Source organism: Pseudomonas sp. TE6288, from assembly GCF_054062095.1.
Genome location: NZ_JBSSEW010000017.1, coordinates 55,684 through 110,845, shown reverse-complemented (window position 1 = coordinate 110,845; position 55,162 = coordinate 55,684). Strand labels below are relative to the sequence as shown.

At 64.4% G+C, this 55,162-nt stretch carries 52 protein-coding genes, 4 pseudogenes and 2 riboswitches (1 of these 58 cut by a window edge); of the genes and pseudogenes, 20 read left to right on the top strand and 36 right to left on the bottom strand.

Translation table 11 applies throughout. The features are described 5' to 3' along the window. The first annotated feature begins 323 nt into the window (after positions 1-323). Positions 324-590: a hypothetical protein gene (locus ACVWY1_RS19115; protein WP_028690802.1), complete on the top strand. Its 267-nt coding sequence runs from the start codon at positions 324-326 to the stop codon at positions 588-590. 104 nt (positions 591-694) lie between these two features. Here the strand turns inward: ACVWY1_RS19115 and ACVWY1_RS19110 are convergent, their stop codons facing one another. From ACVWY1_RS19110 to cobW, 4 genes are read right to left on the bottom strand one after another with little or no spacing between them, the layout of a single operon-like run. Next, positions 695-1,309, bottom strand: a complete 615-nt coding sequence (locus ACVWY1_RS19110) for a vWA domain-containing protein (protein WP_277504516.1) — start codon at positions 1,307-1,309, stop codon at positions 695-697. A gap of 53 nt (positions 1,310-1,362) precedes the next feature. Beyond that, the gene (locus ACVWY1_RS19105) at positions 1,363-2,361 is read right to left on the bottom strand and encodes an ATP-binding protein (RefSeq protein ID WP_277504517.1); all 999 of its coding nucleotides are present in this window, start codon (positions 2,359-2,361) and stop codon (positions 1,363-1,365) included. 2 nt (positions 2,362-2,363) lie between these two features. After that, entirely contained in the window at positions 2,364-6,125 is a 3,762-nt protein-coding gene (cobN, locus tag ACVWY1_RS19100) for a cobaltochelatase subunit CobN (RefSeq protein WP_457378633.1), read from the bottom strand. Between the two features lie 3 nt (positions 6,126-6,128). Further along, positions 6,129-7,196 (bottom strand): cobalamin biosynthesis protein CobW, encoded by a 1,068-nt coding sequence (gene cobW / locus ACVWY1_RS19095; protein WP_046855331.1) that lies wholly within the window; start codon positions 7,194-7,196, stop codon positions 6,129-6,131. 101 nt (positions 7,197-7,297) lie between these two features. Beyond that, a riboswitch (cobalamin riboswitch) is annotated at positions 7,298-7,494 on the bottom strand. Positions 7,495-7,555: 61 nt separating this feature from the next. Continuing rightward, positions 7,556-7,778: riboswitch (cobalamin riboswitch) on the top strand. A gap of 100 nt (positions 7,779-7,878) precedes the next feature. Between cobW and ACVWY1_RS19090 the strand changes: the two genes are divergently transcribed. The 7 genes from ACVWY1_RS19090 to ACVWY1_RS19060 all read left to right on the top strand — a co-directional run bounded on the left by ACVWY1_RS19090 (position 7,879) and on the right by ACVWY1_RS19060 (position 14,324). Beyond that, complete coding sequence (locus tag ACVWY1_RS19090) at positions 7,879-8,064, top strand: CbtB domain-containing protein (protein WP_046855330.1); 186 nt, start codon at positions 7,879-7,881, stop codon at positions 8,062-8,064. A gap of 10 nt (positions 8,065-8,074) precedes the next feature. Next, complete coding sequence (locus tag ACVWY1_RS19085; protein WP_367858659.1) at positions 8,075-8,764, top strand: CbtA family protein; 690 nt, start codon at positions 8,075-8,077, stop codon at positions 8,762-8,764. Next, complete coding sequence (locus ACVWY1_RS19080) at positions 8,764-9,174, top strand: cobalamin biosynthesis protein (RefSeq protein ID WP_457378632.1); 411 nt, start codon at positions 8,764-8,766, stop codon at positions 9,172-9,174. Before ACVWY1_RS19085 ends, ACVWY1_RS19080 begins: the two co-directional genes overlap by 1 nt. Positions 9,175-9,202: 28 nt before the next feature. Next, positions 9,203-9,955 (top strand): precorrin-4 C(11)-methyltransferase, encoded by a 753-nt coding sequence (gene cobM, locus ACVWY1_RS19075; protein ID WP_110702179.1) that lies wholly within the window; start codon positions 9,203-9,205, stop codon positions 9,953-9,955. 64 nt (positions 9,956-10,019) lie between these two features. Next, positions 10,020-10,262 carry a DUF1272 domain-containing protein gene (locus ACVWY1_RS19070; protein ID WP_102682448.1) on the top strand — a complete coding sequence of 81 codons (243 nt, stop codon included), beginning with the start codon at positions 10,020-10,022 and terminating at the stop codon, positions 10,260-10,262. 186 nt (positions 10,263-10,448) lie between these two features. Further along, positions 10,449-11,063: a response regulator transcription factor gene (locus tag ACVWY1_RS19065; RefSeq protein WP_102682447.1), complete on the top strand. Its 615-nt coding sequence runs from the start codon at positions 10,449-10,451 to the stop codon at positions 11,061-11,063. 3 nt (positions 11,064-11,066) lie between these two features. Continuing rightward, entirely contained in the window at positions 11,067-14,324 is a 3,258-nt protein-coding gene (locus tag ACVWY1_RS19060; protein ID WP_457378631.1) for a transporter substrate-binding domain-containing protein, read from the top strand. On the opposite strand, the pseudogene ACVWY1_RS19055 reads toward ACVWY1_RS19060, so the two are convergent. Further along, positions 14,299-14,718 (bottom strand): annotated as a pseudogene (locus ACVWY1_RS19055) (methyl-accepting chemotaxis protein); the annotation flags it as partial. The gene ACVWY1_RS19060 and the pseudogene ACVWY1_RS19055 sit on opposite strands and share 26 nt — an antisense overlap. Before the next feature lie 117 nt (positions 14,719-14,835). After that, a pseudogene (locus tag ACVWY1_RS19050) lies at positions 14,836-15,552 on the bottom strand (PAS domain-containing protein); the annotation flags it as partial. A 357-nt stretch (positions 15,553-15,909) separates the two neighbouring features. Here ACVWY1_RS19050 and ACVWY1_RS19045 point away from each other — a divergent pair. After that, a complete protein-coding gene (locus ACVWY1_RS19045) occupies positions 15,910-16,296 on the top strand; it encodes a VOC family protein (protein WP_110702188.1) in 387 nt (128 codons plus the stop codon). On the opposite strand, the gene ACVWY1_RS19040 is transcribed toward ACVWY1_RS19045, so the two are convergent. From ACVWY1_RS19040 to ACVWY1_RS19010, 7 genes are read right to left on the bottom strand one after another with little or no spacing between them, the layout of a single operon-like run. After that, positions 16,297-17,670 carry a sensor histidine kinase gene (locus tag ACVWY1_RS19040; RefSeq protein ID WP_457378630.1) on the bottom strand — a complete coding sequence of 458 codons (1,374 nt, stop codon included), beginning with the start codon at positions 17,668-17,670 and terminating at the stop codon, positions 16,297-16,299. Continuing rightward, complete coding sequence (locus ACVWY1_RS19035; RefSeq protein ID WP_110702192.1) at positions 17,667-18,329, bottom strand: response regulator; 663 nt, start codon at positions 18,327-18,329, stop codon at positions 17,667-17,669. The genes ACVWY1_RS19040 and ACVWY1_RS19035 overlap by 4 nt, the downstream gene beginning before the upstream one ends. Before the next feature lie 2 nt (positions 18,330-18,331). Continuing rightward, positions 18,332-18,973 (bottom strand): tetratricopeptide repeat protein, encoded by a 642-nt coding sequence (locus ACVWY1_RS19030; protein ID WP_457378629.1) that lies wholly within the window; start codon positions 18,971-18,973, stop codon positions 18,332-18,334. Then, positions 18,970-19,776, bottom strand: coding sequence for an SDR family oxidoreductase (locus tag ACVWY1_RS19025; RefSeq protein ID WP_110702196.1), 807 nt, complete (start codon positions 19,774-19,776; stop codon positions 18,970-18,972). Before ACVWY1_RS19025 ends, ACVWY1_RS19030 begins: the two co-directional genes overlap by 4 nt. Continuing rightward, positions 19,763-20,443: a TenA family transcriptional regulator gene (locus tag ACVWY1_RS19020; protein WP_457378628.1), complete on the bottom strand. Its 681-nt coding sequence runs from the start codon at positions 20,441-20,443 to the stop codon at positions 19,763-19,765. Before ACVWY1_RS19020 ends, ACVWY1_RS19025 begins: the two co-directional genes overlap by 14 nt. A gap of 8 nt (positions 20,444-20,451) precedes the next feature. Next, entirely contained in the window at positions 20,452-21,918 is a 1,467-nt protein-coding gene (locus ACVWY1_RS19015; protein ID WP_457378627.1) for an AMP-binding protein, read from the bottom strand. After that, complete coding sequence (locus ACVWY1_RS19010) at positions 21,908-22,585, bottom strand: thermostable hemolysin (RefSeq protein WP_457378626.1); 678 nt, start codon at positions 22,583-22,585, stop codon at positions 21,908-21,910. The genes ACVWY1_RS19015 and ACVWY1_RS19010 overlap by 11 nt, the downstream gene beginning before the upstream one ends. A gap of 147 nt (positions 22,586-22,732) precedes the next feature. On the opposite strand from ACVWY1_RS19010, the gene ACVWY1_RS19005 reads away from it, so the two are divergent. Next, positions 22,733-23,302 carry a hypothetical protein gene (locus ACVWY1_RS19005; protein ID WP_277504543.1) on the top strand — a complete coding sequence of 190 codons (570 nt, stop codon included), beginning with the start codon at positions 22,733-22,735 and terminating at the stop codon, positions 23,300-23,302. A 64-nt stretch (positions 23,303-23,366) separates the two neighbouring features. On the opposite strand, the gene ACVWY1_RS19000 is transcribed toward ACVWY1_RS19005, so the two are convergent. Next, the gene (locus tag ACVWY1_RS19000; protein WP_102682442.1) at positions 23,367-25,046 is read right to left on the bottom strand and encodes an MFS transporter; all 1,680 of its coding nucleotides are present in this window, start codon (positions 25,044-25,046) and stop codon (positions 23,367-23,369) included. A gap of 206 nt (positions 25,047-25,252) precedes the next feature. Between ACVWY1_RS19000 and ACVWY1_RS18995 the strand changes: the two genes are divergently transcribed. Further along, complete coding sequence (locus tag ACVWY1_RS18995; RefSeq protein WP_457378625.1) at positions 25,253-25,939, top strand: helix-turn-helix domain-containing protein; 687 nt, start codon at positions 25,253-25,255, stop codon at positions 25,937-25,939. Here ACVWY1_RS18995 and ACVWY1_RS18990 read toward each other — a convergent pair. The 3 genes from ACVWY1_RS18990 to ACVWY1_RS18980 all read right to left on the bottom strand — a co-directional run bounded on the left by ACVWY1_RS18990 (position 25,922) and on the right by ACVWY1_RS18980 (position 28,761). Further along, positions 25,922-26,815 carry a sterol desaturase family protein gene (locus tag ACVWY1_RS18990; protein WP_277504547.1) on the bottom strand — a complete coding sequence of 298 codons (894 nt, stop codon included), beginning with the start codon at positions 26,813-26,815 and terminating at the stop codon, positions 25,922-25,924. The two genes, ACVWY1_RS18995 and ACVWY1_RS18990, sit on opposite strands and share 18 nt — an antisense overlap. A gap of 90 nt (positions 26,816-26,905) precedes the next feature. Beyond that, a complete protein-coding gene (locus tag ACVWY1_RS18985) occupies positions 26,906-27,727 on the bottom strand; it encodes a DNA-binding protein (RefSeq protein WP_457378624.1) in 822 nt (273 codons plus the stop codon). Between the two features lie 95 nt (positions 27,728-27,822). Next, entirely contained in the window at positions 27,823-28,761 is a 939-nt protein-coding gene (locus tag ACVWY1_RS18980) for a Dyp-type peroxidase (protein WP_457378623.1), read from the bottom strand. A gap of 254 nt (positions 28,762-29,015) precedes the next feature. Here ACVWY1_RS18980 and ACVWY1_RS18975 point away from each other — a divergent pair, with 254 nt between their 5' ends. Beyond that, on the top strand, positions 29,016-29,804 hold the full coding sequence (locus tag ACVWY1_RS18975) for a formate/nitrite transporter family protein (RefSeq protein WP_111532299.1): 789 nt from the start codon (positions 29,016-29,018) through the stop codon (positions 29,802-29,804). Positions 29,805-29,861: 57 nt separating this feature from the next. Here ACVWY1_RS18975 and ACVWY1_RS18970 read toward each other — a convergent pair whose 3' ends face one another. The 5 genes from ACVWY1_RS18970 to ACVWY1_RS18950 form a co-directional block, all read right to left on the bottom strand. After that, positions 29,862-30,158: a DUF3144 domain-containing protein gene (locus tag ACVWY1_RS18970; RefSeq protein WP_102682437.1), complete on the bottom strand. Its 297-nt coding sequence runs from the start codon at positions 30,156-30,158 to the stop codon at positions 29,862-29,864. A 29-nt stretch (positions 30,159-30,187) separates the two neighbouring features. After that, positions 30,188-30,823, bottom strand: a complete 636-nt coding sequence (locus tag ACVWY1_RS18965; RefSeq protein ID WP_139670502.1) for a LysE family translocator — start codon at positions 30,821-30,823, stop codon at positions 30,188-30,190. 97 nt (positions 30,824-30,920) lie between these two features. Continuing rightward, a complete protein-coding gene (locus ACVWY1_RS18960) occupies positions 30,921-32,258 on the bottom strand; it encodes an MFS transporter (protein ID WP_102682435.1) in 1,338 nt (445 codons plus the stop codon). A gap of 43 nt (positions 32,259-32,301) precedes the next feature. Then, complete coding sequence (locus tag ACVWY1_RS18955) at positions 32,302-33,843, bottom strand: class I adenylate-forming enzyme family protein (RefSeq protein WP_457378622.1); 1,542 nt, start codon at positions 33,841-33,843, stop codon at positions 32,302-32,304. Between the two features lie 3 nt (positions 33,844-33,846). Beyond that, positions 33,847-35,025 (bottom strand): acetyl-CoA acetyltransferase, encoded by a 1,179-nt coding sequence (locus ACVWY1_RS18950; protein ID WP_139670498.1) that lies wholly within the window; start codon positions 35,023-35,025, stop codon positions 33,847-33,849. Between the two features lie 140 nt (positions 35,026-35,165). Between ACVWY1_RS18950 and ACVWY1_RS18945 the strand changes: the two genes are divergently transcribed. From ACVWY1_RS18945 to ACVWY1_RS18930, 4 genes are all read left to right on the top strand, one after another. Continuing rightward, entirely contained in the window at positions 35,166-35,738 is a 573-nt protein-coding gene (locus ACVWY1_RS18945; RefSeq protein WP_046855313.1) for a LuxR C-terminal-related transcriptional regulator, read from the top strand. Between the two features lie 91 nt (positions 35,739-35,829). Then, a complete protein-coding gene (locus ACVWY1_RS18940; protein WP_139670496.1) occupies positions 35,830-36,330 on the top strand; it encodes a sigma-70 family RNA polymerase sigma factor in 501 nt (166 codons plus the stop codon). Positions 36,331-36,340: 10 nt separating this feature from the next. Continuing rightward, the gene (locus ACVWY1_RS18935; RefSeq protein WP_139670494.1) at positions 36,341-37,276 is read left to right on the top strand and encodes a FecR domain-containing protein; all 936 of its coding nucleotides are present in this window, start codon (positions 36,341-36,343) and stop codon (positions 37,274-37,276) included. 110 nt (positions 37,277-37,386) lie between these two features. Next, positions 37,387-39,870, top strand: coding sequence for a TonB-dependent siderophore receptor (locus ACVWY1_RS18930; RefSeq protein ID WP_457378621.1), 2,484 nt, complete (start codon positions 37,387-37,389; stop codon positions 39,868-39,870). Between the two features lie 402 nt (positions 39,871-40,272). Here the strand turns inward: ACVWY1_RS18930 and ACVWY1_RS18925 are convergent, their stop codons facing one another. From ACVWY1_RS18925 to ACVWY1_RS18910, 4 genes are all read right to left on the bottom strand, one after another. Beyond that, the gene (locus tag ACVWY1_RS18925; protein WP_110702236.1) at positions 40,273-41,202 is read right to left on the bottom strand and encodes an alpha/beta fold hydrolase; all 930 of its coding nucleotides are present in this window, start codon (positions 41,200-41,202) and stop codon (positions 40,273-40,275) included. A 233-nt stretch (positions 41,203-41,435) separates the two neighbouring features. Next, a complete protein-coding gene (locus tag ACVWY1_RS18920) occupies positions 41,436-41,723 on the bottom strand; it encodes a DUF3077 domain-containing protein (RefSeq protein ID WP_198754240.1) in 288 nt (95 codons plus the stop codon). A gap of 215 nt (positions 41,724-41,938) precedes the next feature. After that, positions 41,939-42,196 (bottom strand): hypothetical protein, encoded by a 258-nt coding sequence (locus tag ACVWY1_RS18915; RefSeq protein ID WP_110702331.1) that lies wholly within the window; start codon positions 42,194-42,196, stop codon positions 41,939-41,941. A gap of 367 nt (positions 42,197-42,563) precedes the next feature. Further along, the gene (locus ACVWY1_RS18910; protein ID WP_104445248.1) at positions 42,564-42,959 is read right to left on the bottom strand and encodes a RidA family protein; all 396 of its coding nucleotides are present in this window, start codon (positions 42,957-42,959) and stop codon (positions 42,564-42,566) included. A gap of 141 nt (positions 42,960-43,100) precedes the next feature. On the opposite strand from ACVWY1_RS18910, the gene ACVWY1_RS18905 reads away from it, so the two are divergent. Then, positions 43,101-44,015: a LysR substrate-binding domain-containing protein gene (locus ACVWY1_RS18905; RefSeq protein ID WP_457378620.1), complete on the top strand. Its 915-nt coding sequence runs from the start codon at positions 43,101-43,103 to the stop codon at positions 44,013-44,015. A 463-nt stretch (positions 44,016-44,478) separates the two neighbouring features. On the opposite strand, the gene ACVWY1_RS18900 is transcribed toward ACVWY1_RS18905, so the two are convergent. Further along, the gene (locus ACVWY1_RS18900; protein ID WP_277504564.1) at positions 44,479-45,435 is read right to left on the bottom strand and encodes a LysR family transcriptional regulator; all 957 of its coding nucleotides are present in this window, start codon (positions 45,433-45,435) and stop codon (positions 44,479-44,481) included. A 41-nt stretch (positions 45,436-45,476) separates the two neighbouring features. Here ACVWY1_RS18900 and ACVWY1_RS18895 point away from each other — a divergent pair, with 41 nt between their 5' ends. Next, on the top strand, positions 45,477-45,908 hold the full coding sequence (locus ACVWY1_RS18895; RefSeq protein WP_012051932.1) for a GFA family protein: 432 nt from the start codon (positions 45,477-45,479) through the stop codon (positions 45,906-45,908). Positions 45,909-46,100: 192 nt separating this feature from the next. Then, on the top strand, positions 46,101-46,658 hold the full coding sequence (locus ACVWY1_RS18890) for a GNAT family N-acetyltransferase (protein WP_457378619.1): 558 nt from the start codon (positions 46,101-46,103) through the stop codon (positions 46,656-46,658). A 98-nt stretch (positions 46,659-46,756) separates the two neighbouring features. On the opposite strand, the gene ACVWY1_RS18885 is transcribed toward ACVWY1_RS18890, so the two are convergent. The 5 genes from ACVWY1_RS18885 to ACVWY1_RS18865 form a co-directional block, all read right to left on the bottom strand. Further along, positions 46,757-47,731 carry a 5-oxoprolinase/urea amidolyase family protein gene (locus tag ACVWY1_RS18885; RefSeq protein WP_434729349.1) on the bottom strand — a complete coding sequence of 325 codons (975 nt, stop codon included), beginning with the start codon at positions 47,729-47,731 and terminating at the stop codon, positions 46,757-46,759. Then, positions 47,728-48,600 (bottom strand): 5-oxoprolinase subunit B family protein, encoded by an 873-nt coding sequence (locus tag ACVWY1_RS18880; protein ID WP_277504577.1) that lies wholly within the window; start codon positions 48,598-48,600, stop codon positions 47,728-47,730. The genes ACVWY1_RS18885 and ACVWY1_RS18880 overlap by 4 nt, the downstream gene beginning before the upstream one ends. Continuing rightward, positions 48,597-49,970 (bottom strand): acetyl-CoA carboxylase biotin carboxylase subunit, encoded by a 1,374-nt coding sequence (locus tag ACVWY1_RS18875; protein ID WP_457378618.1) that lies wholly within the window; start codon positions 49,968-49,970, stop codon positions 48,597-48,599. The genes ACVWY1_RS18880 and ACVWY1_RS18875 overlap by 4 nt, the downstream gene beginning before the upstream one ends. Before the next feature lie 10 nt (positions 49,971-49,980). Continuing rightward, complete coding sequence (locus tag ACVWY1_RS18870) at positions 49,981-50,226, bottom strand: acetyl-CoA carboxylase (RefSeq protein WP_046855294.1); 246 nt, start codon at positions 50,224-50,226, stop codon at positions 49,981-49,983. A gap of 95 nt (positions 50,227-50,321) precedes the next feature. Beyond that, the gene (locus ACVWY1_RS18865) at positions 50,322-51,080 is read right to left on the bottom strand and encodes a 5-oxoprolinase subunit PxpA (protein ID WP_277504586.1); all 759 of its coding nucleotides are present in this window, start codon (positions 51,078-51,080) and stop codon (positions 50,322-50,324) included. A gap of 125 nt (positions 51,081-51,205) precedes the next feature. Between ACVWY1_RS18865 and ACVWY1_RS18860 the strand changes: the two genes are divergently transcribed. Then, the gene (locus ACVWY1_RS18860; RefSeq protein WP_102682418.1) at positions 51,206-52,123 is read left to right on the top strand and encodes a LysR family transcriptional regulator; all 918 of its coding nucleotides are present in this window, start codon (positions 51,206-51,208) and stop codon (positions 52,121-52,123) included. A 189-nt stretch (positions 52,124-52,312) separates the two neighbouring features. On the opposite strand, the pseudogene ACVWY1_RS18855 reads toward ACVWY1_RS18860, so the two are convergent. From ACVWY1_RS18855 to ACVWY1_RS18840, 4 genes and pseudogenes are all read right to left on the bottom strand, one after another. Continuing rightward, a pseudogene (locus ACVWY1_RS18855) lies at positions 52,313-52,762 on the bottom strand (AAA family ATPase); the annotation flags it as partial. A 58-nt stretch (positions 52,763-52,820) separates the two neighbouring features. Continuing rightward, positions 52,821-54,017: an IS256 family transposase gene (locus ACVWY1_RS18850; protein ID WP_457378617.1), complete on the bottom strand. Its 1,197-nt coding sequence runs from the start codon at positions 54,015-54,017 to the stop codon at positions 52,821-52,823. A gap of 121 nt (positions 54,018-54,138) precedes the next feature. After that, a pseudogene (locus ACVWY1_RS18845) lies at positions 54,139-54,243 on the bottom strand (zeta toxin family protein); the annotation flags it as partial. A 424-nt stretch (positions 54,244-54,667) separates the two neighbouring features. Further along, positions 54,668-55,162, bottom strand: partial view of a class II histone deacetylase gene (locus tag ACVWY1_RS18840; protein ID WP_102682416.1) — the final stretch only. Its footprint extends 624 nt past the window's final position; 495 of the gene's 1,119 nt are visible here — the last part of the coding sequence; its start codon lies beyond the right edge, outside the window; the stop codon is at positions 54,668-54,670.

Genomic DNA, 55,162 nt, shown 5'->3' with positions numbered 1-55,162 from the left:
TGGCGCCAGTTATTGGTTTTTTACCTATAAACAGACAGTTGCGACGCCCGAATTAACAGTAGCAATGAACTTGACGCTCCCCACTACCGTTGGTCAGCCCGCCAGCCGTGTGCTCGGCACACTCGGGAATTATCTCAACCCTTGCGCGTCTGAGGCGGGAGCGACACGCACGGGCGAATGAATCGTCAATAAAAAATTTCAAAACCTTGTGACTTGAACCCTGACCTGGAGCATCAGTACAAATAACCCCGCGCTGTAGAGTGTTCAGGAATAACGCCGCGGAACAATATTTCGCTGTTTGGGACCATGAGAGAGACCGAACCATGAATGCCCCGCTCCGTGTCAACGAAGCACTGCTGATCGCCGACCACGCCTTCGAACCCTTCCAGTGCGTAGCCTGGGATGCACCCAACGGTACTGGTGAGCTGAGCCTGGCAGTGATCGACCGGACCAGCACCCGTATCGGCAGCAAACAAGTGTCCTCGCGCGTCTATTCCGACCCTGCGCAATGGGCCAGTCTGATCGAGGAAGTGCGCGCCGAACTTTCCGGCAAAGGTTACGACCTGCAACCCTGGTCGATGCCAAAGTAACAAGGCTGCCTGTTACAAAGTGCGTGGCTGCCACGCACTTTGGCAACTTTCCCCAAATACGGGGATAACTTTTTCAATTGCGACATCCTGTCGCAGCTGCCTGCTTAATTGATCACGCTGAACTGCTCGATATGCCGATATTCGGCATGCAGTTGTTCGGCCAGTTGTCGTGCGCGGCCCACACGCACCGCCGCCATTTCCATATCCACCAGCAACGTGCCGCACGGTAACGGCTGCAACTGCGCCGCCGATTGCAGGCGACCATCGGTCAGCACCAGGCAACGCTGGGTCTCCAGGGGCAGGCGCTTGCCCCGCGCCAACAACCAACGACGCGCCTCTTCCAGCGCCGCCGGCAACGGCGTGCCACCGCCCGCCCCCAGCGCCTGCAGCCAGGGCTGCAACGCCGCCGAGGCTTTCAGGCCATGCCGTTGCCATTGCGGCTTGTCGCCACTGGCCGTGAGCAGGGCCAGGCGTGCCCGCTGCCGATAGGCCTCATCGAACAGTCCGGCCAGCAGGCCCTTGGCCTGGGTCAGCGCCTGGTTGCGGCGGGTGGAAGCCGAGGCATCGACGATCACCAGCCAGAGTTCCGGCGCCTGTGCCTGGCGTTTTTGCCAGCACAGTTCGCGGCGCAGGCGCGGCCGCCCCTTGAGCAAGGTCGGCAGCCAGGCGATGCGGCCTGCCTCGGCCGCACGCGGGCGGCCCCGGGCGCTACCTGTCAAATTGCCGGCACGGGGTCTGGCATCCGCCGCCTGGGCGTGGCGCGAGCGGATGCTCAGGGCTTTTTTGCCCAGTTCGGCACCTCGCGGCGTGCGCCCGTCGCCACCGGCTGGGGCGGCAACGCGCCCCAGTCGCCCTGCCCGCCTTGCGCTTGCTGCGGCCGAGGTGGCTCGCCCGCCGTGGCGGCCTGCGCTTGCGGTGCGTGGGCGCGACGGCGATGGCGCAAGGCAAACTCGGCCACCGCCTCCACATCCGCTTCCTCGATCACTGTATTGCCACGCCAGGCGGCGTGGGCCCGTGCCGCGCGCAGCCAGACCAGGTCGGCGCGCATGCCGTCCACCCCGGCGGCAAAGCAGCGCTCGGTGATCCAGGCCAGGGCCTGGTCGTCCAGGGCGATCGACGCCAATTGCTCGCGCGCGGCCTGGCAACGCTGGCGCAGCTCGGCCTGCTGGGGTGCCCACTGGGCACAGAACGCCTGTGGGTCGCTGTCGAAGGCCAGCCGACGGCGAATGATCTGCTGCCGTGCTTCGGGCGCGGGCAGGCCCTCCAAGGCCACGTTCAGGCCAAACCGGTCGAGCAGTTGTGGCCGCAGCTCGCCCTCCTCCGGGTTCATGGTACCGATCAGCACGAACCGGGCGGCGTGCCGATGGGAGATGCCATCGCGCTCGATGCGATTGGTCCCGCTGGCAGCTACATCCAGCAGCAGGTCCACCAAGGGATCGGGCAGCAGATTCACTTCATCGACGTACAGTACGCCACCGTCGGCATGGGCCAGCACACCCGGCGAGAACCGCGCCTGGCCCTGGCTCAAAGCGGCATCGAGGTCGAGGGTGCCGACCAGACGCTCTTCGGTCGCCCCCAGTGGCAGGGTCACGAACGGCCCGCCGCCCAGCAGGTCGGCCAGGCCCCGTGCCAGGGTGCTCTTGGCCATGCCCCGAGGGCCTTCGATCAGTACGCCACCGATTTTCGGGTCGATCGCGGTCAGGCACAGGGCCAGCTTGAGGTCGTCGGCGCCGACCACGGCGGCCAGGGGAAATTGTACGGGTTCGCTCATGTTCAGCTGTCTTCCTCGCCGGCGAGCAACTGCTGCTCGAGGCTCTCGCGATAGTCGCCCGGCTCCTGCCACAACCCGCGCTGCTGGGCTTCCAGCAAGCGCTCGGTAAGGTCGCGCAGGGCTTCGGGGTTGTGCTCGCGCATGAAATCACGGGTGGCCGGGTCGAGCACATAGGCGTCGGCCAGGCCCTGGTAATGATGGTCGTCGATCAGGTGGGTGGTGGCGTCGAAGGCAAACAGGTTGTCGACCGTCGCCGCCAGCTCGAATGCACCTTTATAGCCATGACGCTTGGCGCCGTCGATCCATTTCGGATTGAGCGCGCGGGCACGGATCACTCGGTTGAGTTCTTCCTTCAGGGTCCGCACCCGCGGCCGGTCGGCCTGGCTGTGATCGCCGTGGTAACTGGCCCGCGAGGTGCCGGCCAGGGTTTCGGCGGCCGCCAGCATGCCGCCCTGGAACTGGTAGTAGTCGTTGGAGTCGAGCAGGTCATGCTCGTGGTTGTCCTGGTTCTGCAGCACCGCCTGTACCTGCGCCAGGCGCTGGGCGAATGCGGCGCGGGCCGGCGTGCCCTCGTCGCTGGCGCCGTAGGCGTAGCCACCATGGTTGAGGTAGACCTCGGCCAGGTCGTCGCGGCTGTGCCACAGGCGCCCGTCGATGGCGTTCTGCACGCCCGCTCCGTATGCCCCCGGCTTGGCTCCGAACACCCGCCAGCCGGCCTGCCGCGCCGCCTGCTCCAGCGCCATGCCGGCGCCGAGCAACGCTTCACGCTCGGCGCGCACCCGGGCGGCCAGGGGGTTCAGCTCGTCCGGCTCGTCCAGCGCGGCCACTGCCTGCACCGCGGCGTCGAACAGGCGGATCAGGTTGCCGAAGGCGTCACGGAAGAAACCCGACACCCGCAGCGTCACATCCACCCGCGGCCGGTCTAGCAGGCTCAATGGCAGGATCTCGAAGTCGTCAACCCGCTGGCTGCCGGTGGCCCACACCGGACGCACGCCCATCAGCGCCAAGGCCTGGGCGATGTCGTCGCCACCGGTGCGCATGGTCGCCGTGCCCCACACCGACAGCCCCAGCTGACGCAAGTGGTCGCCGTGGTCCTGCAGGTGGCGCTCGAGGATCAGGTTGGCCGAGGCGAACCCCAGGCGCCAGGCCGTGGTGGTCGGCAGGTTGCGCACATCGACGGTGTAGAAGTTGCGCCCGGTGGGCAACACGTCCAGGCGGCCACGGCTGGGCGCGCCACTGGGCCCGGCCGGGACGAAACGCCCGGCCAGCGCGGCCAGCAGGCCGTCGATCTCGGCGGCGCCACAGGCGTCCAGGTCCGGCGCGATCTGTTCGACCAGCGCCTGCAACACCTCGCGTACCGGTGCCCAGCCGTCTTCATCCGGCAACGCCGCAGCCCCTTGCAATGCCTGCTCGATCAATGTCAGCGCGAGGCACTCCAGACGCTCACGGGTATCACCACAGGTGCGCCATGCGCTGTTGTCGAGTTGCAGCAGCAGGCCCGGGCGCGGCCCGTCCCAGGCCTGCCCCAGGTCGCAGTCCAACGGATCGAAGCCCAACGCCAAGGCCTTGGCCAGCACGCGAATCAGGCTGGCATTGCCGCCCTTGCCATCCCCCCGCGCCACCCGCACCAGGGCCAGCAGCGTGTCGCTGCGCAGGCGCCCCTGGGGCGACTGGCCGAACACATGCAGGCCATCGCGGATCTGCGACTCCTTGAGGTCGCACAGGTAGGTATCCAGGCGCGGCAACCACACCGCAGCATCCTCCAACTGCCCTTCAAGCTGCAGTTCGCGGTCGATGTGGTTGGCCTTGACCAGTGCGAGGATGTCGCGCTGCAACTCGTTGGCGCGACGTGGATCGAGCAACTGCGCTTCGTAGTACTCGTCGGCCAGCTGTTCCAGGTGGCGCAGCGGGCCGTAGGTCTCGGCGCGGGTCAATGGCGGCATCAGGTGGTCGATGATCACCGCCTGGGTGCGTCGCTTGGCCTGGGCGCCCTCGCCCGGATCGTTGACGATAAATGGATAGATGTTGGGCAGCGGCCCGAGCAACGCGTCCGGCCAGCATTCGGCGGACAGCCCCACGCCCTTGCCTGGCAGCCATTCCAGATTGCCGTGCTTGCCGACATGGATCAGCGCATCGGCGGCGTAGCCGTTGCGCAACCAGAAGTGGAACGCCAGGTAGCCGTGCGGCGGCACCAGGTCCGGGTCGTGGTACACGGCGCTGTGGTCCACCTGGTAGCCCCGCGCCGGCTGGATGCCGACGAAGGTCAGGCCGTAGCGCAAGCCGGCGACCATCATGCGCCCGCTGCGGAACATCGGGTCCTGCTCGGGCGGCCCCCAGCGCTCCAGCACGGCGCGCTGGTTGGCCTCGGGCAACGCGGCGAAGGCGCTGTGGTAGTCGGCCAGGGCCAGGCTCTGGGCGCAAGGGCGCTGGTCAAGGTGATCGAGGTCGTTGGTGACACCGCCAAGCAACTGATGGATCAACTCGGTGCCGCTGTCGGGCAGGCCGGCTACCGGGTAACCCTGCGCCTGCAGGGCCTTGAGGATATTCAACGCCGCGCCTGGGGTGTCGAGGCCGACACCATTGCCGATGCGCCCGTCGCGAGTCGGGTAGTTGGCCAGCACCAGGGCCACGCGCTTCTCCTGGTTGTCCAGGCGCGCCAGTGTCACCCAGCGCCGCGCCAGTTCAGCGACGAAATCCATGCGTTCGGGGTGGGCGCGGTAGCAGACCACGTCGGACTGGCTGCGCTCACTGCGCCAGGCCAGGTCCTTGAAGCTCACCGGCCGGGTGATGATGCGCCCGTCCAGCTCGGGCAAGGCGATGTGCATCGCCAGGTCGCGGGCGCCGAGGCCCTGCTCGCTTTGCTCCCAGCCGGGCTGGTTGTCCTGGGCGCAGATCGCCTGCAACACCGGCACGTCGCGACGCAGCGGGCGCAGATTGGGCTGTTCGGGGCTGGACAGGGCAAAACCTGTGGTGTTGATCACCACCTCGGCCTGCACTTCGTCGAGCCAGGCCTCGACCTGGTCCAGGCACGCGCGTTCCTTGAGGCTGGCCACGGCGATCGGTAAGGGATTCAAGCCGCAAGCCTGCAGGCGCTGGCAGAACACATCGATGAAGGCGGTGTTGGCTGCCTGCAGGTGGGAGCGATAAAACAGCAGCGGCGCCACTGGATACTCCGGATGCCATTCGGCGTACCAGTCCTCGAGCCGTGCGCTGGCCTTGGCCGGGTGGTAGACCACCGTGCGCGGCAAAGGCTGCGGCTCGTCCCAGGGGTAGGCGCGCCCCAGCCACTGGCTGGCCAGGCAGTTGAACAGGTTCAGTGCATTGGCCTTGCCACCCTGGCGCAGGAAATGCCAGAGGCGCTCGGCCTGTTCACCGCCCACCGTGCCCAGTCCGGTCAGCTCCGGGTCGGGACGGTCGTCGCCGGGTACCAGGATCAGCTGTACGCCACGGGCCGCCAACTCGACCAGTTGTTCGACACCATAGCGCCAGTAACCGACACCGCCATGCAGCGACACCAGGATCACCTTGGCATGGCGCAGCACCTGGTCGACATACAGGTCGACCGAGGCATGGTTCTGCACCTGCATCGGGTTGGCCAGGCGCACGCTGGGGAAATCCGCCGGCAACTGCTCGGCGGTTTCGGCAAGCAGCGCCAGGTGTGAATCACCGCTGCAGAGGATCACCAGTTCGGCGGGGGTCTGGCCGAGGTCGGCGATGCTGTCGTCCGGCACAAAGCCGCCGGGCTGGGTCCGCAGCAGGTGCATGGGTCAGGCGCCCAGGGCCTGGCGCAGGCGCGCTTCCAGCTGGGTCGCGTCCAGGTCCTGGCCGATCAGCACCAGGCGGGTGATCCGTGGCTCCTCGCTGCGCCATGCACGGTCGAAATGCTTGTCGAAGCGGGTGCCCACGCCCTGGATCAGCAGGCGCATCGGCTTGCCGGGAATGGCGGCGAAGCCCTTGGCGCGCAGGATGCCGAACTCGGTAACCAGTTGCGTCAAGGCATCGAGCAGCAGGCTTTCGTCAGCCTCGGGCAGGTCGATGGAGATCGAGTCGAAGGCGTCGTGGTCATGGTCGTCATGGTCATCGCCGTCGTGATGGCTGTCGTGGTGGGTGCGGCGGCCGTCGATATGCGCCTCGGACTCGGCGCCCACGCCCAGCAGCACCTCCAGTGGCAGGCGGCCGCTGCTGGCCTCGATCACCTTGACCGCCGGCGGCAGTTCCTCGGCCACTTCGGCACGGACCTTGGCCAGGCCCTCGGCATCGATCAGGTCGGCCTTGTTCAGTACCACCAGGTCGGCGCTGGCCAGTTGGTCGGCGAACAGTTCGTGCAGCGGCGACTCATGGTCGAGATTAGGGTCGAGCTTGCGCTGGGCATCGACCTGGTCCGGGTAGGCGGCAAAGGTACCGGCGGCCACGGCCGGGCTGTCGACCACGGTGATCACCGCGTCGACCGTGCAGGCGTTGCGGATTTCCGGCCACTGGAAGGCCTGTACCAGCGGCTTGGGCAAGGCCAGGCCGCTGGTTTCGATAAGGATATGGTCGAGGTCGCCGCGGCGCGCCACCAGCTCGCGCATCACCGGGAAGAACTCCTCCTGCACGGTGCAGCACAGGCAGCCATTGGCCAACTCGTAGACGCGGCCATTGGCCTCTTCCTCGGAGCAGCCGATGCTGCATTGCTTGAGGATCTCGCCATCGATGCCCAGCTCGCCGAACTCGTTGACGATCACCGCGATGCGGCGGCCCTGGGCGTTGTCGAGCATATGGCGCAGCAAGGTGGTCTTGCCCGAGCCGAGGAAGCCGGTAACGATGGTGACGGGGAGCTTGGCCAGTGTTTTCATGTCGCGATGCCCTTGGCAGCAATGGCGCGGGCATGCAGGACGACAGCCACGGCCCGTGTCGGCCTGGCTGTTTCGCCACCGGATCACCCCGCCCGGTTGAAAGTCGAAAACGTTGCGAGGCAGGTCTCCTGGCTTGCACCGCCGGCCATCAAAGCCGGTGGGATGGCGCCTTCCCGCGCGTGCGCAGTGGCTGTGCCGAACCCTTCAGTGCCTACAGTTGCGGGGGCAGCCGCGGCTTGTACCGCGTTCCCGTCTTAGCCCGGGCCAGCGCCCGGGAACCTCGAACCGGCAAGGCTACGCAGTGCCTGCCTGGCGGTCAACCGCCGCGGCGATTGACGCAGGCCCGGCCCCGTGATTTGCTAGCGCATTGCGTTCAGGTGCCCCCAACGGGGGTGAAACGGGAAACCGGTGCGTCGCGCCTCCTTGAAGAGGGCGACAAGGCCGGTGCTGCCCCCGCAACGGTAAGCGAGAGAAGCGTCCAGACCACTGTGCCCATCGTGCGGCATGGGAAGGTGGCGCTTGATCGATGGAGCCCCGCTCCACCTCGCCAGCCCGGAGACCGGCCTGACATGCTTGCAGAACACCCCGCGGTGGGCGGGCGCTGTCGTATCACCTGGGCCAGCCGTGCCCGGGGGCGTCGCGCCTGCCCGTTGCCACAACAAAAGCAGCAGAGGAACGCGTCATGCCCATCACCCACGCCAAACCCAGTATCGCCACCCCCGTCAGTCTCAGCCAGCGCCTGATCGTCGCGGTCGGCGCCAGCCTGCTGGGCCTGTGCCTGGTGTACTTCGCCGGTTTCTCGCACATCGAGGCGGTGCACAACGCCGCCCACGACACCCGCCACAGCGCCGCCTTCCCTTGCCACTGAGTACACCCGCATGATCACGCGCATCGCCCGTACCGCGGGTTTCAGCGGCCTGCTCGCCGCCCTGCTGCTGACCCTCCTGCAAAGCTTCTGGGTCGCCCCGTTGATTCTCCAGGCGGAAACCTATGAAACCGCCGCCCCCGCCGCTGAACATCATGAACATGGCGAGGCCGCCGCGCCTCATGAGCACAGCGCCGAGGCCTGGGCACCCGAAGATGGCTGGCAGCGTATCCTGTCCACCACCGGCGGCAACCTGGTGGTCGCCGTCGGCTTCGCCCTGATCCTCGCCGCCCTGTACAGCCTGCGCGCCCCAGGCCGGGTGGCCACTGGTGCGCTTTGGGGCCTGGCGGGCTTCGCCGTGTTCTGCCTGGCGCCGACCCTGGGCCTGCCACCGGAACTGCCTGGCACCGCCGCCGCCGACCTTGGCCAGCGCCAGACCTGGTGGATCGGCACCGCCGCCGCCACCGCCGCCGGCCTCGCGCTACTGGTGTTCGCCCAGCACTGGCTGTTCAAGGTGCTCGGCGTCGCCCTGCTGGTGATCCCGCACCTGATCGGCGCGCCACAGCCAGCGGTTCATGAAAGCCTGGCCCCCGAGGCGCTGGAGACCCAGTTCAAGATCGCTTCGTGGCTGACCAACGCCGCGTTCTGGGTGGCCCTGGGCCTGCTCAGCGCCTGGTTGTTCCGCCGCTCCAGCCAGCACTGATGGGCGACCTTGCTCCCCAGCCGGCGTTGTATGCCGGCTTTGGTTGCCGCCGTGGCTGCCCGGTCGAAACGCTCGCGGTGCTGCTGCGCCAGACCCTGACCAACCACGCCCTGCCCCTGTCGGCGCTGAAGGCAATCGCCAGCATCGAACCCAAGGCGCGCGAGCCCGGCCTGCTGGCACTGGCCGAGCGGCTCGGGTTGCCGTTCATCTGCTTCGACAGCAGCCACTTGTCGACCTACGAAGCGCTGCTCAGTCAGCGCTCGACAACGGTGTACGCCCAGACCGGCTGCTGGGGCGTCGCCGAAAGCGCAGCCCTGGCCCTGGCCGGCCGTACCGGCGTTGCGCCGCGCCTGCATGTGCCAAGGCAAAGGCTCGGCGGCGCTACCCTGGCCCTGGCCATCGGCGGATAATCCGCCTCTTTACCTGCAAGGAACCTCCATGACGGTCTATTTCATCGGTGCCGGCCCCGGCGATCCCGAGCTGATCACGGTCAAGGGCCAGCGCCTTGTCCGACAGTGCCCGGTAATCATCTACGCAGGCTCGCTGGTACCTGCTGCAGTGCTCGAGGGGCATCAGGCGCACACCGTCATCAACAGCGCCGAGCTGCACCTGGAGCAGATCATCGAGGCCATGCGCCAGGCCCATGCCAACGGCCAGGACGTGGCCCGCGTGCACAGCGGCGACCCTAGCCTGTACGGCGCCATCGGCGAACAGATCCGCCACCTGCGTGAGTCGGGCATCGATTACCAGATCATCCCCGGAGTCACCGCCACTGCCGCCAGCGCCGCGCTGCTGGGTTGCGAGCTGACACTGCCGGACGTGGCGCAGACGGTGATCCTCACCCGCTACGGCGACAACTCGCCGATGCCCGCCGGTGAACAGCTGGCCGATCTGGCCCGCCATGGCAGCACCCTGGCCATCCACCTGGGTGTACGCCACCTGCCGCGTATCGTCGAGCAACTGCTGCCCCACTATGGCGCCGACTGCCCCATTGCCGTGGTCCATCGTGCCACCTGGCCAGACCAGGATTGGGTCAAGGGCACCCTGGCGGACATCGTCGAGCGCCTGGCAGCCAAGGGCTTCCGGCGTACCGCGCTGATCCTCGTCGGTCATGTCCTGGGCGATGCCCCGTTCGCCGACTCGGCCCTGTACCGCGCCGGTCACGCCCATCTCTACCGCCCCGGCCCGTGAAGCGATTGCCGAGTGAGCGTGGGCGGCGCACACTGGGCCTTCCAACTGGATGGAAACCCTGCCCATGCTCGACCTGCGCCCCAACTGCGAATGCTGTGACACCGACCTCCCTCCCGAAAGTCCGGATGCGCTGATCTGTTCGTTCGAGTGCACCTTCTGTCGTGCCTGTAACGAGCGGCATTTCCATGACCGCTGCCCGAACTGCGGCGGCCAACTGGTGATGCGCCCCACTCGTGTGGGCAAGGTACTGGGCAACAACCCCGCCTCCACCCAGCGAGTGCTCAAGCCGCACGCCCCCTGCGGCTGAGCGCTTGGACCCAAACCTTGTTTGTAGGAATTTTCTACAGCTTGTTGCGGGATTTTCAACACACCTATACTCGCCTATTACCAAGGGTCCTGAATGTCCGTAAGGTGCGCGCTGCCCAGCAAGTCCGCGGCCCGCGCCTGAAATGCAACGCAGGAAGCGGGCTGCACTTTGACAGGAGTGACCTGAATGACATCCGTGCTGTTGGTCGATGACCACCACATTGTGCGACTCGCCGTACGCATGCTGCTTGAACGCGAACGCTTCACCGTCGTGGGTGAAACCGGCAAAGGCAAAGAGGCCGCCCGCCTGGCCGAGCAGACCAGGGCCGATGTGGTTATCCTCGACATCGGCCTGCCCGACCTCGACGGCATGGAAGTGATCAAGCGCCTCAAGCTGATCGACCCGCCCCCACGGATCATGGCCCTGACCGGCCAGCCCGCCGACCTCTACGTGCGCCGCTGCATGGACGCCGGCATCTCGGCCTTCGTCAACAAGGACGAGGACCTCGATGCCCTGGTCTTCGCCCTCAAAGCCCTGGTCAAGGGTTACTCGACCTTTCCGCAGATGGCGGTCAACAGCAATACCCTGGAAAGCGAGACCGAGCGCCTGGCACTGCTTTCCAACCGTGAAATGGAAGTACTGCGCCGGCTCAGCGCCGGCCAGAGCAACAAACTGATCGGCGAGCAGATGAACCTCAGCGCCAAGACCATCAGCACCTACCGCGGCCGGATCATGGAAAAGCTCAAGGTCGAGTCACTGGTGGAAATGGTCGACCTGGCCAAACGCAACAACGTGGCCTGAATCATGATCAAGGGCGCCCTGCTGTGCCTGCTGCTGGCCACGCTGACGTCTTTGCCCGTACAGGGTGAGCCGCACAGCGAAACTCGCCATCTGCTGGCCCGCGCCCTGAGCGCGGCGCCTCCCTTGACGCTGGCGGCAACCGACCGACAGTGGCTTGCTGAGCGCGGAGGCCTGGTACTGGGCAGCTCGCGCCCCGACTATCCCCCCTTCGACATCAACAACAGCCAGTCCGACTACGAGGGCCTGAGCGCGGACTACGCCGGCCTGATCAGCGAGCAGTTGGGCGTGCCGGTCAAAGTGCGTCGCTATCCAAGCCGCGAGCAGGCCCTGGATGCGCTGCGCGCTGGCGAAATCGATCTGCTGGGCAGTTCCAACGCTTTCGAGGCCAACGATGCACAACTGGCTCTCAGTCTGCCCTATGCCGATGACCTGCCAGTTATCGTATCGCGCAAGGACCAGCCCCTGCGCGACGGTGACGACCTGGCCGGCCTGCGCCTGGCCATGGTGGATCATTACCTGCCCATGCAGGCGGTGCGACGCCTCTATCCCGGCGTCCAGCTGAACCTCTATCGCTCGACCCTCGCAGGGGTCGCCGCCGTGGCCCTGGGTCAGGCCGACGCATACCTGGGTGACGCCATCAGTACCGACTATGCAATTGCCAAAGGTTTCCAGGAAACGGTCAAGGTCGATCATTTCGTCAAGGCCCCGGCCAGCAGCTTCGCCTTTGCCCTGACCCAGGACAACCAGCGCCTGCTGCAACTGGTCGACCTGGCCCTGGGGCGCATCGCCGACAGCGAACGACTGAACATCCTGCGCCGCTGGGCTGGCGGCGGCACCAGCCTGCTGCTTGACCGTCGCCTCGATGCCCTGACCCAGGAGGAGCGCGACTGGATCGCGAAACACCGGCAGATCACGGTGATGATCAACACCACCCTGGCGCCCCTGAGCTTCACCGACGCCCAGCAGCAACCACGGGGTATCGCCCTGAACCTGCTGGAGCGTATCGGCCTGAGCACCGGCCTGCGTTTCAAGGTGGTCGAGTCGGAGTCGTTCGAGGACATGATCGAGCAGGTCGCCCAGGGCAAGGCGGACATGATCGGCGCCATCGGTTACGGCGAGCACCGCGCCCAACGCCTGCGCTACACCCGCCCCTACATGATCAGCCCGCGGGTTCTGGTGGTCCGCCAGGATGCAGCGCCCCTCGATCCGCAGCAACCGCTGCGAGGACTACGGGTGGCCTTGCTGAGGGGATCGCCCTTGCGCGAAGGCCTCGAACGGCAGTACGGCGACCTGCGGACCGTCGAGGTGGAGAACCCCCTGCAGCTGATGGAGGCCGTGGCCAACGGCGATGCCGATGTCGCCCTTGGCTCGCACATCAATGCCAGCTATTTCATCAACCAGGTGTTCAAGCACCGCCTGCGCATTGCCGGCCTGCACGGTGACGAGCCGGCCCTGGCGACCTTCGCCGCAGGCCCCGCGCAGCCGCAATTGCAGGCAATCCTCGACAAGGCCTTGCTAAGCATCCCACCCGACGAGCTGGAGCAACGGGTCAATCGATGGCGAACCAACACCGCAGTCAGCGACAGCCCCTGGCGCAACTACCGCACCCTGGCGCTGCAAGTACTGGTGCTGGCCGCCCTGCTGCTGGCCGGCGTGGCGTTCTGGAACACCTACCTGCGCAAGCTGATCCACCAGCGTAGCGAGGCCCAACGCGCCCTGCAGGAACAACTGGCACTCAGCCGCGGATTGCTCGAACAGTTGCGCCAGGCCAAGGACGATGCCGAGCAGGCCAGCCGGGCGAAAAGCACCTTCCTGGCAGTCATGAGCCACGAAATCCGCACACCGATGAACGCAGTCATCGGCCTGCTCGAGATGGCACTGGAGGACAGCCAGCACGGCCATAGCGACAGCCAGGCGCTGGAGGCGGCCCACGGCTCGGCGATTGGCCTGCTCGACCTGATTGGCGATGTGCTCGACATCTCTCGCATCGAGTCCGGCCACATGACGCTGCAACCGGTAGCTTGCGATCTGGTCGAGCTGATCAGTGCGACCCTGCGGGTTTTCGAAGGCAACGCACGCCTCAAAGGGCTTGCGCTGGGTGCGCTGCTGCCCACCTCGCCCACTTGGCTGCTGGTCGATCCGCTGCGTTTCAAGCAGGTGCTGTCAAACCTGCTGAGCAACGCGATCAAGTTCACTGACCAGGGCCGGATCGACGTGTCGCTGGCTGTCGCCCCGATTGATGCCGGCCTGCTTGAGGTCAGGCTGCAAATCAAGGACAGCGGCGTGGGGATCAGCAGTAGCGATCAGGCACGTCTGTTCACCAGTTTTTCCCAGGTCGATGGCCGGCAGGCACGCCAGGGGGCGGGCCTGGGCCTGGTGATCAGCCGCGAGCTGTGCGAGCTGATGGGGGGCGAGCTGCACCTGAACAGCATCGAGGGCCTGGGCACCCAGGTCGAAGTGCATCTGCGCCTGCCAGGCGCCGAGCCTCCTGCCACCGAGCCTGCCGGCAAGGCCTTGATCGAAGCCGGTGCTGGCCCGCTGCAAGTCCTGGTCGTGGATGACTACCCCGCCAACCTGTTGCTGCTCGACAAGCAACTGCGCTCGCTGGGTCACCAGGTGACCCTCGCCGACCAGGGCATGGCCGCGCTGTCGCTCTGGCTGGACGGCCATTTCGATGTGGTCATCACCGATTGCAGCATGCCGGTGATGGACGGCCATGAGTTGGCCCGCCAGATTCGTGCACGGGAGCGCGAAGAAAACCTGCCCGCGGTTCGAATCATCGGCGTGACGGCCAATGCCCAGGCCGAGGAACGCCAGCGCTGCCTGGACAACGGCATGGATGAATGCCTGTTCAAGCCGATCGGCCTGCAGGCACTCAAGGCCTGCCTGCCGCGGGCCGCAGAGGCGCCCCGCGCCAGCGGCTTCGACCTGGCGCAACTGCGTCACCTCACCCAGGACGACGATCGGCTGGTCAAGCGCCTGCTGGAGCAACTGGCACAAAGCAGTGCCGAAGACCTCCAGGCATTGCATGCACTGGGCGCCAACCCGCCAGCCGAAGCCCTCGCCCCGGTAGTCCATCGAGTCAAGGGCGGTGCGCGGATGCTCAAGGTCAGGGGCGTGAGGCAGGATTGCGAAGCGCTGGAGCAGGCCATAGCCCTGGGGCAGCCGGTTGAGCAACGGCTCGCCCAGTTACGGTCGAGCCTGCATACCCTGGAGCTCGAACTGCGCCAGAGCCTCAGTGCAATTGAAGGGTCGAATTGATCTGGCTGATGGCGTCCACCACGTGCCGCGAACCCTGCTGGATCTCCATGATCACCGTACCGGCCTCGTTGGCCAGTTCCACACCCAGGCCAGTACGGGTCAGACTTGACTGCATGCTGGCCACGGCGGTCAACGACAGGTCATGGTTCTGCCGCACCACTTCGACGATCTCCAGGGTCGCCTTGCTGGTGCGCGCCGCCAGGTTGCGCACCTCATCGGCGACCACGGCGAAGCCACGGCCATGCTCGCCGGCCCGGGCCGCCTCGATGGCGGCATTGAGCGCCAGCAGGTTGGTCTGGTCGGCGATGCCGCGGATGGTCAGGACGATCTGCCCGATCACCTCGGACTGTTTGCTCACCGCGTCGATGGTGCGGGCGGCGTCGTTGAGTTCGCAAGAGATCTGCTCGATCACCTCGACCGCCTGCTGCACCACCTGTGTCCCCTTGCGCGCGCAGGCGTCGGTCTGCACCGAGCTGGCATGGGCAGCGTCGGCGGCAGTCTGCTGGGTGCTGACCTGGCGGGTAATGTCGCTGGCGAACTTCACCACTTTGTACAGGCGGCCCTTGTTGTCGAAGATGGGGTTGTAGGACGCCTCGAGGTACACGGTCTGGCCTTGCTTGTTGACCCGTTCAAAGCGATGGGAGTGGTACTCGCCACGGTTGAGCGAGGCCCAGAAGTCGCGGTACTGGGCCGACTCGCGCTCGTGCGGCAGGCAGAACAGCCCGTGATGGCGCCCCACCACCTCCTCAAGGCGATAGCCCATGGTATCGAGGAAATTCTGGTTGGCCTTGATCACGCGCCCGGCCGGGGTGAACTCGATCACTGCCATTGAACGGCCGATTGCCTTGAGCAGGCTTTCGCTCTCGTGCTCCTCGATCACGTGGCGGGTGATGTCGGAGGCCACCTTGATCACGCTGGTCACCTGTTGGCGTTCATCGATCACCGGCATGTAGCTGGCCTCCAGCCACACCTCGCGGCCCGCCTTGTCCAGGCGCTCGAACGTACCGCTGATGGCCTTGCCCTCGCCAAGTTCGCGCCAGAGCTGCTGGTACTCGGCGCTCTTGGCGTAGGCCGGGTCGCAGAACAGCCGATGGTGCTTGCCGCGGATCTCGTCGGCGCTGTAGCCCATGGTCTTGCAGAAGTTCTCGTTCGCCTCGAGGATCGTGCCATCCGGCGCGAACTCGATCATCGCCATGGAACGGCTGATCGCTGCCAGCTTCGCCTCCATGCCCGCCAAGGCCTGCCGGCTGCGCTGAATCTCGATCAAGTCGGACTTGCGATGGTACTCGAACATGGACCGGGCCTCCTGTGCTCACGGAATGTCCTGAGCATAGATCGGCGCTGAAGGCATGCAAGCGATCTGATATCACTTTCGCATTAGGCATTTGCGCCGTCTGTCCGCTGGTCATTCGGTTTTGCGGATACGCATCGATACAAACACCTAATGACAATTGCACTGCGTCTAAAACGAACAGGAACTCTCGATTTCACCGCCCATCTTCGAACGCACTGTTTGAATACATCCTGAACAACAGATGGTCAGGGATGTGCTTTGCTAGAGAGAGGAATCAACGGAGCTAGTCTGATGAAGATCGTAGTCACCAGCATCCTCGTCGACGACCAGGCCAAGGCCCATGCCTTCTACCATCATGTCCTGGGCTTCGAGCCCAGGCACGACATCCCCATGGGCAAGTACCGCTGGCTCACCCTCACCTCCCCCAATGATCCCAATGGCGTCGAGTTGCTGCTCGAGCCCGATGCCCATCCTGCGGCGAAGGCCTACAAGGCGGCGCTCAAGCAGGACGGCATCCCTGCCACCTCGTTCGGGGTGCGCGATATCCATGCCGAATACGAGCGCCTGTGCAAGGCGAACGTGCAATTCACCCAGCCACCCACCGACATGGGCCCGGTCACCGTGGCGGTCTTCGATGACACCTGCGGCAACCTGATCCAGATCGCCCAGCGTCACTGATCAGGCCTGCGCCGCCGGCAACCGCAGGGTGGCGCACAACCCCCGCGGCGAGGCATTGTGCAATTGCACGCTACCGTCCAGGCGCTCGATGACGGTGCTCACGATCGACAACCCCAGACCGGCGCCATTGGGCGCGTCCTTGCTGTAGAAACGCTCGAATACCCGCTCCAGGTCGGCCGGATCGATACCAGGGCCTTCGTCCTGCACTTCCAGCACCAATGCCTGTTCCTCGCGGCGCAGGCCCACCCGAACCCGCCCCCCAGAGGGCGAATGGTCCACCGCGTTGGTCACCAGGTTCTGCAGGGCAATGCCCAGTGCGCCGGCATCGCTGTACAACCGGTAGTCGACCCCTTCGGCGATCTCCAGGGAGGGTTCCTGACCACGTTCGAGAATCCACGGGGTCAGCTCCGCCAGGGTCTCGGTGACCAACACAGCGAGGTCGACTTCAGTCCAGTTGCGCTGCGCCAGGCGGGGTTCCAGGCGGGCCAGGGTCAGCAGCTGGTTGACCACCCGGGTCAGGCGGTCGACACCGCCGATCAGATACCCCAGGGCCTTGTTGCGCTCCGCCTCGCCGGTGGCGGCCTGGGCGTTCTGCGCGTGCAGGCGCAGGATCGCCAGCGGCGTGCGCATCTCGTGGGCGGCATCGGCAATGAAACGGTGTTCTCGGCGCAGCAATTGCTCGATCTGCGCCAGCAGCCGATTGATCGCCGCCTGCATTGGTTCGAGCTCTTTGGGCAACGGCACCAGCTGCAGGGGGGCCAGGGACTCGGCGTGACGGCCACGGATCACCTGGGCCATGTTCTGCAACGGCTGCAGCCCCCAGCCGATGGCCACCCAGACCAGCAGCGCCAATGCCAGGCTGCCGAGCAGAAACGGCATCAAGGTGTGACGCACGATCCTGTCAATCAGGTCGTAGCGCACATCGTTGCGTTCCCCCACCCAGATCAGCCAGTGCTTCTCCGCCACCGGCAGCACAAAACCACGCCATCGCTGGCCCTGCACCAGCATGTCGGAAAACCCCGGCGTGCTCGGTGGCACCGCGAATGCGGGCGCGCTGGGGGTACGCACCAGCAAGGTAGCGCGGTCGTCCCACACCTGAAAGGCCAGTTTGCTTTCGTAAGGGTGGCCGACCCGGTGCCGCCCCGCCTGGCTCAGCGCCTCGTCGAATGCCTGGTACAGCGCCTGACGGTTCTGTTCCTGCACCGGCAGGCTCATCACCCCCTGCAGCAGGCGAGCGTTCTGCGCCAGATGGGCATCGTATACTTCGGTGATTTCATGCCGGCTGTCGTGGTAGTTGTACAGCGCCAACAGACCGCTGCCGAGCAGCAGCAACAGCATGACCCGCCACAGCGTGCGCTGGCGCAACGAACTCATGCGCGCCCCTCCACCAGGTAGCCGATACCGCGGACCGTGCGGATCAAGCCGTTGAACAGTTTCTTGCGCAACTGGTAGATGTTGACTTCAAGGGTGTTGCTCTCAGGCTCCTCGTCCCAGCCGTAGAGCAACTGGGTCAGGCGCTCGCGGGTAAAGACCTTGCCCGGCTGGGCAAGCAGCTCGTGCAGCAACAGGTACTCCTTGGGCGTGAGTACTACCGGCTGACCGTTGTAGCGCACCTGCTGGGTCGCCGGATCGAGGCTCACGCCGGCATGCTCGATCAGCACCCGGGCGCGCCCTGCGCTGCGCCGTAGCAGAGCGCGCAGGCGGGCCTTGAGTTCGTTGAGGTCGAAGGGTTTTACCAGGTAATCGTCGGCACCGGCATCGAGCCCGGCGATACGATCCTCCAGCCCATCGCGCGCGGTGAGGATCAGCACCGGCATGGCGTTTTCCGCGGCGCGCAGGCACCGCAACAGCGCCAGCCCATCCAGGCGCGGCAACCCCAGGTCCAGCACCAGCACGTCGAAGGTCTCGACGCTCAGCGCGTGCAACGCACTCTGGCCATCCTGCAGCCAGTCCAGGGTGTAGCCCTCCAGGCGCAGGCCATCGCAGATCCCCTCACCCAACGCGGCGTCATCCTCAACCAGTAGCAGGCGCATGCTCAGTCCTGTTTGTCTTCGATGGCCTTGAGTAAAGCATCGATTTCCCCGCGCCGGCCCTGGTCTGCCAGCGTGCGGCCTGGCCGCGGCGCGGCGCGCAGGGCCTTGTCCAGGGCAGTGCGGGCTTCACCATAACGGTTCTGCCGGTACAGGTGGTCGGCCCAGAAGTAGTTGCTGTCGATACCATCGGGGTTGATCGCCAGGGCCTGGCGCAGCATCGCTTCGGCCTTGTCCTGGTCGCCGAACCCCAGGGGCCAGCCCGGTACCCGGTCGTACAACGCCCCCAGGCTGGTGTAGGCCGACCCTTGCAGGGCCTTGGGGTCCAGCGCCAGCGCCTTCTCCAGGCTGGCACGGGCGGCCTTGACTTTGCCCAGCGCGCCGAGCCCGCCGGTGGCACCGGCCCAGCTGCTGTTGACGATACCCTCCCAGATCAACGGCTCCGCCGAGCCCGGGTACTGACGGACAAACCCCGCCGCGTCCACGGCCAGCGCCTCGAAGGCTTTGGCGCGCTGCCCTTCGGGCAGTTGGTACTGAATCTGCGCCCAGCGCTGTTGCACCTCGCTCAGGCGTTGGTTGCCGGCCTGGTCGAGGGCCCAGACAAAGGGCGAAAAGGCCAGCACACTGGCCAATAGCAGACGTTTCATTTGCCTGACTCCTTGCCCGGATGGGCGCTAAAGCGGCGAATCAGCGGCAGTTGCTTGCGCAGGGCACGATCAACCAGCCCGGGCAGCATGCCGTTCAAGCGCACGAAGAGTTTTTCCGGCCAGCCCAGGTACAGCTCGCTGCGCTCGGCCTGGACCGCGTCGAGCACCGCGCGGGCCACATCCCGCGGCTGGTCCACGCCCACCTTCAGCGCCTGGTTGAGCGCCGTGGCGGCATTGCTGTTCATCGCCGTGCGCGTTGCCCGTGGCGCGGCGTACAGCACATTCACCGGGGTGTCGGCCAGTTCGCGGCGCAGCGCTTCGGAAAAGCCGCGCAGGGCGAACTTGCTGGCGCAGTAGGCGGCATAGCCGGGGTAGCCGATCGAGCCATAGGTGGAGCCAACATTGACCACCAGAGCCCTAGGCTGATCGCGTAGCAGTGGCAGGCAGGCACGGGTCAGTTGCAGCGCGGCCTTGAGGTTGATATCCAGCAGCTCGTCGAGCGCCGCCTCGTCAAGCTGGTCGAGCAAGGCGAAGCGATTGATCCCGGCGGCGTTGATCAGCACGTTGACGCCCCCCATGGACCGCGCGGCTGCCAGCACGTCCTGGCGACTCTGGGCACAGCGCAGGTCGGCCGCTTGCCAACGCAATTGTTGCGGAAAACGGTTCATCAACTGCGCCAGCTGGCCCAGGTGCCGGCTCACGGCCAGCACCCGTGCGCCAGCGACACATAGCTGCTCGGCCAGTTCCAGGCCGATCCCGCCACTGGCCCCGGTCAGCACCACCACGCAGTCAGGCAAGCGCATGCCGCACCTCGCTCTGGCCTGCCCGTGGCAGGTGCTGGAACATTTCGCTGTACAGGCGGTACACCACCTTGGCGGCATGGATCACCGCCTGCTGATCGCCACTGTCGTCCAGGCGATCCATCAGGCTGCGGTAGGTCACCATATGGTCCTGGTCGAGGGCGCCATGGGAATTGAGGTAGCTGAACGCTTCGTCCGGGAGCCCCAGGCTACCCTGTATCCTGCCGGCGGCCTGGGTGGCCAGGGCGATACTGGTACCCTCGAGTACATTGACCATGCCGAACAGCCCCACCGGGTTGCCCCGGGCGATCAGGTCGTAGAGGAAGGCGACCATCAGCTCGATCGACAACGCAGGACGACCGTCGCGGACCTTGTCCGGGTCACCGCCACAGGCGGCGATGTCGTTGAGGATCCAGCGTTCGTGACCGTATTCCTCGTCAATGTATTCACACACGGCGCCACGCAGCCACTCCAGACGCGGCGGCAGACGGGCGCCACAGGCCATCATCAACGGAACGGTATGGCGCACATGGTGGTAGGCCTGGGCCAGGAAGGCCACATAAACCTCCACGCTCACCACCCCACCCAGGGCATCGCGGATCACCGGGACACCGAACAGCGCTTCGCGCTCGCGGGCGGTCTGTGCTTGCAGGTTTTCGAAAAAGGACATGGCGAACCTCATGCTTGTTGAAGAACGGACAACAGGGACTGGTAATGCAGCAGGATCGCCTCGCGGCGTGGGCGGCCATTGGGCGTGAGGGTCCCCGCCTCGGCATTCAACGGCTCAGACAAGCGTCGCCAGGCATGTACCCGGGCATAGTCCGGCAGGCCATCGTTGCACTGGCGAACCGCCCGCTCGATCTGTTCGTCGCTGGCCTGCGAGTCCAGCGGCCAGAGCAACGCCAGGTTGCCCGGCAGGCCCTCGCCGTGCACGAAGGCCTGGGCGATGACCCCTCCCTGGGTCAGCTCGGCCTCGACCCATTCAGGGTTGACGTTACGCCCGAAGCTGGTGATGAACTGGTGCTTCTTGCGCCCGGCCAGGTGCAGGTAGCCGTCGCGATCAAGCTGGCCGAGGTCGCCGGTCGGCCACCACTGGCCGTCGAACACAGGCTCGCCGAGGTAACCGAGCAAGGTCGAGCCGGCCACCAGCACCTCGCCGTCCTCGGCAATGCGCACCTGCACATCGGGCAACGGCCGGCCGGCACTGCCCGGGCGCAGCGCCCCGGGGCGGTTCAGGCACACTACCGATGCGCACTCGGACAAGCCGTAGCCTTCGTACACCGGCAGGCCCACCGCGGCAGCACGCGCCAGCAGGCTGGCGGCCACCCGGGCACCGCCCACGGCGACAAAACGCAACGGACCGACACGCATGGCCCCGCGCTCGATGGCCGTGACCAGCCCCAGCAAAAGCTGCGGGACCAGGATCAGGCTCTCTGCGCCGCTCAGGGCGATCGCCCCGAGCAGACGCGCGAAGTCCACCTGGCTGGCGCCGCGGATGCCCAGTTGCGCCTGCGGATAGAGCATGACCACGGCGCCGGCCAGAAGCGCCGCGTACACCCCCAGGTTTTCCAGCAACACCGCCAGCGGCAGCACGGCCAGGTACTTGCCCGGCGCCGCCTCACGGCTGGCCGTTTCCAGCTCGCGGGCGACCTGCAGCATCGACGCGGCTCCCAGGCAAACGCCCTTGGGCGCACCGGTACTGCCGGAGGTGTAGGTGATCTTGGCGGTGCCGTGCGGCAGTCGCGGTGACGCAAGCGGGTCACGGTGCCAGAACCGCGTGCCGCGAGTGAAACCACAGGCTTGCAGCTCATCGGCCAGCGCGCTGTCGGCCAGCACCAGTGACACGCCACCCTGCGTCAGGCAGTGGCGCCGCTGGGCCGCGCTGAAAAAGCCCGGCAGCAGCAGGATCGGGCGCTCGGCCAGTAACGCGGCAAGGTCCCACAGCAGGGCTTGCGGGCCGTTATCCACTGCCAGGGCGAAGGTGCCGGCAGGTTGTTCGCGCAGCCAGTGCACCCGCTGGCGAACCTCACCCAGCAACTGCGCATAGCTGAAACGTTCATCACTGCCCAGCAGCGCCGGTTGCTCGCCACGGTGGCGGGCATGGACCTGCAGCGTTTCGAAGAACGCCTCGATGTCATGCGGCATGACCGCTCTCCTGCTTCGCCACCGGCAGGCCCAGCCGTTCGAACATGCCCGCACGGGCCAGTGCCGCGTGGCCTAGCCCGATATTGCCGACGAATACCTGGGGTTGCTGTGCGTAGTAACTGCCCCAACTGCCGGACTCCTCGCCCAGACGGTGGGCAGCCGCCTGCGCCACGACCGTGGGCTCCAGCCCCAGTCGGCGGAAACTGTTGAGCAAGGTCGCCGCGCCAGTGAATGCCACCCACTGCAGGCCGCGTGCCGCCAGCAGCCAGGTCACCGCGACGATCATGATCCGCGCGCTGCCGGCACTGAGCGCCGCCAGGTTGCCCACTTCCACCAGCTGCTCTCGGGTGACCGGCCCCGCCGCCACGTTCGCCACGGCGCTTTCCAGCGGCACATCGAGGTAGCGCTCCAGGAACAACGGCGCACTGCCGGCCAGGCGTAAGCCGGCGGCGGCGATCAGCCGGTCATGGCGATCATGCAGCCCCAGCAGTTCGGGCAGGTAATGATGCACGTCAGCGTGATGCACACAGGCGAAGCGCGCGTGAATGAACCGCTCCAGTTCGAGTCGACCTGGCGTACCCGGCCCATGCAGCAGAAGTCGGGCCTGGTGTTGCGCATGGCAGCCAATGGCCACGGGAAACAGGGTGTTCCAATTCAGCTCGGTCATGACGGGCCCCCGCTCATTTCAGTGGAGGCAGTATCGAGGGCGAATCTGAAGCCAGTCTGAAGTCTCGCCATCGCGAGTGATGGCGCCCCTCGCTGGGGCTGCTACATTGCTGACTTCCCCCGGCGCAGCAAGAACCAAGGACACCCCATGCGCTACGAATTCAGCGAAGTGCTCAACGACCTGATCGACTATTTCCTGCTGGGCGATATCCAGCTGCTCGAACAGTTCAAGGAAGACCAAGACCTGCCCGACGACCTGGCGCGCGCCTTCACCCACGGCGACAGTGGCGACCTGGCGGTGCAGCAAGGTGTGATCCTGCCGCTGGCCGGCGTCGACAACCTGCCCTACCGCATCCTGTTCACCCTCGACGAACGCACCCCGGCACTGCTCGAGCCTGGCAGCCGCCTCAAGCATCGTCGCCCGGGCCATGTGCTAAGGGTCGAACACGGCGCCGTGATGCTCTTCACCTGGCGCATCCTGCAGCACTTCACCAACAAGACCCTGGGTGATCTGCTGGCGCGCTACCAGGAGCCGGGGCGGCCGATCATCGAACTGGACAACGGCTGGTACTCGGTGGAAGTGCTCGCGGGCGCCGTGGTGCGCGACGGATTGTACGAACCGGCGTTCGAATTCGTCATGAAAAAGGCCTATGCGCGCCCACAGGCCTCGGAGGTGGATGTCGGCTACCGGTATAGCTTGCGCGGTTACTTCGACTGACCGGGGCCGCTCCTGCAGCGAGGGCGTGAATCGGGCGACTTCTGCAGGAGCGGACCTTCATCCTTCAGGTGTGATGGATATCCCGGTCCTTGGTCTCAGGCAGGAAGAAGATGCCCAACACCGCGGTCATCACCGCAATGACGATCGGATACCACAGCCCGTAGTAGATGTCCCCGGTCGCCGCCACCATGGCGAAGGCCACCGTTGGCAGAAAACCACCGAACCAGCCGTTGCCGATGTGATACGGCAGCGACATCGAGGTGTAGCGGATCCGCGCCGGGAACAGCTCCACCAGCCAGGCGGCGATCGGCCCATAGACCATGGTCACGTATATCACCAGGATGGTCAGCAGCAGCAACACCATCGGGTAATGGATCTTCGCAGGGTCCGCCTTCTCGGGATAACCGGCCTCTTTCAGGGCGCCGGTCAACGTGGCGGTGAAGGCGTCGGCCTGAGTCTTCAGTTCAGCCGCGGCCAGACCGGTCCCCTCGAAACTCGGGATCACCCGCTCGCCGATTCGGATCTGCGCCACGCTGCCAGGCTCGGCCTTTTCGTTCTCGTACGGGATCGCCCGCTTGGCCAGCAGGCTCTTGGCGATGTCGCAGGAACTGGTGAAGCGGGCCTTGCCCACCGGGTCGAACTGGAAGGCGCACTGCCCGGGGTCGGCCACCACCACGACCGGGTTCTGCTCCTGGGCGACGAACACATCCGGGTTGCCGTACTCGGTCAGCGCCTTGAAGATCGGGAAATAGGTCAACGCGGCAATGATGCAGCCGGCCATGATGATCTTCTTGCGCCCGATGCGGTCGGACAGGCTGCCGAAGACGATGAAGAACGGCGTGCCGATCAGCAGGGAACCTGCGATCAGCAGGTTGGCGGTCTGCGGGTCGATCTTCAGTGTCTGCAGCAGGAAGAACAGCGCGTAGAACTGCCCGGTGTACCACACCACCGCCTGGCCGGCGGTGCCACCGAGTAGCGCCATGATCACCACCTTGAGGTTGTCCCAACGGGCGAACGATTCGGTCAGCGGCGCCTTCGACGCCTTGCCCTCGGCCTTCATCTTCATGAACACCGGTGACTCGTTGAGTTGCAGGCGGATGTACACCGAGATTGCCAGCAGCAGGATCGACAGCAGGAATGGTATCCGCCAGCCCCAGTCCTCGAACGCCTCGGTGCCCATGGCCGTACGACAGGCCAGGATCACCAGCAGCGACAGGAACAGCCCGAGGGTGGCGGTGGTCTGGATCCACGCGGTGAAGAACCCGCGCTTGCCCTTGGGCGCATGCTCGGCCACATAGGTGGCAGCGCCGCCGTACTCCCCGCCCAATGCCAGCCCCTGCAACAGCCGCAGGGTGATGAGGATCACCGGCGCGGCCACGCCGATCGTCGCATAGCTGGGCAGCAACCCGACCACTGCGGTGGACACGCCCATGATCACGATGGTGATGAGAAAGGTGTGCTTGCGCCCGATCATGTCGCCCAGGCGACCGAACACGATGGCGCCGAACGGCCGCACGGCAAAGCCGGCGGCGAAAGCCAGCAAGGCAAAGATGAACGAAGTGGTTTCGTTGACCCCGGCGAAAAAGTGCTTGGCGATGATTGCCGCCAGCGAGCCGTACAGGTAGAAGTCGTACCATTCGAACACGGTGCCCAGCGAAGAGGCGAAGATGACCTTGCGCTCCTCCCGGGTGATGCCACGTTGGGGCGCGCTACTGCCCGTGGATGCGCTGTCAAGGACCGCCATGGGTCGCCTCCGTCTGGTTGTGGTAGACCGGAGTGCTCCATCAGGTAGCCAAAGCACGCACCCAGGCCAACAAGGCATTGCAGGCTGCGCGAAGCACGACGAGGCATCGGCCCCGAATCGCGGCAAGTCACTTCAAGCATAATCGGCCTTTGAACGATATCCACTCGCATGAGTGAACGAGCGCCGAAACGGATAGGGAACCCGCAATGAACGAACCACAGCACAGCGCCTGGCGAGGTCGGCTCTGGCTGGCCGATGACCACGGCCTGCTGCTCGGCACGGCGGGCCACACCAGTGTCCATGCCCACTATGCCCACCAGGTACTGCTTGCCCTTGAGGGCGAAGCGTGCCTGCAGGTCAATGGCGAACAGCATCGCGGCGACATGCTGGCCATCGCCTCGTTGCAGCCCCACGCCATTCTCGCGCCCGGCACCGCCTGCATCACCTTGTTCGCCGAGCCCCTGGCGTTTTCCCTGGAGACCCTGCTCGACGTTTGCCAGCAAGCCCCCCGCGATATCACCAGCCTGGCCCAGGCGTTGCGCCAGGCACCGCGCCGCCCGTTGGATCCGCGCCTGGCGCGGGCCCTGGCACGAATTCGCGCAGTGGACGAGCAGCGCCTGCCGGCCACCGAGCTGGCACAGGCAGCGGCGCTGTCAGTCAGCCAGCTCGAGCGCCTGTTCAGTGGCCGCCTGGGGCTGTCGGTACGGCGCATGGTGCTGTGGCAACGCCTGCGCGTGGCCCTGGGCGCGGCGCTGGCCGGCGCCAGCTTGACCGAGGCGGCCATGGCCGCCGGCTTCGCCGACTCGGCGCACCTGAGCCGCAGCCTGCGCCAGCAATTCGGCATCCGCGCCAGCGAAGCCCTGCGCCATCTGCGCTCAGACGTGCTGGCGTAGCGCCTGGCTCAGGCTTTTCGGCAAGGGTGCCGGTGGTTGCGCCGTGGCCACTGGGCGGAACGGCTCACGCAGTTGCGCAAGGTACGTTTGCGGGTAGTCCGGACGGTCGCCGATGCCCATGTCGTCATCGGCCAACCCATACTCCGGCAGGTGAAGGGCAGTGCCGAGCAAGCGATCCCATACGGGGAAGAACAGCGCGAAATTGACGTCGCCCAGGGTGCCGTACTTCAGGTGGTGCAGCCGGTGCACGGGGGCCCAGGCGAAAAGATGGCGCAGAACGCCGATGCGCATGTCGACATTGCTGTGTTGCAACAGCAGCTGGACCGCTATGCAGAACGCCAGCAACGCCGCCACGTCCTGCGGCAAACCCAGCAGCAGCAACGGAAGTACGCCGCCCAACCCCTCGGCCATCTGGTGCAGCGGGTGCTTCATCAAGCCATTGAAACCGTACAGCCGAGTCACACTGTGATGCACCGCGTGCAGGCGCCAGAGCAATGCGCTGCGATGACTGGCGTAGTGCACCAGGGTGATCCCCAGGTCGGCCAGGGGCAGCGCCAGCAACAGTTGCCCCAGCACGGGCCAGTGGCTGGGCCACAGGCTTGTGGCGGGCAGCCAGCCGGCGAACAGCGGGATGGCTGCGATGCTGGCGATATTGAGTGTTTCGTTGACCAGTGCGTGCAGTCCATCACGCCCGCCTTCGCCTGCCGCCTCGCTCCAGGCAGATTTGTAGGGGCACAGCGCTTCGCAGGTGAACGACAGCAGGATCGCCACGCCGAGCAAGGGCAGCAGCCAGAGAATGTCGGCGCCAAGATTGATCAGCCACACGGCGGTGGCGATGAAACCGAAGAAGAAACACGGGGCATAGAAGATGCGCATGGAGGGCTCCAGTCATGGTTGGAGCTGCCAGTGTTGCCTGGTGCCTGAGCGAGACACTTGAACAAACGGCGCATCTGTCGCAGCGATGTTCTACAGGGTCGATGTGTCCGCTGCTCGGGCTGCCAGCTGTCGACGCATCTCGTCGTTGGCGCCCTGAGCCTGGGCCAGGATGGCGCGCAAGCCCTGCACCTGCGCGTCACGCTGCTGCAGTTGCTCATCCAGCAGCGTGCCCTGTGCCGTGGCCTGGCGATGTTCGGCGAGCAGGCGCTCATTGTCGCGGTGCAGGCGCGTCAGCTCGTCCTGACGCGCCAAGGCGCCCTGCTGCAAGGTCTGCAACTGGCCTTGCAGCTGGCGCACCTGGGTCTCGTTGCGGCGTTGATCCTGCTGATGCTGCTCGAGGCTGGCGCGCAGTTGCCCGTCCTTGTCGGCCAGGCGCGCTTGCAACTCACCCTGTGACTGGCTGAGGCTGGCGCTGCGCAACTGCTCGGCCTGCAGGCTGGCCTGGGCAATCGTGAGCCGTTGGGTCTCGGCGTGCAGCGCAGCGGTCAGGGCCTCGACCTGACGCAGCGCGCCGGCCAGGTCGCGCTGGGTCAGTTGCAGCTCGGCCTGCATCGCCGCACAACGCGCCTGCGCCGCCTGCTCGGCGGCGGCGATCCGGGCCTGCCCTTCCTCCTGCAGCTGGGCGGCCAGTTGTTCGACCAATCGCGCCAACGGTTCGCTCAAGGCTCCCTGGCTACCCAGCAACTCCAGCGGCTGCCGGTCGAGTTCCTTGAGGTAGCGGTGGATAGTGGTCTTCGAGCCGGTGTTGCCCAACTCGATACGTACCGCATCGATACTGGGGTGTTCACCCCGGGCCATCAGCGCCTGCCGTGCCTGCTGCACGGAGGCCTTGTCTATGCCATTGCGGGCCATTGCTCATTCCACCTATGCGTACCATGGCATGTACCATGTAATGCGGCGCAATACTGCACGGCCCTGCCCCTCGTTTCAAGCGTGCGGGTGAAATGTCATTCAGCGGCCTGCTCGAGGAAATCCACCGGCGGCACGAAGAACAACCCACCGGTAACGGCGCGGCTGTAGTCCAGCAAACGATCGTAGTTGCCCGGCGGCTTGCCGACGAACATGTTTTCGAGCATCTGCTCGATCGGCGCGGGCGAGCGGGCGTAACCGATGAAATAGGTACCGAACTCCCCGGCCCCGGGGCGGCCGAAGGGCATGTTGTCGCGCAGGATCTTGACCTCTTGCCCACCCTCTTCCAGGGTGGTCAGCGAACTGTGCGAGCAACTGGGCTTGCTCGCGGCATCCAGTTCGATGTCGGCCAGCTTGGTGCGCCCGATGATGCGCTCCTGCTCCTGGGTCGACAGCGCCTCCCAGCCGGCCATGTCATGCAGGTACTTCTGCACCAGCACATAGCTGCCGCCGGCAAACGCCGGGTCCTCGTCGCCTACCAGGGTGAAGCGCGCCACATCCCGCGGACCGGGGTTCTCGGTGCCATCGACGAAGCCGATGATGCTGCGCATGTCGAAATAGCGGAACCCCTGCACTTCATCGACCACCGTCACCGCCCCCGCCAGGCGCTTGACCAGCAATGCCGCCAGCTCGAAACACAGGTCCATGTGCTCGGCGCGGATATGCAGAAGAATGTCGCCCGGTGTGGCAAGCGCCTTGCGCGAACCACTGCCGCATTCCCGAAAGACATGCAGGCCGGCCGGTTGCGGCGCACCGAACAAACCCGCCCAGGCCACCGCGCCGAAGCCGATGACGCAAGACAAGTTACCGGCCGGCACCCGCTTGCCCACGGAACGCACCAGGCCGCCAAGGTCGGCGCACAGCGCCCGCACAGCGGCCACAGGTTGCTCTCCCGGATTGAGCGTGGCCACCAGAAACATCGCACTACGGGTGATCGGGCTGTCGACAGCCTGCGGCTCGATCTCGACTGTATTCACCAAGGCTTCCTCTCACGCAGGGTTTGATCGCTTGTGGTATAGCACAGCGCGGCTGAACAACCGCACCTCATAGATGCGCTCTATCAACTCATCCAGCCTATCGATTTGACCGCGTCAAATTGCCTCAGATAACGTGCCGCCCGCTTCGAAGTTGCCTGTTCCCTCCACCACGAGCCGAACCGCGCTGGCCTCGTCCCATCGTTACCAGATCCGTCCAATGGTACCGCCGTTATCCTTGCGTTCGAGTTGTTGAAATGTCTGTGAATACCCCCTCCCGGATCACCGAGCTGGTCATCGAAGCCGGCACCCGCAAAGCCCACCTGCCCACCCGCGCCACCTTGATTCTCGGCTTCCTGGCCGGCGCGTTCATTTCCCTGGGCTTTCTGCTGGCGATCCACGTCAGCACCATGATTCCCCCGCAGTGGGCCTCGTTCGGCACACTGCTCGGCGCCGCGGTGTTTCCCATCGGCCTGATCCTGGTGATCCTGGCCGGTGGCGAACTGCTCACCGGCAACATGATGAGCCTGCCCCTGGCGATGTTCGCCGGGCGTATCCGCCTGCGGGCGGTGGCGCGCAACTGGACCCTGGTGACCCTGGCCAACCTGCTGGGTGCGCTGTTCGTCGCCTACTGCTTCGGCCATCTGCTGGGGCTGACCGAGGGCGCGTATCTGGGCAAGACCCTGGCCGGCGCCACCAGCAAGGTCAGCGCCGACTTCCTGCACGCGTTCGTCTCCGGTATCGGCTGCAACTGGCTGGTATGCCTGGCGGTGTGGCTGTCCTACGCCAGCCGCGAGATGAGCGGCAAGATCCTCGGCATCTGGTTCCCGATCATGGCCTTCGTCGCCATCGGCTTCCAGCATGTGGTGGCCAACATGTTCCTGATCCCGGCGGCGATCTTCGCCGGCTACCTGAGCTGGGGGCAGTTGGCGGAGAACCTGGCGGCGGTGTTCCTGGGCAACGCCGTGGGTGGGGCGATCTTTGTCGGCCTGGCCTACTACGTGTCGTTCGGCGTGCCTGCGCAGGAACAAGGCGCATTGCATTGATGCCACCCCACCGAAGCGGTGGGGTTTTTTTCGTCGATGTCCTGGTTGCGTGCGAGCTCAGCTGTCCTTGCCCAGCACATAGCGGTCGAAGTGCTGGATATGCTCGTCAAGGTTGTCTTCGAGCATCATCCGGTACTGCTCGCTGAAGTACTTCAGCAACTCCTCGCGCGCCGCAGCCATCTCCGCCGCGGACTTGAAACTGCGGGCCGCCATCCAGGCATTGAAGCGGCTGGCGGCGAAGGTCATCGAAGCGCTGACCTTGCCGAGGTCCTCGAGCTTTTCGATCTGCTGGTTGGCCAGTTCCACATGCGCATCGGCGCGGTCGTAGAAGGCCTGGTCGGTGGCTTGTGCCATGGAAATCTACCTATCGGAAAACGTTGGGCTCAGGCGGTCTTGGCCTGAACGGTGAACAGGCTGGCCCCCAGCGTCATGAACGACACGCCGAACAGGCGATTCATCAGGCGGGCGCGGTTCGGTGCCGCCAGCTTGCGCTTCAACGCCTGGGCCAGGAGGACATAGAAAGCATGGGCCAGGATCGAGCACAGGGCGAAGGTGCCGACCAGCAGCCCGAGCTGACTATCGGCGCCGTTGCCCGTTCCCATGAACTGCGGCAAGAAGGCGGCAAAGAACAGGATGGCTTTCGGGTTGGTCAACGCCACCGTCACGCCGTTGAGCATCAGCCGGCGGTTGCTGACCAGGGCCTTGACCGGTTGCTCGAGCTGGTCGAAGGCACTGCTGCGGCTTTTCCACTGCTTGACGCCGAGGTAGATCAGGTAGCTCGCGCCCACCACCTTGAGCAGCAGGAAGGCACTGGCCGAGGTCTGCAGCAGTACCCCGAGGCCCGCACTGGTGGCGGTGGACACCACCAGCAGCCCGAGCGCATTGCCCAGCGAACCGAGCATCGCCCGCCTCGGCCCGTGCGACAGCGAGTTGGACAACGCCATGATGACACCCGGGCCTGGCGACAAAGTCACCACCATCGAGACAACGACAAATCCGAACCAATCGTGCAGCGACATCCTTGTACATCCTCGGGCCGATTACATGAGGCGGCGACTGTAACAGAATGCCGCCCCGCTCCGGAATTGGCGCTGCGCCTGATAGCCCCCTGCTACATCAAGCCTGAGAATCCGCCAGCACCGTCCCCACCGGACGTTCTTGCGTCGGTGCACGGTTGCAGGCCACGAAGTCCTCCTGGCGCAGCACCACCAGCGCCAGCAGCGACGCCACGCCGGTGCCCACGTAGAAGTACCACGGCGCGGTGATATCCCCGGTCACCTTGATCAGCCAGGTGGAGATCAGCGGCGCGCTGCCGCCGAACACCGCCACCGGGATGTTGTAGGCCATGGCGATGCCGGTGGAGCGGATGCGCGTCGGCAGCAGCTCGCTCATCAGCGCGTAGGTCGACGACGCATACAGCCCGAACAGGATCGCCACCGCCATCAGCGGCCAGAACAGAGTGGCCGGTGTGGCGCCCGGCGCGGTCTTGAAGAACCAGTACATGGCCAGGGTCGCCAACGTGCCGATCACCATCAGGAACGGCTTGCGCCCGTAGCGATCGGTGAAGGCGCCGCCAAACGGCATCACCAGCGCCGCCGACAGGCTGGCGACGAACACATAGAGCAAGGTGGTGCCGCTGTCGAACTTCAGCGTGTTGGACATGTAGGTCGAGGCGAAGGTCAGCACCAGGTAGAAGATCGAGCTGTGCAAGGTGATGATGAAGAACACCAGGGCAATCGAACGCTTCCACTGCCACACCTCGCGCAGCGGCGCCTTGGAGGTCTGCCCGGCTTCCACCAGGGCGAGGAACTCCGGGCTGTCCTCGAGCTTCAGGCGGATATACAGCGAGATGAAGCCCAAAGGGCCGGCAATCAGGAACGGAATCCGCCAGCCCCATTCCTGCATCAGCTCGGCGCCCAGGGCCCAGGTCATGCCATTGGCCACCGCACCGCCCAGCAGCAGGCCGAGCACCGCGGTGACCATCAGCCAGCAGGTGGCGAAACCCCGACGGCCGGGGCCGGCGTATTCGGAGATGAAGCTGGTGATGGTGCCAATCTCGCCCCCGGCGGAGAAGCCCTGTACACAGCGGATCAGCACCAGCAGCACCGGCGCGGCGATGCCGATGCTGGCGTAGGTCGGCAGCAGGCCGAGCAGGAAGGTGGAGCCGGCCATCATCACCAGCACCGTGATCAGCGTGCGGCGGCGGCCGATCTTGTCCGCCAGCGGGCCGAAGAACAGCCCGCCCAAGGGCCGGATGAAGAAGCTCAGGGCAAAGGCCGCGAAGCTCGCCAGCAAGCTGCTGGTAGGGTCGTCGGAAACAAAGAAGGCCTTGCCGATATACAAGGCCAGGAAGCCGTAGACGCCGTAGTCGTACCACTCGATCAGGTGGCCGGTGGTGGCGCCGATGAAAGCCCGGCGCCGTTGGCGCTGGGTGTTGGCGGGTGACATGCCCATGCGGGTAACTCCTGTCGTGTCGCTTTCCATGAAATGTCGCGGCTCAAGCGCTGCCGAGCGACCCGTCCGGGTCCTGCAGCCATTGGCGCAACTGGGTCTTGAGAATCTTGCCATAGCTGTTTTTCGGCAGCTCGGCGCAGAACAGGTACTTCTTCGGTTTCTTGAACGAGGCCATACGCGCCAGGAACCACTCATTGAGGGTCCGCGCATCGAGGCTGCCTGCCGTGCGCGGCACAACGAAGGCCACCACCGACTCGCCCCACTCGGCGTCGGCTTCGCCCACCACGCAGGCCTCGAACACTTCGGGGTGCTGGATCAGCACTTCCTCGACCTCGCGGGGATAGATGTTGCTGCCCCCGGAAATGATCACGTCCTTGCTGCGGTCGGTCAGCGACAGGTAGCCCTGGCCGTCGAGAAAGCCGATATCGCCGGTGTGCAGCCAGCCGTCCACCAGGGCCGTCGCGGTGGCCTGGGGATTGTCCCAGTAACCCTGCATCACCACCGGGCCGCGCACGACGATCTCCCCTGCCTCGCCAGCCGCCGTCTCCCGGCCCGCGCCATCGACCACGCGCACCTCCACGCAGGCCTGGGCCCGACCAACGGAAGCGGCGATGGCTGGCCAGCCCGGGTTGTCACGGTCGGCGATGGCCTCGCGGGACAATGCGCTGATGGTCATCGGGCATTCGCCCTGGCCGTAGATCTGCACCAGGCGCGGGCCGAAGGTATCCAGGGCATCCACCAGGTCCGCCAGGTACATCGGGCCGCCGCCGTAGACGATGGTCTTGATGCCTTCGCCGGCGTAGCCCTGCTGGCGTGCCTGCTCGACCATGCGCTTGACCATGGTCGGCGCGGCGAACAGGCTGACCTGCCCGAGCGATCGCGCCAGGGTGAACAGCTCCGTCGCCTGGAAGCCCCGGGACAGGGGCACCACGTGCCGGGCGCCGCAACGCACGTGGATGAAGTTGTACAGCCCCGCGCCGTGGGACATCGGCGCGGCATAGACCATGGCGTCTTCGGCGGCTACCGGGTCGACGTCCAGCGGGTAGCACAGCGACATGGCCACCAGGTTGCCATGGGACAGCATCACGCCCTTGGAACGCCCGGTGGTGCCGGAGGTGTAGAACAGCCAGGCCAAGTCACAGTCCTGGCGGGGGTACGGCGCCTGCAGCTCATCGCCGGCCGACAGCCCCGCCATGCGCTGGACAGGCGCGGCCAGCTCGCGGCAGCCGTTCGGCAATGCCAGGTCGGCGAACAGCTGGCCTTCGTCGGTGAAGATCAGCCGCGCCCCGGCATTGCCGGCGATCCACGCGGCTTCCAGGGCGTGCAGCTTGTGGTTGATCGGCACCGCCACCGCACCGCACCACCAGATCGCGTAGAGCAGTTGCAGGTAGTCGCAGCTGTTCTTCATCAACAGCGCCACCCGCTCGCCCGGTTCGATGCCGTGCACGTGACGCAGCTCCAGTGCCCGTGTCCGCACCTGGGTGGCAAACATCCGGTAGTCGGCGATCTGCCGCGTCCCCTCGAACAACGCCGGCCGCTCAGGCCAACGCTGGGCCGCGTCCTGCAACCAATGGGCGATGTTCATGCCTCAGACCCTGACGGCTTGCAGCACGCTGGCGTAGTTGGCCACCGCCATCCCGCCCATGTTGAACAGCAGGCCGAACTCGGCGTTGGGCACGCCCAGGCCGATGGGCTTGCCGGTCAGCTGGGCGAAACCCAGGGCATGCATCGACACCCCGGTGGCCCCCACCGGATGCCCCTTGGCCTTGAGCCCGCCGGACAGGTTAACCGGCAAGCGCCCACCCTGGCGCACGATGCCGTCGTCCAGGGCGCGGTGCCCCTCGCCACGCGGCGCCAGGCCCATGGCTTCGTAGATCAGCAGTTCGGCGATGGTGAAGCAGTCGTGCACCTCGGCGAAACTCAGGTCGTTGAGGGTCACCCCCGCCTCGCGCAGCGCCCCGTGGATGGCCCGCTGCGGCCCCTCGAAGGCCAGCATGTCGCGGCGCGACAACGGCAGGAAGTCATTGACCTGGACCATAGAGCGGATCGCCACCTGGCGCCGCATCGAGCGGGCGCGGGCGGGCGAAGCCAGGATGATCGCCGCAGCACCGTCGCTGATCAGCGAGCAGTCGGTCAGCCGCAGGGGCGCCGCGATCAGCGGATTGCTCGGCGACACCTGGTTGCAGTGCTCGAAGTCCATCACCCGGTGCATCTGCGCCAGCGGGTTGGCCATGGCATTGGCGTGGTTCTTCACCGCGATCGCCGCCATCGACGCCAGTGGGCTGTGGTAACGCTCGGTGTATTGCTGGGCAACCTGGCCGAACAGCTGGGCAAAACTCAGGCCGGCCTCCTGCAAGGCGTTCTGGTAACCGGCGCCGGCCAACGCCCGGGTGACCTCGACCGTGCTGTTGCCGGTCATCTTCTCCGCGCCGACCACCAGCACCAGCTCGGCGGCGCCGCTGCGGATCGCGTTGATCCCGGCCTGGATCGCCGCCGAGCCCGAGGCGCAGGCGTTCTCACAGCGGGTGGCGGGCTTGAAGCGCAGCTGGGGGTCGGCCTGCAGCATCAGCGAGGCGGGGAAGCCGTCGGCCACCAGGCCCGAGTTGAAGTGGCCGAGAAACAGCGCGTCGATCTCGGCGGCGTCGATACCTGCATCCTGCAAGGCATCGCGGGTGACCTGGACGATCAGGTCCTCGAGGTTCAGGCCATCCAGGCGACCGAAAGGGCTGTGCGCGGCGGCGACGATGGCGATGGAATCTTGGAACATGGTGTTTTCTTCTGTCCTTGAAGCGGGTATTGCATACAATGTGGCAGCACCCGAATCCCACGCTAGTTGGGGCAACTACGTACACGAGTAAGTAGTGATGCTTACGGGACATGACCCCAAGCACCGAGGCAGGAAGCCTGATGACCGTACCCACCCACGCCTCCCCGGACCTCGAGCGCCTGGCGTTCCAGGTGTCACCCGCGCCGCAACTGATCACCGGCCACCGGCGCATGCTCGACTGCAACGAGGCCTTTGCCCGGCTGTTCGGCTACACCCGCGAGGAGCTGCGCGGGCACCTGACCCTGCTGCTCTACCCTTCCCAGGCCGACTACCAGAGCATTGGCGAGCGCAGCGAGCACTGGCTGCGCAACGGTCTGGGCGCCTTCTATTCGGACGAGCGTTTCATGCAGCACCGCAACGGCGAGGTGTTCTGGGCCCGGGCCCAGGGCTTTACGCTAACGGCAGAGGATCCGTTCAAGCTGATGATCTGGCATTTCGAACGGCTCGACCGGCAGCCGGCACCCGCGGTGCAACTGACGCCGCGTGAACGGCAGATTTCGTCGCATATCGTGAACGGGCTGACCTGCAAGGAAGTGGCGCGGCAGTTGGGGATATCGCATCGGACGGTGGAAGTGCATCGGGCGCGGTTGATGAAGAAGTTGCAGGCGAAGAACAGTGCGGAGCTGGTATCGAGGATAATTTTCATCAGTTGAGCTGGGTGCGACAGGCCAGCCGGACCTTGCAATCCCCCCGCCACCCCGAGACAATGCGAGCAATTACCATTTACACCTCGGATCCCGCTCTATGTCGACGCTCGACCGCTCGGCGCTTCACCAGCTGTACTGCGAAAACAACGGCTGGCTGAAAAGCTGGCTGCGCGCACGCCTGGGCAATGCCGCCGATGCGTCCGACCTGGCCCACGACACCTTCCTGCGGGTGATGACTGCCCGCAACCAAGGCCCCATTCGCGAGGCGCGCAGCTACCTCAGCGCCATTGCCCGCGCGCTGCTGATCGACAAAGTCAGGCGCCGCGCCATCGAGCAGGCCTACCTGCAGGCCCTGGCCCTGCGCCCGGAGCCGGTCGAAGTGTCGCCGGAGACGCGCCTGTCGATCATCGAAATGCTGGTAGCGGTCGATGTACTGCTCGATGAACTGGGCCCCAGGACCCGTGACATCTTCCTCGCGGTGCAACTGGAAGGGCTGACCTACGCGGCGGTCGCCGAACGCTTCGATGTATCGATCACCACAGTCAAGAACCACCTGATCCGGGCCATGACCCGCTGCCTGCTGGTGGTCGACAATTGAGGGCCGGCCAGTGGACCTGAAAACCCTCGAGGCGGCCGCGACCTGGTACGTGCAACTCAATGACGGTGATGCCGACATAGCACGGACCCAGGCCTGGCGGGATTGGCTGGCCGCAAGCCCCGCGCATGCCGAAGCCTGGTCGCGGGTGGAGAAACTCCAACACCAGTGGTCAACGGTGCCGCGCCAGGCTGCGCTGTCAGGCCTGGGCGCGGCCCAGGCGCAGCGCCGCGAGGTGCTCAAGGTGCTGGGCCTGCTACTGGCCGTCGGTGGCGGTACCTGGTTGGCCAGCGAGCAGGTGCCCTATCGCGCCCTGCTCGCCCAGCAGCGCACCGGCAGCAGTGAACGGCGCTCGCTGCGCCTGGACGACGGTTCGCAGCTGGAGCTGAACGTCGACACCGCCCTCGACGTGCGCTTCGACGCCCAGGTGCGGGCGATCCAGTTGTATCGCGGCGAGATCCTGATCAGCACCGCCAGCGACGCCGCCCGCCGCCCGTTCATCGTGCACACCGACAACGGCAGCGTGCGTGCGCTGGGCACGCAGTTCAGCGTGCGCCAAACAGCGCAGCAGACACAGGTCGGCGTATTGCAGTCCGCCGTCGAGATACGCCCGCAACGCCACCTCGACCAGGTGTTGCGCCTGGACGCCGGCCAACAGGCCGGCTTTGACCGCGACGCGATCGGCCGCGCACAAGCCCTGCCCGCCGATTCCGCGGCCTGGGTGCAGGGCATGCTCAGCGTGAACGACTGGCGCCTGGGCGATTTCATCGCCGAACTGGGCCGCTACCGTCCCGGCGTGCTGCGTTGCGCGCCGTCCGTCCAAGGCATGCGCATTTCTGGCTCGTTCGCCATCGATGACACCGATATCGCCTTGGCGAACCTGCCGAAATCCCTGCCCGTGAGGGTGCGGTACCTGAGCCGTTACTGGGTCAACGTCGAACCTGCCTGAGCCCGGTGCAAAAAAAATTTTCCGCAATCTTGCTGATTTCGATTCTCGTCCGTCCATGACACAAGCCGCGACGACAGCGACTTTCCGCCATGACACGCAAGGATCACCCAATGCCCCTGCTCCAGCCCAGCACCCGCCTGCGCCACGCCATCCACCGGTTCACCCTCGGCCTGTCCCTCGCCACCGCGCCTGGCCTGATGTTCGCGCCGGTCGACGCCCTGGCCGTCAGCCAGACCGCCTACCACATCGCAGCCGGCCCCCTGGGCAACGCCATCAGCCAGTTCGGCGTGCAGGCGGGGGTGACCATTTCGTTCGACACCGAGCAGACCCGCCATCTCTCCACCCCTGGGCTCGACGGCAGCTACAGCGTCGAGGAAGGCCTGCTGCGCCTGCTCGGCAGCAGCGGGCTGCAAGCCCAGCGGCAGGGCAATGGCGGCTATGTGCTGGTCCCGGCTGACAATGGCCCCGCGATCGAGCTGGGACCGTTGACCATCGACGCCAACCGCCTCGACGCCACCAGCGAGGGCACCCAGTCCTATGCAGCGCGGGCGGTGACCATCGGCAAAGGCGTGCATACGCTCAAGGAGACACCGCAGTCGGTCACGGTCATGACCCGCAAGATGCTCGACGACCAGAACCTCAACACCCTGGAACAGGTGCTCGACAAGACCCCCGGCATCACCGTCTACGACTCGCCCATGGGCGGCAAGTACTTCTACTCGCGCGGTTTCAACCTCGACGGCCAGTACCAGTACGACGGTGTGCCGCTGGACGTGGGCGGCAACTATGTCCAGGCCAACAGCTTCTCCAGCGACATGGCCTTCTACGACCGGGTCGAGATCCTCAAGGGCGCGGCCGGCATGATGAAAGGTTCCGGCTCATCGGCAGGCGGCGTCAACTTCGTGCGCAAACGTGGACAGGACAAGGCCCAGACCACACTGACCCTGTCCGCCGGCACCTGGGACAACTATCGCGGCCAGGTGGACGTTGGCGGCCCGCTGAACGAATCGGGTACCGTGCGCGGCCGCGCCGTGGCCACCCTGCAGGATCGCCAGTACTTCTACGACAATGCCAAGCGCCAGGACCAGGTGCTGTACGGTGCCCTGGACTGGGACGTGACGCCTGACACCACCCTGGGCGTCGGCCTGGCCTATGAAGACATCGATGCCTCGCCCTGCTACACCGGCCTGCCCCGCTATGCCGATGGCAGCGACCTGAAGCTGTCGCGCTCCACCTGCCTGGGTGCCAGCTGGAACGACCTGCAAAGCCAGCGCATCACCGGTTTCGCCGATCTCAAGCATCGCTTCAATGACGACTGGACGCTCAACTTCGCCTCGGTCTACACCCACAACAACCAGAACCTCGAGTACGGCTACTCCGAAGGCGCGGTACCGGTCGGCGCCAGCAGTGCCGGTATCCGCCGCCATGTCGGGCGTTTCGACTACGACCAGGACGACTACGGCTTCGATAGCTACGTCGACGGCAAGTTCGAGGCATTCGGTCTCGAGCACGAGTTGATCGTCGGCGCCAACGCCAGCCGCCAGAAGACCCACGATTACTTCGCGCTGATGCCGCTCAACGGTACCCAGAACCCCTTCGACCCGTCACCGGCCTTTCCACACCCCTCCAAGGACGAGTTTCTGGCCAACCCCAGCCGTGGCGGCAGCGAACCCACCGACTCAACCACCACCCAGTACGGCACCTATGCCACCCTGCGCCTGAAGCTGGCCGAGCCGCTGACCCTGGTGCTCGGCACGCGGGTTAGCTGGTACCGCAACAAAAGCGATTCCTACACCCAGGCCTGGGACTACTGGGTGCACAACCGCAGCCAGGAAAACGGCCAGGTCACGCCTTTCGCCGCAGTGCTCTATGACCTCAATGATGAGTGGACTGCCTACGCCAGCTACGCGGACATTTTCCAGCCGCAGAGCAACCTGGTGAACGCCCAGGGCCAGGCCCTGCAACCGAAGACCGGCGCCAACTACGAGCTGGGCATCAAGGGTGAACTGTTCGGCGGCGCGCTCAACACCGCCTTCAACCTGTTCCGCACCATTGAAGAGCACCGCGCCGAAACCGACTTCGTCGACACCTGCAAGGGTTCGGGCGACCAGTACTGCTACACCGACAGCGGCAAGGTGCGCGCCCAAGGCTTCGAGGCCGAGGTCAGCGGCTCGCCCATCGAGCGCCTGCAACTGCTGGCGGGCTACACCTACACCCAGACCAAGTACCTGAACACCATCAACCCGACCGACCCGACCGAGCTCAACTTCACGTCCAGCTTCATCCCGCGACACATGCTCAAGGTCTGGGGCGACTACCAGCTCGCCGGCGCGCTTGACCGCTGGACCGTGGGGGCCGGGGTATCCAGCCAGAGCGAGAACTTCCGCCGCCAGGGCAACCTGAGCATCGAGCAAGCGGGCTACACGCTGTGGAGCGGCCGCGTGCAGTACCGCCTGGACGAACACTGGAGCCTGGCGCTGAACGGCAACAACCTGCTGGACAAGCGCTATTACGCCACCGTGGGTGCGACAGGCTGGGGCAACCACTACGGTGAGCCGCGCAACTTCATGGTGACGCTCAAGGGGAGTTTCTGATGGGTGCTGGGATGTAAGCTCCGGGCCTTTCCAGGTGTTCGCCGCAAAGGCTTCTGCGCCTATGAGATCGAGCGCCGCCCGCGCGGCGCATCGCTGGCAAGCCAGCTCCCACATCTGTTTCGGGCCAGTCTGTCCTGTGAAGTTGTCGCTGTTCGCCTTGGTGCATGTCTTGAGACAGGTGGGACGCCAGTGGTGCACACACAGAAACCGCGTCGTACCCACAAGGCGTACAGCCGCGGCGGCGCAGGCATAACTGGCCAGAAATAAATGTGGGAGCTGGCTTGCCAGCGATGCGCCGCGCGGGCGGCGCTCGATCTCATAGGCGCTGCAAGGGTTGCGGCGTACACCTGGAGGCCCTCACTCGATCACCTTGAGAAGGCTGCCCACAAGCACGCCAACGACTCATTGCCCGCGCTCTGCTCCCGGCTTGAGAAAGGTCACCACGGCGCTGGCAAACCGCTCCCGTTGATCGAGCATGACGAAATGAAAACTGTCATCGATCCGGGTGAAATGGATATCAGGTGTCGAAGCATAGGCCCGACGGAACGTTGCATCGACGCTGGATGCAGGTACGCCGTAAAAAGCATCGTATGCATACACGACCTCAACCGGAGCACTGATACGACCAAGTTCAGGACGCAAGTCAGTGACCATTAACTCATACACCGCGTCAGCCACAGTCTTGCGATCAGAACTGATCCCCGCAGAAATCAGCCCTGGTCTTACCGCCTCGGTTTTGGCGAGTCGGGCGATGGATGCACTCTGCATCGCTTCGTTCTGCTCCGGCGATGCTGCCAACAGCGAACTGCGCATCGCTGCAGCCTGCACGGTAGCGGTTTCGCTGGTGGCGGAAGGATCGATCAGCAACGTATAGAACGGCAACGCATCGACGATCATCAAGCGACCGACCTGATCGGGATGGCGAGCCCCCAGCATGAGTGCAACCTCTCCCCCCAGCGAGTGACCGATGATCACGGGTGCCTCGATATGCTGGGTGCGGATGTAATCAGCAATGGCCTCGGCCACTGGAGCGACCACTTTCCCTTCGCTATCGGACACCGCAGGCAAACCGGCGAAGCCTGCAAGCTGCACGAGGTGAAGGCGGTGGTTCTCGCGTAACCGAGTAGCAAGGTCAGCCCATACCTCGCGGGACGATGCCAGCCCCGGAATCAGGATCACATCCCTGCCCGCGCCTTCGACCTGGACCGAGATACGCTGCTGGTCAGCGCGCCCTGTTGACGGAGACGGAGGTTGGCTGGGTGACGCCGATAGCGACGGCGACATCAACGACAAGGTGGTCCCGATTGTCGCGAGGATCATTGCAATACGCATCGGATTCCCCTCCCTATGCGATGTGCTGTTTGTTTCATGGCCACTCCTTTGACTGATGAGAGCTAGTGTGGTGTTTTGCAAATACGACCAATAAATCGCCGTGAGTTATGGTCGTATTTGTGAAACACCACGCTAGGCACTATACGGGCTTGTCGCCACGATAGGAGGTGTCAAGGACATTCGAGCACGGCCTGGGGGATGCGCTGCCCGTCCCCAGACCATCGGGCTCTGTTTCACACCTTCTTCAAAATCCCCATATGGGCATCATCCATCAATGCCTTGGCCATATCGCTCAGGTAGTGCGAGGCCCAGACCAGCACCGGTTCGTTGTCCATCACACCGATAAAGGAAGCCCGGCGGGCGCTGTCGAGCAATACGGAAGCCTGCTCCATGGCGTGGTTCGCGCAGTTGCCGGGCTCTACGCGGAACAGCCGCGTACCTTTGGTTGCGCCTTCCAGGCAGGTGCAGGTGCCGACGGTCCAGCCGAGCTGGCCGTGGTCTGCAGGGGTTTCGTTGTCCATCTGCGAAATCCTCGGGTGTCTTTGATGTAGCGGGTTCGAAGACCGGGTTGCACGCCGACTGGTTATGCATCAAATGCGTGGAAGCGGGCTTGCCCCGATGTAAAGGATGTCTTCGGTCGTACACCCGCGATGAGGCAAGTCCAGGTGATGACGGGAATCGCATCAGCAGTTTCACTGATCCGAGCGCCCACTCTCACCAGTCCGTGGCGGCTCTGTCAGTGCAGAGTGTATGACGGCGGTCGCGTACTCATGTGGAGCTGGGCAAGTGCCGACTCCAGCAATGTGCGGGTGGCGTCAAGCTCGTGCATCATCGTCAACATCACCAAAGTGGCCGGTGATTTCGGCAGGTGATTGAACGATTGATGGGCGACGGCCAGCGCGCACATGACGTACTCGGTGGCCTGGACCAGGGTGTCTTCAAGGAGATGGGGGGATTCGGTGGACGGTGGTGGATCCGGGACGATCTTGAGCATAAGTACCTCGCAATGCATTAGTCAGACCGCCACCTTTTCACTTGCAGGTGAAAGGTGGCAGCTACGTGCAGGTCTGCAAGACCGGGGCATTACGAGGCGAAAACCCGGCTGACCAAAAGGTCACCCGCACGTAGCCACCATAAAGCGAGACCCACGACTCAACGCCGAGGCTCATGGTGAGCACCATCGTAATACCGCGCAGGCTTGCAGACCTGGTCGTTGATTTGGCAACGACCCAGCGAGACTAGCCGCCACTTCGAGGGCGCAACAGTGGCCAAAGCATGCTTCGGAAACGGACTACTCGAAATAGGGAAAATCTTATTCATTCCTGTAGGACGGGCTATGAGCGTGCTCCCCTACCCCATTACTATTGCGGCAGTTTCGCGATCACCTTGATCTCGAAATCGAAGCCGGAAAGCCAGGTCACGCCGATAGCGGTCACCGTGGGATAAGGCGCTTCGCCCCAATACTCGGCTGCCACCTCCCAAATGGTTTCGAATGTCGAGTCGGGGTCGACCATGAAGATGGTCGTATCAACCACATCCTCGAAACTACCACCGGCCTCGGCCAGGATCGCGTTGAGATTGGCAAAGGCCAGGCGAACCTGCGCCGCGAGGTCCGGCTCGGCCGAACCATCCTTGCGGCTGCCGACCTGACCGGATACGAACAGAAAACCATTGGAGCGAATCGCCGGTGAGTAGCGGTGCAACTCGTACAAAGCATGGCGATCTGGCGGGAAAACGACATCACGTTTGCTGGACATGGCCTACCTCGTTCTGGGCCATCGCGGCCCGGTGTTTACGGTCAGGCCACTATAAAAAGGCCCTCTACCCTGGATAAACGGGCAGTTCTGGCCAGGACTGTTTGTATACTCCAAACAATCCAGGTGCCAACGAGGCGTGGAATGGACCGATTCGATGCAATGCAGGCGTTTGCCCGGGTGGTGGAAACCGGCAGTTTCACCAAGGCGGCCGCTACCCTGCACATGAGCAAGACCACCGTCACGCAGCTCATTCAGCAGTTGGAAGCAAGGCTGCGCGTGCGCCTGCTCAACCGCACCACGCGCAAGGTCAATGTCACCGCCGACGGCGCGGCCTACTACGAACGCGTCGTCCGGTTACTGGCAGACATGGACGACGCCGAGACCAGCTTGTCTAGCGCGTCGATGGCGCCACGCGGCCGGCTGCGGGTGGATGTACCCAGCCCGCTGGCGCGAATGCTGCTTATACCCGCCTTGCCGGGGTTCTTTGCACGTTATCCGGAAATCCAGCTGACGGTGGGCGTGAGCGATCGCATCGTCGACATCATTGGTGAAAACATTGACTGCGTGGTGCGTGGCGGCGAGATCACCGACCAGTCCTTGGTGGCAAGGCATGTGGGCGATCTGAAACTTGGCATCTATGCCACGCCCGGCTATCTGCATAGCTTCGGGACGCCGGCTCACCCCCTTGAGTTGGAGGAAGGCCAGCACAAAACCGTTGGCTTTCTCTGGTTTCGTACAGGCAAAACTTTGCCCTACGCGATGCACCGTGGTGATGAACGCTTGGAGGTCCAGGCGCGCCCGCAACTGACGGTCGATGACGGCAATGCGTACCTTGCCGCCGGCCTGGCTGGCCTCGGGATGCTCTGGCTACCGCAGTACATGGCCAAACCGCACCTGATCAGCGGCGAACTGCTGCCGCTGTTCGAAGACTGGCACATGTCGCCGATGCCGATGTATCTGGCCTTCCCGCCGAATCGCCATGTCAGCGCCAAGGTGCGGGTGTTTATCGACTGGATAACCGAATTGATGGCCGAGCATGCGCCGGTGATTGGCTGAAACAGGTGCAAGGACGCTCCAGGACCAGGCACTCCGAGTTCCCGCTTTTGCCCATTTTCTGACAGTGCGCTGGAGGCCAACTATGAGTCGTTAGCGGCATTTCGTGACTGGCCGCTTCCGACCCAAAGCGGTCGTAATGCAGCTTCCGAATTAGGGCTTGAATGGATCAATCCAGCCGGGCCGAAGTCCTGCCTCGAATTCTATGCGTACGTAGGCGAGCGACTCTGCGCACCCCATTTCCGCCTCGATAGCACCTATGCATCCCCAGCAATCTCCGCCGGTATTGCCGGATAGTGGATCTTCCGGATTGTCGAGTAGGCATCCGCAGATCGTGCAGTATTCGGTTTTTTTGCTGTTCTTCACAATACGCTCCGTTTAGGCGGCTCACTGCCTGCCCCGAGGGGCAGCTATCGACCCATTGCAGCCGTTTAGACAAAGCAGTGGATGCCACGACCTACGCTGCTCACTGATCGGCTAAGCATAGATACTGATGTAACTGCTCTCCAAGAACCTCGAACGCCTGAGCGATCCTGTTAATTTTGCGCAGGTCATTGTGCATTGCGATCCACACCTCAACCTCAAAGCCAAAATCGTGTGGTAGCACATGTACCAGTCCGTGCGATTTTGCGATTTGCGTCGGGCAGAGCCCGAAGCCTAAGCCCGCTCTCAGAGCGGCCAGCTGAGCAAGGTGATAATCAGAGGCAATGGCGAAATGCTGGTCGGCATCGCACAGACCAGAGTCGATAAACCGACGCAAATCCGCTGAGCGTCTGTCTGGCCCGATCAGCGGTCGCTGGCGCAGCGACAGCAGGGAGGTTGGATTACCGTAGCGCTCCAGGCACCCGGCACTGGCATGGATGCCAATCTGCAAACTGCCGACACGCCGCACCGTGATATCCGCTTCATTGGGCCGCATCAGCCGCACCGCAATATCCGATTGCAGCCTGGCGATGTCTTCAAGGGCATCGCTTATGCTCAGCTCAAGTTTGAGTCCGACGTGTTCGTAATGGAAAGGGCGCAGCAGGTCGGGCAATACTTCGACGCCAAGCAACTCGCCACAGGTCAGCCGGACTGTACCGTGATCCATCGACGCTTCAGAGCTGGCCATGCGGTTGAAGGTTTGCGCGGCCAGATCCATGGCCTCCACATGTTCGATCAGGCGCTGCGCTCCGGCAGTAGGCGTCAGTCCTTGAGGTGTGCGGGTGAACAGACTCACACCGAGAGCGTGTTCAAGACAGTCGAGGCGCCGGCGCGCAGTGGCCTGGGCGATACCCAGCAGCTTCGCCGCGCCGCTCAGGCTACCAGAGCGCAACACGGCGAGAAATACACGCTGGCTTTCCCATTCAATACCGCTCATACATTCTTGGCCAACAGTTGCTCCTAATTTGATCTTCTGCCCGAGCCCGTGAAAAGCGATCATTCGCCCACATTTTTCCGGGCGTCATTGTAAGGAACTAACGCATGAGAATCACCGGTCAGTGCCGATGTGGGCAAGTCACCCTTGAGATCGTGGCGCGGCAATTGCCGCCGCTGTATGCCTGCCACTGTTTGAACTGCCAGCGCTGGAGCGGCAGTGCGTTTGGTCTGCACATGCTGAGCGCGGCTTCGGCTGTTCAGGTGTCTGGCGAAACGGCGATCTTTGAGCATGAACACCAAGGTCAAACGTCTACCCAACATGCCTGCGGTACATGTCATACCCGGCTGTTCAACGAGACGACGGCAGCACCCGGCATGCGAGTGGTACGGGCCGGCATCCTGGAAGGGGCTGAGCGCTTCGAGCCGGTTGCGCATATCTGGACTCGGCGCAAGCAGCCATGGCTGGTGCTGCCGGGAGCAATCGCACAATGGCAGGAGAGCCCCACGCCAGAAGCATTTGCCGCCGCATTAGGGTAAGAGCTTGCTCTTCCATAAGTGAAGATGTCGCTCGAAGAGGGCAGCTATGGGTCGAAAGCAGCCAGACGCGGATAACTGCTCTCGCCCCATACCTGCTCTTGACGGAGGTCAGATAACAGCCAGCAGCGGTCGACACAGACAAGCCCGGTACAGATAATCAACGTCTCACAGGGATGTCCGGGAACGAATGTAATGGACTGTCTTCCGACGCTTATCACTGATCGGCTGGTTCTCACCCCTCTCCAGTTAGAGGATTCGCCCATCATCCAAGAGCTGTTCCCCTGCTGGGAGGTGGTTCGCTACCTGGATCGTCGTGTCCCATGGCCGTATCCAGAAGACGGGGCGCTGGTCTATGTCCGAGATATCGCCCTGCCCGCCATGGCAGCAGGTCGCGAATGGCACTGGATGATCCGCATGCGCGACGATGCCAGCTGCACCCTGGGTAGCATCAGTTTGTATGATCAGCCTGGAAACAACAGAGGCTTCTGGCTCGCCCCGCAGTGGTGGGGAAAGGGCTACATGCGCGAGGCATGCCGGATTATCAATGCCTATTGGTTCGAGACACTGTCGCGTCCGGTCATGCAGGTCCCCAAAGCGGTTGCCAACGACGCATCTCGCAGGGTCTCGGAACATGAGGGTATGCGCTTGGTAGACGTGCGTGCAGGAGATTTCGTATCTGGACGGATGGAGGTCGAAATATGGGAGATGACTCGTGCTGACTGGTTAGAAAGGTCGACTGCCAGTCGCTAGTTCTTTACGTCAGCGGCTCAAGCTCAGGCAGCCGCCCCGTACCGAGGGGCGGCGTTGGCTTGCCTTTTTGGCTTTACCCGCGCAGCGCGGCGGGCAGATCAGGAAGGGAACAGCTTGCTCAAACAGCTGAGTTTTTTCTTGTAGGAGCGTCGGGCTTGCAGCGCCTCTTCCAGCGTCACCGCGACGAAGCGGGCCTTCTGGTTGGGTTGCATCTGGCCGACCAGATCGAGGTCGGCGCTGATCACCGTGCCGATCATCGCGTAGCCGCCACCGGACACTGCATCGCGGTGCAGAATGATGGGCTCGAGCCCTGCCGGCACCTGGATAGAGCCGATCGGGTAGCAGCTGTCGACGATGTTCGAAGGATCGGAGCCGGCGCCGAACGGCTGCTCGCGAGGCTGGAAGCTCAGCGGGCTGCCACCCTTGAAGCGATAGCCGATGCGATCTGCCTCCGAGCCGACGGTCCAGGCTTCGGCGAAAAAGCTGTCCGCCGCCGCCAGGGTCAAGCGATCGTAGTACAGCCCCGGCACCACCCGCAGGGTGATCTCCCCTCCCAGCGACTGTCGCAACGCCATGGGCAGACTCGCCCCGACACGCCCCTTGCCGCTGGCGGCGCCTATCGGCAGTTCATCGCCAATCACCAGCCTGCGCCCCTGAAAACCACCCAGCGCCCCCAGCGCGTAGGTGGAACGACTGCCGAGCACCACCGGTACATCGATACCGCCGGCCACCGCCAGATAAGCCCGCGCGCCAGCCTTGGGAAAATCGAAACGCAGCACTTGTCCGGCCTTCACTTCGAAGGCGGTGTCCAAGTGCATGTCCACGCCATCGACTTTCGGCGTCATCTGCGCACCACATACCGCCACCAGGGCGTCATGCTGAAACTCCAGCTCCGGCCCCAGCAAGGTGCACTCCAGCGCCGCCGAATTGGCCGGGTTGCCCACCAACTGGTTGGCCGCGCTCAGGGCGTACTGGTCCAGTGCCCCGGAAGGCGGGATACCCAGATGGTAGTAGCCCTCGCGGCCGAGGTCCTGCACTGAGGTGGCCAGACCGGGTTTGAGTACCTTGATCATGCCAGCACCTCCTGCAGCGACTTGGGATAGCCGATCGGGTCGGCGAGGAACGCATCAAGCGAGAACTCCACTGGACGGATGCGCAGGTCGAAGCGTCCGGCTTCGACCTCGGCCACGGCGTGGTCATAGGCAGCGCGGTCCATCGACTTGAACTGCACAATGTCGCCGGGACGGAAGAACACCATGTGTTCCTTCAGGTACCCCAGGTTCTGCTGCGGGTCATAGATCGGTGCCGGAGTGACGCCAAACATCTGGTAGCCACCGGCGCCACGCACCGAGTAGATGCAACCGAAGCAGCCGCCATGGCCCAGGGTCAATTTCGGCGTGTCGGTACGCGGTCGCAGGTACTTGGGCACCTGCAACTGGCGTTCGCGCTCGACCATCTGGAACATGAACGGCAGGCCCGCCACGAAGCCCACCATCGAAACGAACCACGGCGCGCCACTGTGGGCGGCGATGAACGCCTCGACGTCGGCCAGGCCGTTGATGCGCGCGGCGTACTCCAGATCCGTGGCGTTCGGGTCCTGGTGGCGGTCGCGAAAGCGCATCAGGGTTTCGTGGGTCCACGGATCGTTGTAGAGCACCGGGATTTCGATGATCCGGGTATGCAGGGTGCGCTCGGCCACGGCCTCGGCTTCGGCGCCCTTCACCGCTTCGAGCAGATCGGCCGGGGCGATGCGGTCCGGGTCGAAACGGATCTGGAACGAGGCGTTGGCCAGGCACACGTCGAGCACGCCATCGAGGGCCAAGCGCTCCACCGCACGGGTGACGGCCATGCCCTTGAAGAAGGCTTCAAGGGACATGCTGTCGCTGACTTCGGCAAACAGATGCTCGTCGGCGCCAAAGCTGTAGCGAATCGGACTGCTCATGCTGCACCTCCGCTGCGGCGCTCGGCCAGCCAGGTTTCCAAAGTGCCGGTGTGGAAATCGGCAGTGTGCAGCCAGGGTTGCTCCAGCAACTCGCCATGCAGAGACAAGGTGCTGGCCATGCCCGTGAGCGTGGTCTGCTCCACGGCCAGTCGCGCGCGGGCCAGGGCCTCGTCGCGATCGCTGCCATGGACGATCAGCTTGGCCAGCAGCGAGTCATAGTATGGCGGTACTCGGTAGCCTTCATACAGATGGCTGTCTACGCGCACGCCCTCGCCTTCCGGCCAGTTCAGCGCTTGCACAAGACCCGGGCTTGGGAAGAAATCCCGCGCCGGGTCTTCGGCGTTCAGGCGCATTTGCAGGGCCGCGCCGTTGAGCCGGATATCGCTTTGCTTGAGGCCCAGCGGTTCGCCGCCGGCGATGCGCAACATGGCCTGAACCAGATCAATGCCGGTGATCAGCTCGCTGACCGGGTGTTCCACCTGGATCCGCGTGTTCATCTCGATGAAGAAAAACTCTCCGGTGGCGTCGTCGTACAGATACTCAAGGGTGCCCGCGCCCTGATAGCCCAGGGCCTCGGTCAGGCGCACGGCACTCGCGCAGAGGGCCTCGCGCTGCTGCGCGTCGAGGACCGGCGACGGCGCTTCTTCGAAGATCTTCTGCCGACGGCGTTGCAGCGAACATTCCCGTTCGAACAGGTGCACCGCATGCTTGCCATCGCCCAGCACCTGCACTTCGATATGCCGGGCCTTGCCGATGAAGCGCTCCAGATACACCGCGCCATTGCCAAAGGCGGCCTGGGCTTCGCGCTGGGAACGGGGGAATTCTTCGCTCAGTTGCTGCGGGTTTTCCGCCAGGCGAATCCCACGCCCGCCGCCACCGGCCGAGGCCTTGATCAGCAGCGGGAAGCCGACGGATTCGGCGGCTTTGAGCGCCGACTCCACATCGAACAGTTCATCCGGGGAGCCGGGCACCACCGGCACACCCGCGGCTTGCGCAGTGCGCCGGGCTTCGGCCTTGTCGCCCATGCGCCGGATGGTCTCGGGGCTTGGGCCGACGAAAATCGCCCCGGCGGCTTGCACCGCTTCGGCAAATTCGGCGTTCTCCGAGAGAAAGCCGTAGCCTGGGTGCACCGCGTTGGCGCCGGTGGCCTTCAGGGCACCGAGCAGCGCTTCGACATTGAGGTAGCTCTTGTCGGCGCGGGCCGGGCCGAGGATGTGCACTTCGTCGGCCATGCGTGCGGCCTGGGAATCGACGTCTGCTTCGCTGCACGCCGCCACAGTGGGAATCCCCAGCGCTTGCGCGGCGCGGATGATCCGCACGGCAATCTCGCCGCGGTTGGCGATCAGCAGTTTACCAATGCCTTGGGTCATGGTCGTGCCCTCACGCGTCTTCGAGTGTAGCGATGACCTGACCCGGCTCCACCGGATCACCGTCTTCGACCAGAAACGCGTCCAGACGCCCTGCTGTACCCGCGGTCAGTTCGGAAAACTGCTTCATGACCTCGATCAGGCCAATCACCGTGTCGGCGCTGACCTGGGCACCCGCCTCGACGTAGTTCGGCGAGTCCGGGGTAGCTTTGCGGTAGAAGGTCCCCGGCAACGGGGTGATGACTGTGTGCTGCGCCATGTCTGTTCCTCTTGGAATAGTTGTAGAAAGGCAGGCAAAAAAATCTGTGTGTCGAGTAAGCCCTGGCGTCTGCGTGCCAGGTGTCTTCGGGTGCGTTATCGCGGTGCGCGCACCTGGATCCCCGCGCCATCGAGCGCATTACGGGTAGCCTCGACCAGTACCAGGGCTCCGGGTGTATCGCTGTGCAAGCAAATGGAGTCGAATTCGATCGTCAGGTCTTCACCCTCCACCGTGCGCACCACGCCTTCCTGGCAGGCACGCAGTACCCGCGCAGCTACTTGCGCGGGGTCGTAGGCACGCACATTGCGGGTGAAGACGATGGAGCCGCTGAGGTCGTATTCGCGGTCGGCGTAGAACTCGCGGATCACCGGTTGGCCTAGCTCCGTGGCGATACGCCAGATCGCCGAGTCAGGCATGCAATACAGCAGCAGCTCGGGCTCCAGGCGCTGCAGGTTTTCCACCAGCAAACGCGCCGTTTCCTCGTCCCGGGCCAGGTGCATGTACAGCGCGCCGTGGGGTTTGATGTGTTGCAGGGCCACGCCTTGAACCCGGGCGAGTTCACGCAGGGCGCCCAGCTGATAGAGCATGTCGTCCACCAGCTCCTGGGCCGGTGCATTGATGTGACGGCGGCCGAAACCGACCAGGTCGCGAAAGCCCGGATGGGCACCGACGGCCACGCCCAGGCGCTTGGCCTGCTCGACAGTGCGACGCATGGTGCCGGGATCGCCGGCATGGAAACCGGTGGCGATGTTGGCCGAGCTGATGAAGCCCATCAGTTCGTTGTCGACGCCGTCGCCGATAGTCCACGGACCGAAGCCTTCGCCCATGTCCGAATTGAAATCTACTGCCTGCATGACACTTGCTCCTGACGCTTGTGACTTCATGCAGAGCACGTTAAATTCCAGCCACCCCCTTGGGAAGATCAATTATCAGAGGGGATATCTTCTGAAAATCAGATACCTCATCAAGCGGAGTGTTCATGTCACTGACCCTGCGCCAGGTTCGCTATTTCGTCGCCACGGCCGAGATCGGGCAAATCTCCCAGGCTGCGATTCATTTGAATATTTCCCAGTCGGCGGTGACCACAGCGATCAAGGAGCTGGAGGGCATGCTCGGCACGCTACTGTTCCAGCGCTCGGCCCAGGGCATGAGCCTGACCGATGCCGGACGGCACTTTCTCAATCGGGCCTACGTGATCTTGCGCAGCGTCGACGATGCCCTTAACAGCCCACTACCGGACGTTCGCGCCACCGGCCTGTTGCGGGTAGCGGCCAGTTACACGGTGATCGGCTACTTCCTGCCGCACCATCTGCAACGCCTGGAACACTGGCACCCTGACGTGGCCATCGAAGTGCACGAACGGGAGCGCCAGGCCATCGAGCAAGGCCTGCTGGAAGGCGAATTCGACATGGCGGTGGTGCTGACCTCGAACCTGACCCACCCGGACATCGTCTCGAAAACCCTGTTCAATTCCGAGCGCCGGCTGTGGCTGCCCAGCCATCACCCGCTGTGCGAACACTCGGCCGTGAGCCTTGCCGACGTCACACAGGAGCCCTTCATCCTGCTTACCGTCGACGAAGCCGAACAAAGCGCCATGCGCTACTGGGAACATGCCCGACAGCAGCCCAACGTGCGAATCCGCACCAGCTCCGTGGAAGCGGTGCGCAGCATGGTGGCCAACGGCAGCGGCGTGGCGATCCTCTCCGACCTGGTACACCGTCCGTGGTCGCTGGAGGGTAAACGCATCGAAACCGTTACCATCACCGACAAGGTCACCCCCATGAGCGTCGGCCTGGCCTGGCATCGCGAGCGGGAATTCAGCCCGGCGATGCACGCGTTCCACAATTACTTCCACGACGCATTCCTGGCGCCGCAACAACTTTCTGCGCGGCGCTGAAAGCAAATCGGTTTCAATCCAGAATCAACGGCCGCAAAACCACTTTGCCCACCTCGTACCGCTGCGGCCATTCAGGGTTGTAGATCGTGATTTTGCTGGTCAGCGCCATGCATGGGCCATCCTTGGGCAGGTTAAAACGTTGTAATACGCCTCAAAGGCATCTGCCGCCAAGCAAACGAGAACGGGCCTCTAATGACCTCGCGCCACCTGATCAGGCAATGTTCCCAGGCTCGCGAGAAAAACTTCGGTATCTCGATTGGACCGCAGGCAGACCACGCGACAACCCGACGGTGCCCTTGTCACGAATTGCTTCATCTTCTCCCTGGCCGAGTTTTTCGTCCGCCACATGAACCTGAAGAACTCCGGCAGGTTGGCCAGCAGTTCCGGGCAGTCGTCCGGCAAGTCAGGCCGTGAACGACCGCGGTTGAGCGTCGTTCTGCAGAACACGCGCCAGAAGCGAAGCGCCGCCGACCGATCGATCCATATCAACATATCTGCGCGGGCCAGACGGTTGCTCCACGTGGTCGAATGCCCGCCTTCGAAGATCCAGCGCTCACGGGCCTCGACCTCACGGCAAAGACGCGTCTTCTCGTCAGGGCTTCGCTCAACCCACCCTGGCTGCCAGTGAATCGTGTCAATGGATTGTGTCCCAGGAAGTGGTGTAACTCATCATGGCTCTGGCCACTGAGTTTGCCGTTTAGTTGATCACGGCCGACAGCTTGGCCTGTGGATTATCGCTGACCGCTTCGAAGGCCTCCAACTGCATGTAGCGTCTTTGCAGGCACCACTCGTCGTTCTGCTCCAGCAGCATCGCGCCTACCAGCCGTGTGATGGCCGGATCGTTGGGAAAAATCCCCACGACATCGGTGCGGCGTTTGATTTCAGCGTTGAGCCGTTCAAGCGGGTTGGTGCTGTGTAACTGCTGTCGGTGGGCTTTTGGAAACGCCATGTGAGCCAGCACTTCATCCTCGCAGCCGTCCATGAGTGTCGCGATCTTGGGGTATTTTTCGCGCAGTTGATCAGCGACCAAGCGCCATTGCTGATGGCATTCGGCACGGCTGTCCTGGGCGAAGACCGTGCGCAGCAGCGCCGCTACCATAGTGCGCTGGCCCTTGCCGACATGGGCCATGGCGTTGCGCATGAAGTGCACACGGCAGCGCTGCCAAGTCGCGTTGAAGACCTTAGAAACAGATGCCTTCAGGCCTTCGTGAGCATCGGAAATGACCAGCTTCACGCCCCTCAAACCTCGGCGCATGAGGCTGCGCAGGAAGTCTGTCCAGAACGGCTCGGCCTCAGACGGGCCGACCCGCATGCCCAGCACTTCGCGACCACCGTCAGTGTTTACGGCCACGGCAATTATTACGGCGACCGAGACGATCCGCCCGGCCTCCCGCACCTTGACGTAGGTGGCATCAATCCAGAGATAGGGCCAGTCACCTTCAAGCGGGCGATCAAGGAACGCGTGAACGCGTTCATCAATCTCGCCTGCCAGCCGTGACACCTGGCTTTTGGAAATGCCGGTCATGCCCATGGCCTTCACCAGCTCATCTACTGAACGCGTTGAAACGCCTTGAATGTAGGCCTCCTGAATGACCGCCGCCATGGCCTTCTCGGCGGTGCGTCGAGGTTCGAGGAAGCCCGGAAAGTAGCTGCCTTGGCGCAGCTTGGGGATCTTCAGGTCGACGTCGCCGGCGCGGGTTTGCCAAAGGCGGTCACGGTAGCCATTGCGGCTGTTTGTCCGGTCTGGGCTTTTGACATCGAAGCCGGCACCGCACAGGCCTTCGACATCGAACTCCATCATGCGCTGGGCAACGAACTGGATCATTTGCTTGAGCAGATCAGCATCTGCCCCTTTCTCAACCAACTCGGTCAATGCGATAGTGGGCTTGGTCATCGTGGTTTCTCTGGTGAAGGTTAAGTCCGCAAACTCAACGTTAGCCAAGAACCACGATGACCATCCTCTTTCGCCCGCAGGGCGCCTTCGGCTGGTTCAGTTACACCACTTCCCGGGACACGATCGTGTCGATATGCACGACCGGCAAGCCCGTGCGCTCGCCAAGCTTGCGCGCCAGGGTACTTTTCCCAGACCCAGGCTGGCCAACGATCATCACCCGTTGCATTGAAGCTCCCTCTCGCCATGCCTGCTGATTTTTGGGGGCGCGATTGTACGGCAATGACTGGTTCGGTCAACTGCAAGCGCACTCGTGCTTTCAGCGGCCGCAAAGATTAGCGAAAGCTGCTGGGGTATTACCGAAGCCCTCGGTCACCCCATAGTGGGTGTCTTACCTTCTTGGGCGCCCCCCGCTGGCTTCTTCCAGGCACAGCCAACGATCATCCTGGTGCAGGGTTGCGAAAACACGGTGCGCGAGATCTCGGCGATTCGCGCCTGCGCATTCAGCACGGCGTTCAAACGCATTTTAGCCATTACTCGAGCCAACATCGCCGCTGGGCGGTGAACCTCGCCATGGAGAAACACCCCTGCATGATGCCGTGCAGGGGCAATGGCTCATTCGTTGAACCTACTTCAAGCGCCGACTCCCAGTGTCATCGGGGAAGCTCACGGCCAACCGGAACACCTGCCAGAAGTGGCTCGCACGCACATATCGCCGCGTCATGATGGGGTAATAAGGCTTGCTCCGGCAGATTCACGACCGTACCGATCCAAGGGTCCTCGACGGCCGTGCGAAGCCCGGCAAGGGTTTCGACGACGGCTAGACCGCAGAACGGTCCCATCAACGGGTCATAGCCACCCTCGTGCACGGCCACAACCCGCGATCTACACACCTCATCGGCCAGGCCCATCACCAGTGCGGTCAGTTCCCGATAGGCTTCGGAGTGCAACAGCTGACGCCCGAAGGGATCCATCGCCGCCGAGTCGAAGCCGCTCGCGATCACAATGAGGTCCGGCCGGAAGCGGCGGATTGCCGGGAGAACCACACGCTCGAACGCCCCCACGTAGGCACCTCGCCCGGACCCTGCTGGAAGCGGAATATTCAGGTTAGCGCCCAGGCCTGCGCCGGTGCCGATGTCATCGACCTT

What these genes read in the sequence shown, in the direction of transcription:
- ACVWY1_RS19115 (WP_028690802.1), top strand. Translation starts at nt 324, where the DNA reads ATGAATGCCCCGCTCCGTGTCAACGAAGCACTGCTGATCGCCGACCAC.
- ACVWY1_RS19105 (WP_277504517.1), bottom strand. Translation starts at nt 2,361, where the DNA reads ATGAGCGAACCCGTACAATTTCCCCTGGCCGCCGTGGTCGGCGCCGAC.
- cobN (WP_457378633.1), bottom strand. Translation starts at nt 6,125, where the DNA reads ATGCACCTGCTGCGGACCCAGCCCGGCGGCTTTGTGCCGGACGACAGC.
- cobW (WP_046855331.1), bottom strand. Translation starts at nt 7,196, where the DNA reads ATGAAAACACTGGCCAAGCTCCCCGTCACCATCGTTACCGGCTTCCTC.
- ACVWY1_RS19090 (WP_046855330.1), top strand. Translation starts at nt 7,879, where the DNA reads ATGCCCATCACCCACGCCAAACCCAGTATCGCCACCCCCGTCAGTCTC.
- ACVWY1_RS19085 (WP_367858659.1), top strand. Translation starts at nt 8,075, where the DNA reads ATGATCACGCGCATCGCCCGTACCGCGGGTTTCAGCGGCCTGCTCGCC.
- ACVWY1_RS19080 (WP_457378632.1), top strand. Translation starts at nt 8,764, where the DNA reads ATGGGCGACCTTGCTCCCCAGCCGGCGTTGTATGCCGGCTTTGGTTGC.
- cobM (WP_110702179.1), top strand. Translation starts at nt 9,203, where the DNA reads ATGACGGTCTATTTCATCGGTGCCGGCCCCGGCGATCCCGAGCTGATC.
- ACVWY1_RS19070 (WP_102682448.1), top strand. Translation starts at nt 10,020, where the DNA reads ATGCTCGACCTGCGCCCCAACTGCGAATGCTGTGACACCGACCTCCCT.
- ACVWY1_RS19065 (WP_102682447.1), top strand. Translation starts at nt 10,449, where the DNA reads ATGACATCCGTGCTGTTGGTCGATGACCACCACATTGTGCGACTCGCC.
- ACVWY1_RS19060 (WP_457378631.1), top strand. Translation starts at nt 11,067, where the DNA reads ATGATCAAGGGCGCCCTGCTGTGCCTGCTGCTGGCCACGCTGACGTCT.
- ACVWY1_RS19045 (WP_110702188.1), top strand. Translation starts at nt 15,910, where the DNA reads ATGAAGATCGTAGTCACCAGCATCCTCGTCGACGACCAGGCCAAGGCC.
- ACVWY1_RS19040 (WP_457378630.1), bottom strand. Translation starts at nt 17,670, where the DNA reads ATGAGTTCGTTGCGCCAGCGCACGCTGTGGCGGGTCATGCTGTTGCTG.
- ACVWY1_RS19035 (WP_110702192.1), bottom strand. Translation starts at nt 18,329, where the DNA reads ATGCGCCTGCTACTGGTTGAGGATGACGCCGCGTTGGGTGAGGGGATC.
- ACVWY1_RS19030 (WP_457378629.1), bottom strand. Translation starts at nt 18,973, where the DNA reads ATGAAACGTCTGCTATTGGCCAGTGTGCTGGCCTTTTCGCCCTTTGTC.
- ACVWY1_RS19025 (WP_110702196.1), bottom strand. Translation starts at nt 19,776, where the DNA reads ATGCGCTTGCCTGACTGCGTGGTGGTGCTGACCGGGGCCAGTGGCGGG.
- ACVWY1_RS19020 (WP_457378628.1), bottom strand. Translation starts at nt 20,443, where the DNA reads ATGTCCTTTTTCGAAAACCTGCAAGCACAGACCGCCCGCGAGCGCGAA.
- ACVWY1_RS19015 (WP_457378627.1), bottom strand. Translation starts at nt 21,918, where the DNA reads ATGCCGCATGACATCGAGGCGTTCTTCGAAACGCTGCAGGTCCATGCC.
- ACVWY1_RS19010 (WP_457378626.1), bottom strand. Translation starts at nt 22,585, where the DNA reads ATGACCGAGCTGAATTGGAACACCCTGTTTCCCGTGGCCATTGGCTGC.
- ACVWY1_RS19005 (WP_277504543.1), top strand. Translation starts at nt 22,733, where the DNA reads ATGCGCTACGAATTCAGCGAAGTGCTCAACGACCTGATCGACTATTTC.
- ACVWY1_RS19000 (WP_102682442.1), bottom strand. Translation starts at nt 25,046, where the DNA reads ATGGCGGTCCTTGACAGCGCATCCACGGGCAGTAGCGCGCCCCAACGT.
- ACVWY1_RS18995 (WP_457378625.1), top strand. Translation starts at nt 25,253, where the DNA reads ATGAACGAACCACAGCACAGCGCCTGGCGAGGTCGGCTCTGGCTGGCC.
- ACVWY1_RS18990 (WP_277504547.1), bottom strand. Translation starts at nt 26,815, where the DNA reads ATGCGCATCTTCTATGCCCCGTGTTTCTTCTTCGGTTTCATCGCCACC.
- ACVWY1_RS18985 (WP_457378624.1), bottom strand. Translation starts at nt 27,727, where the DNA reads ATGGCCCGCAATGGCATAGACAAGGCCTCCGTGCAGCAGGCACGGCAG.
- ACVWY1_RS18975 (WP_111532299.1), top strand. Translation starts at nt 29,016, where the DNA reads ATGTCTGTGAATACCCCCTCCCGGATCACCGAGCTGGTCATCGAAGCC.
- ACVWY1_RS18970 (WP_102682437.1), bottom strand. Translation starts at nt 30,158, where the DNA reads ATGGCACAAGCCACCGACCAGGCCTTCTACGACCGCGCCGATGCGCAT.
- ACVWY1_RS18965 (WP_139670502.1), bottom strand. Translation starts at nt 30,823, where the DNA reads ATGTCGCTGCACGATTGGTTCGGATTTGTCGTTGTCTCGATGGTGGTG.
- ACVWY1_RS18960 (WP_102682435.1), bottom strand. Translation starts at nt 32,258, where the DNA reads ATGGGCATGTCACCCGCCAACACCCAGCGCCAACGGCGCCGGGCTTTC.
- ACVWY1_RS18955 (WP_457378622.1), bottom strand. Translation starts at nt 33,843, where the DNA reads ATGAACATCGCCCATTGGTTGCAGGACGCGGCCCAGCGTTGGCCTGAG.
- ACVWY1_RS18950 (WP_139670498.1), bottom strand. Translation starts at nt 35,025, where the DNA reads ATGTTCCAAGATTCCATCGCCATCGTCGCCGCCGCGCACAGCCCTTTC.
- ACVWY1_RS18945 (WP_046855313.1), top strand. Translation starts at nt 35,166, where the DNA reads ATGACCGTACCCACCCACGCCTCCCCGGACCTCGAGCGCCTGGCGTTC.
- ACVWY1_RS18940 (WP_139670496.1), top strand. Translation starts at nt 35,830, where the DNA reads ATGTCGACGCTCGACCGCTCGGCGCTTCACCAGCTGTACTGCGAAAAC.
- ACVWY1_RS18930 (WP_457378621.1), top strand. Translation starts at nt 37,387, where the DNA reads ATGCCCCTGCTCCAGCCCAGCACCCGCCTGCGCCACGCCATCCACCGG.
- ACVWY1_RS18925 (WP_110702236.1), bottom strand. Translation starts at nt 41,202, where the DNA reads ATGCGTATTGCAATGATCCTCGCGACAATCGGGACCACCTTGTCGTTG.
- ACVWY1_RS18920 (WP_198754240.1), bottom strand. Translation starts at nt 41,723, where the DNA reads ATGGACAACGAAACCCCTGCAGACCACGGCCAGCTCGGCTGGACCGTC.
- ACVWY1_RS18915 (WP_110702331.1), bottom strand. Translation starts at nt 42,196, where the DNA reads ATGCTCAAGATCGTCCCGGATCCACCACCGTCCACCGAATCCCCCCAT.
- ACVWY1_RS18910 (WP_104445248.1), bottom strand. Translation starts at nt 42,959, where the DNA reads ATGTCCAGCAAACGTGATGTCGTTTTCCCGCCAGATCGCCATGCTTTG.
- ACVWY1_RS18905 (WP_457378620.1), top strand. Translation starts at nt 43,101, where the DNA reads ATGGACCGATTCGATGCAATGCAGGCGTTTGCCCGGGTGGTGGAAACC.
- ACVWY1_RS18900 (WP_277504564.1), bottom strand. Translation starts at nt 45,435, where the DNA reads ATGATCGCTTTTCACGGGCTCGGGCAGAAGATCAAATTAGGAGCAACT.
- ACVWY1_RS18895 (WP_012051932.1), top strand. Translation starts at nt 45,477, where the DNA reads ATGAGAATCACCGGTCAGTGCCGATGTGGGCAAGTCACCCTTGAGATC.
- ACVWY1_RS18890 (WP_457378619.1), top strand. Translation starts at nt 46,101, where the DNA reads ATGGACTGTCTTCCGACGCTTATCACTGATCGGCTGGTTCTCACCCCT.
- ACVWY1_RS18885 (WP_434729349.1), bottom strand. Translation starts at nt 47,731, where the DNA reads ATGATCAAGGTACTCAAACCCGGTCTGGCCACCTCAGTGCAGGACCTC.
- ACVWY1_RS18880 (WP_277504577.1), bottom strand. Translation starts at nt 48,600, where the DNA reads ATGAGCAGTCCGATTCGCTACAGCTTTGGCGCCGACGAGCATCTGTTT.
- ACVWY1_RS18875 (WP_457378618.1), bottom strand. Translation starts at nt 49,970, where the DNA reads ATGACCCAAGGCATTGGTAAACTGCTGATCGCCAACCGCGGCGAGATT.
- ACVWY1_RS18870 (WP_046855294.1), bottom strand. Translation starts at nt 50,226, where the DNA reads ATGGCGCAGCACACAGTCATCACCCCGTTGCCGGGGACCTTCTACCGC.
- ACVWY1_RS18865 (WP_277504586.1), bottom strand. Translation starts at nt 51,080, where the DNA reads ATGCAGGCAGTAGATTTCAATTCGGACATGGGCGAAGGCTTCGGTCCG.
- ACVWY1_RS18860 (WP_102682418.1), top strand. Translation starts at nt 51,206, where the DNA reads ATGTCACTGACCCTGCGCCAGGTTCGCTATTTCGTCGCCACGGCCGAG.
- ACVWY1_RS18850 (WP_457378617.1), bottom strand. Translation starts at nt 54,017, where the DNA reads ATGACCAAGCCCACTATCGCATTGACCGAGTTGGTTGAGAAAGGGGCA.